We start from the raw sequence: 53,974 nt of genomic DNA on the forward strand, positions 1-53,974 counted from the left end.
TACGACGGCCGCCCATTCTGGACCGGCGACTTCACCGGCGGCGGAACCACCGACATCCTCTTCTACTACCCCGGCGACGACAACTGGTGGCTCGGAACAGTCACCAACGGCCAACTCGTGTGGACACTCGTCGGAAACACCGCCGGATTCGGTCACGCAATCAACGACGGCCGCCCATTCTGGACCGGCGACTTCACCGGCGGCGGAACCACCGACATCCTCTTCTACTACCCCGGCGACGACAACTGGTGGCTCGGATCGATCCAGAACGTCCAGCCTGAGCCGACGGATTGCGCGCAGCTCCGCGACTCCGTGCGAGCGCATCAGCAGAGCATCCGGGATCTCAACGCCGAGAAGGCCGGGCTGGACCCGCGGAATCCCGTTGAGCTGGCAGAAATCCGGCAGATCAACAGGCAGATCACCGCGCATCGGCAAGCGATCACGGCAGCGCAGTCGACGATGGCGCAACTCGGCTGTGGATCCACACCGAACCCTGGCGGCCGGCAGTTGGTGTGGTCACTGGCGGGGAACACGATCGGATTCGGTCATGGCATCAACGACGGACGACCGTTCTGGACGGGCGACTTCACCGGAGACGGGCGGACCGAGGTCGTCTTCCACTATCACGGCGATCTCAACTGGTGGCGTGGCCAACTCGCATCCGGATCGCTGGTCTGGGCCTTGGCGGGCACCTGGTGACAACCTTGGATCATGAGCGAGTCCTCGAGCGGTGAGGCCAGGCGGGTGCGGATCGTCTGTTCGCTGCTACCGCCCGCCGGCACACGACTCGAGGGCCCGGTCCACGTGAGACTGACGGTGGAGGATGTCAGCTTGCTGGACAGCGCCTCCACAACGGTGTCCGAGATCGACGTGATCGCCCGTACGCGAGACGATCTCCGAAAGCCGTTCGAGATCGTTGCCGGTCTTCGCGCCGGTCGGCGATACGCCATTCGTGGCCATGTCGACCGCTCCGGGGATGGACAAGTCGCGACTGGAGATCTGGTCACGACCGCCCAGCACGCCGTTGCGGGCGATCGTGCCGTCGCTTCCATCGAGCTCCCGATGGTCGAGGTCCGTCCCGCCGACTGAGACCGCAATGACCGACCTCGATCAAGGTCGGCCCCGGCCATGCGGATCGGCTCGAGGGCTCTACGCGGGTGGGCGGATGATGCGTTGTTCGATGGCTCGGGCTACGGCGGCGGCTCGGGTGTCTACTTCTAGTTTGGTGTAGATGTGGGAGAGGTGGGACTTGATTGTTGCCTCGCTGACGAAGAGGCGTTTGGCGAGTTCGCGGTTCGACTGGCCGGTGGCGAGGAGGCCGAGGATCTCGACCTCGCGGTCGGTGAGGAGTGGGCCGCTGCGCTTCACCAGGCGCGCGGCGACTGCCGGCGCCAGGACCACCTCACCGCGTGCGGTCCCCCGGATGGCGCGGAACAGGTCTTCGGGCGGCGCATCTTTCAGTAGATAGCCGGACGCGCCCGCGTCGATCGCACTCAGGATGTCCGCCTCGGTGTCGTACGTCGTGAGCACCAAGACCTGCGGCGGCTCCGCCAGGGCACGCAGCCGTGCGGTGACCTCAGCTCCACCTGGCCCGTGTCCGAGGTTCAGATCCATCAGTACGACGTCCGGCCGCACAGCCGCGACCAGTTGCTCAGCACTGTGCGCGTCAGACGCCTCACCGACCACAGTCAGGTCGTCCTGGCCGTCCACGAGGGCACGCATCCCGGCGCGCACCACCGGGTGGTCGTCGACCAGCGCCACCCGGATCACGACTCCTCCAGCGGTACCGAGGCTGCAAGCGCCGTACCTTCGCCAGGCTCGCTCTCCAGCACCAGCGAGCCGCCGAGCGCCTCGAGCCGGTCCCGGATGCCCGCCAGGCCACGTCCGCGGTCCGGATCAGAGCTGCCGGCGCCTAGACCGCGGCCGTCGTCTCGGACATCCAATACGACGGCATCTGGCTGGTAGGTCAGTGTGACTACGGCAGTACTCGCGGCAGCGTGTTCGAGCACGTTGGCCAGTGCACCACGCGCAGTACGCAGCAGGGCAGTCTCCACCTCCGGCCTGAGTGCTACCGGCGTACCGTGCACCTGGACCTGCACGTCGACCCCACTGTGGGCAGCCAGGCGCTCACAGGTCTGCCGGAGTACTTCTGGTAGGGAACCACTCACCAGGTCTGCGGGTGCCAGGTCGCGGACTACCCGTCGTACCTCGTCCAGGCCGTCGCGGGCGGTTGCCGCCGCCTGCGCCGCGTGCTCGCGGGCAGCAACCGGCCTGTCCTCCCACTCGCGTTCAGCCGCCTGCAACAGCAGATTGATGCTGGACAGGCCCTGAGCGACGCTGTCGTGGATCTCTCGCGACAGCCGCGCCCGCTCAGCCAGGACGCCGGCCTGATGCTGAGCGTCGGCCAGATCACCCTGTGCCGCGTGCAGGTCGTCCAGCAGCGCCTGCCGGGCCAGGGCATCCCGCTCCAAGGCTCTGTACGCACCGACCGCGAGTACTGCGACGCACACCGGCCCCAGCACGATCGTCGGGTCCAGCCGGTCAGTCATCCGGGTCCACACGACCACAGTGGTCACGACCATGCCAGCCACCACCGCACAGGCCGGCCAGAACGGCAGCACTCGCAGTGCCACAAAGGACAACGGTACGGCGCACCAACCGAACGAAGGCGCCAGCAGCACCAGCCCGAACCACACCGCCACCAGCAGAGCCAGCCACACCCGGCCGGGCAGCACCCGGTACGCCGCGTACGTCGCCAGCAGGACCGCAGCCCCGGCCAACACCCACGGCGCCCGGTCCCCGAACCCGTGACCGGACAGGTACCGCACAGCCGACGCCACCACCAGTACGACGAACGCCGCGTGCAACGCCGTCGCCAGCCCGTCCGCACGGCCAAGAACCCCGGCCGCCCAGGCTGGTGCGGTCGGGCGGGCCGTGGCCGGTGCCGTTGGGTGTGAGCGTGAAGTGGTCATGTGGAGCCGATGGTAGGCCCGAAAGACCCGCTACCGAATCATCCGTTCGGCTATCCGATCGTCGCCGATTGCCCGTCGTACCGGCGTCACCCGAGGAGCAGGCTGGACCCATCAACTACTCCTGAAGCGAGGTACTCATGTCCGTCCGCTCCTTGTCCGCGACTCTGGCGCTGTCCGCCGCCCTGCTCGGCGTCGGCGTACCCACGGCGTCCGCTCGGCCCGCCAGCTACGAGCTGCCCGGTGACACGGGCGGGTCCAAGTTCGAGGGCATCGGGTACGACGCACCCACGCAGCGCTTCTACGTGTCGGAGACGACCGGTGGCGAGATCCACCGCGGACAGCTCCGCTCCGCTGCTGCGACGGAGTGGTTGCGCGGAGACGGCACTGACGGCCGTTGGACCGCGCGCGGCGTGACTGTCGACTCGCTGGGCCGGGTGTACATCGCCGGCGGACCGAACGGCATCGACCACCCGGGCGCACCCGACCTGTGGGTGTACGACCGGTCCGGCCGGCTACTGGCCGCTCTGCGCACCGGAGTGGCCAACGCGTTCCTCAACGACGTCGTGATCGGCCCGGACGGGGCGGCGTACTTCACCAACTCGAACGCGCCACAGGTGTTCCGGGTGAGCGAGCAGCACGGTCGCTGGACCGTGCGGACCTGGGTGGACGCCACGGCGACGATCCCCACCCAGACCGGGTTCAACCTCGGCGGCATCGTGCTGTCGCCGGACCGGCGTGCACTGGTCGTGGCCCAGGGCAACGTCGGCAAGCTGTGGCGGTTCGACCTGCGGACCGGCACGGTGTCGCCGGTCGACACGGGTACGGCGGACCTGGTCAACGCTGATGGGCTGGTGCGGGACGGCAACCAGCTGTGGGTGGTGCGGAACTTCTCCAGGGTGCTCAGCACGCTGCGGCTCTCGCAGGACGGTCGTACCGCGTCGCTGGTCTCCTCTGTTGCCACCGACCCGACTCGGGTGTTCACTACCGCGAAGCTCGCGCAGGGCAGGCTGCTACTCGTCGACAGCAAGTTCGACGAGCAGGTCGCCGTACCGCCGTACGAGGTCGTCGCTCTGACCCCGCCACGCGGATGAAGCGACTGACTGCCCTGGCTGCCGCCATCCTGGTGGCGGCAGCCTGCTCCCCCGCAGCCACCACACCACCGCCGACCCCGAGGACCTCCGTCGTGCAGCACACCGACCAGCAGCTGATCGCCGCCGCCTGGAAGAACGACGTACCCACGGCCCGTCGGCTGATCGAAGCAGGCGCTGACGTCAACGCGGTCGACGACACCGTGCAGAGCGCCTTCCTGATCGCCGCGAGCGAGGGCTACCTCGACCTGCTCGAGCTGACCCTGCAGCACGGTGCAGACGTCCGCAGCCTCGACAGCTACCGCGGTACGGCGCTCATCCGGGCAGCCGAGCGCGGCCACGCCGCAGTGGTCGGCCGACTGCTCCGCGCCGGGATCACTGTCGACCACGTCAACCGCCTCGGCTGGACGGCCCTGCACGAGGCAGTCCTCCTCGGCGACGGCAGCCCTCGGTACGTCGACACAGTCCGCCTGCTCATCGCCGCCGGCGCCGACCGCGACCTACCAGCCGAGCGCGACGGAACGACGCCCGCACAGGCCGCCCGCGGTCAGGTAGCCGCAGTGCTGAGCGTCAAGCCGCCAACTCGCGGCCAGGCCGCCGTGGCCTTACTCGCAGCAGCCGAAGCGGGTGACGCCAACCGTGTCGCCGCTGCACTCGCGGCTGACGCACCACTCGAGTCGCGTGATGAGCACCGCCGTACCGCACTCCTGCTCGCATCCCTGAACGATCACGTCGACGTGGCCCGACTCCTAATCGCGCTCGGCGCCGACCCCGACGCCCAGGACGACCGCCAGGACTCCGCCTGGCTGGTCACCGGTGTCACCGGCAGCGTCGCCATGCTGGAAACGCTGCTACCGGCCGACCCCGACCTCAACCTGCGCAACCGCTTCGGCGGCATCTCCGTCATCCCCGCCAGCGAACGCGGCCACGTCGACTACGTCCGCCGAGTCGTCCAAACCCCCATCAACGTCAACCACGTCAACAACCTGGGCTGGACCGCCCTTCTCGAAGCCATCATCCTCGGCAAGGGCACCGCCTCCTGGCAGCAAATCGTCGCCATCCTGCTCACCGCCGGCGCGAACCCGTCCCTCGCCGACGCCGACGGCGTCACACCCCTCCAGCACGCCGAGAACCGCGGGTACGACGAGATCGCCAACCTCCTGCGCAACGTCGGCGCGCGCTAGGCCCAGATGGCGGCCGGCCACCCGTCACCGAACACTTCCGGCGGCTCGGGGTAGGCGATCGCACGGCCCTCCGCATAACGCCCGGCCGTCCAGGCCGCCGCAGCCGCGTCGAGCACATCGTCCACGCCCGCGAACTCCCCCGCACGACCGATATCCGCGGGCACCTGCATGCCAACGCTCGCTAGGAGCTGTCGGCGCTCCTCCCCGCCGGCCCAGGTCGACTTCGGATGCACCAACGGCCGCCCCGCCATCGTCGCGAAGCAGACTTCCGGATGCACCTCGATCACCGCACACCCGGCCGTCGGCGCCCAGGCATCAACTTCCAGAATCTTCCGCGCCAACGCATACGCCTGCTGGCTGAGCCCCTTCCCGGTCGCCCGCAGATTCACCGCCGACGCCTCAGCATGCGTAGCCGCGAGGAGCGCCTCCCGCACCGGCGTCGAGAACACCGACGACGCCCGCCGCCCAACCATCCGCCGAGCCAGCACGTCCGCCTGCCGCGCCCCCGTCAACGGCAACCCAATCGGAATGTCGACACCCACCACCGCCAGAGCCCCGTCCACCTCCGCGGCCGCGACCACAGCCGCGATCGTCACCCCGAAGTACCCACGACGATCGCTGGAGATCCCCACCCACCCCTTCTTGCAGGCATCAACCCCCATCACCCGCGTCCCCACCCTCATGTGCGGTCCCAGCTCGCCATGGCTGCCAGTTTCACATGACACGATGGCGGGGTGTTGGTGTTTTCTGGTGGGGCTGGTGATGAGGCCCTGGAGCTGGCGGTTGGGCATGCGTTGGTTCGGCGAGTGTCGGACGGACAGGTGATGGAGGCGCTGCGGGTGTATCGGCCGGCGGCGCCGGTGGTGGTCTTCGGGCGGCGGGATACGCGGCTTCCAGGGTTCGCGGCGGCGGTGCGCGCTGCTCGGGCGGCTGGGTTCGAGCCGCTGGTCCGGGCAGTGGGTGGGCGACCCGTCGCGTACACGACCGAGGCTGTAGTGGTTGACCACGTCAAACATGAGCGGCTGGCACCCGAAGGGATGGAGACCCGGTTCAAGGAGTTCGGGGTGAGGTACGCCGACGTGCTGCAGACCCTCGGGATCGACGCGCGGGTTGGGGCCGTGCCAGGTGAGTACTGTCCTGGTGCGCACAGCGTCAACGCGCGCGGTGTGGTGAAACTGGTGGGGACCGGCCAGCGCGTCGTACGAAATGGGTGGCTGTTCAGCGCGCTGATCGTGGTGGGTGACGACGCGCGTCTCCGACCACTGTTGTCCGAGGTCTACGGAGAGCTGGAGCTTCCGTTCGACCCGGCGTCGGTGGGTTCGCTCGCGACTGAGGTGCCCGGGCTGACTGTCGACACCGTCGAGCGAAAAGTCCTCGATGCGTACGGCGCGACGAACCCGCAACCGCTGGACGACGCAACACTCACGCTGGCGGCAGAGCTCGTCGCCGATCACCGGGTGAGCGCATGAGCAGCCTCGCGGAGATCGCTGAGGGCGTCCGCAGCGGCCGACTGGATCCTGTCGTACTGGTCGAACAGGCGCTGCAGCGGGCCGAGGACTCCAAGCAGTTGAACGCGGTGGTGCACCTCGACGCGGACGGCGCCCGTAAGGCTGCGGCGAACCACACCCGGACAGGCGCGCTTGCCGGCGTACCCGTTCTGGTGAAGGAGATCATCGAGGTCGAGGGCCTGCCGTACCGCTGTGGATCGGCCTCGATGGACGAGATCGGCCAACGCGACGCCGAGGTGGTCGGGCGGCTCCGGGCGGCCGGTGCGATCGTCATCGGCCTCAGCCACACGCACGAGTTCGCCTACGGCTGCACAGGTACGTCGAACCGCGTCGGCCCCTGCCGCAACCCGCACGACCCGACCCGGATGACCGGCGGTTCGAGTTCCGGCGCCGGAGCAGCTGTAGCCGCAGGGATCGTCCCGCTGGCGATCGGAACCGACACCGCCGGCTCGGTCCGCATCCCGGCCGCACTCTGTGGAGTGGTCGGCTTCAAGCCGGCGTACGGCACCTTGCCCATCGACGGGGTCTTCCCGCTCGCGCTGAGCCTCGACCACGTCGGCGTACTCACGAACACCGTCGCCGACGCAGCGTACGCGATCGCAGCGCTGACCGGACGCACCCAAGTCGAGCGACCCGCACCTGAACGACTTGGCGTCGTCATCAACGAGGAGTACCTCGACTACACCCCAGAAGTCGGCGCCGCCTGGTCGACCGCGATCAGCCGATTGTCGACAATCGACGTCCGCCTTCCCGACTGGGCCGAAAGCTTCCACACCGCCGCCGACCTCCAGGGCCCAGAAGCAGTCGCGAACCACGCCGGCCGCAACACCGACCCCTACCAACCCGACGTCCAGGAACGACTCCGCGAAGCCGCAGCCGTCCCTATCACCCGGTACGACGCCGCCCGCGCCAAGGCAGCCGAGATCACCGCCGCCATGACCGACCTCCTCCACCAGGTCGACGCCGTCATCACCCCTACCGTCCTCACCACAGCCCCACCGATCGACGCCGTCGACGATCCGGCCGGCTCCCGAACCGTCCGCACCCAACTCCTCAAGAACACCCGCCTGGCCAACCTCACCAAGCACCCCGCGATCACCATCCCGCTACCGACCTCAGGCCTCCCGGTCGGCCTCCAAGTGATTGCCAAAGACAACAACCAGGCCATCGCCGCCGCCGACTTGATCTCAAGGAGACTTGAGGTCTGAGAATCCGGACCATGGAGATGACACTGCGGATCGAGGTCTTCACCCACGACCTCGACCGGGCCGGCCGGTTCTATCGGGACGTGCTCGGATTCGAGGAGCTGTCCCGGCAATCCCGCTACCTGTGGATGGGTCGCGGCACCGCGCGGATCGGCATCGGTGCCACCACGGAGCCCATCGATCCGGCGGTACGACGGGTTCCACACGGAACCGAGATCGTGCTCGAGGTGGACGATCTCGACGCGGAGTACGAGCGGGTGCGCGCGACCGGCTGGCCGGTGGAGGGCGACGTACAGCTGCAGGAATGGGGCCTGCGCGACTTCCGGCTGTTCGATGCCGACGGCTACTACCTACGGCTGACCTCCCGGCCGGTCCAGCAGGCAGCGCGACGGTAGGTCGAACCAGCGGAGGTGGTCGAAGTCCGCGTTCACGTGACCTTCGTGGTCGGGGTTCTCCTGGCAGGTGGAGAGGAGTTCGCGGGCTTCGGCCAGGTAGTCCTCGAGGGCTGACTCGGGGGCGGTGTGGTCGTGGTGTGGATAGCGCAGCGTCCCGTCGGCGTCGTACCCGACCTGGGACAGGCGCATCGGGGGCTCGACCGGACCGCGGTGGTGGCGCCACAGGCCGTTCGTGGGGTCGAAGCGGTAGTCACCGAGCAACCGCCAGCCGTCTCGGGCGAGCAACTTGACGGCCTCCACGACGTACCTGAAAACGGCCTCCGAGATGAAGTAGTTGAAGTTGACCCGCACCCAGCCGGGCTTGATCCCCTCACACCCGTGCAGGATCTCCTCGGCGAACTCGTGCGACCGCTCCAGGTCGATCCCGAGCAGCGTGTGCCCGTACGGACCCGCGCACGAGCAGCCGCCGCGCGACTGGATGCCGAACAGGTCGTTCAGCAGCGCGACGACGTAGTTGTGGTGCAGATACCGCCCGGACGGCGCCTTCACCACGAACGACACGATCGACAACCGCTCGGCGTCGAGGTTGCCGAGGATCTGGATGTTCGGCTCCTCCTGCCACGCCTCGACCGCGCGCCGCAGATACCAGTCCTCGTGCGCGCGGATCACGTCGATCCCGACCGCCTGCTTGAGCTGGAACGCCAGCCCGGCCCGGATCGACCCGATGATCGCCGGCGTACCGCCCTCCTCGCGGTGCACCGGATCCTCGAGGTAGCGGTGCTCGAGCGGGTTCACGTACGCGACCGTCCCACCGCCCGGTACGTCGGGAACCCGGTTGTGGAGCAGTTCACGACGGGCGACCAGTACGCCGGGAGTCCCCGGACCTCCGATCAGTTTGTGCGGACTCAGGAAGATCGCGTCCTTGTAGGCCAGCGGGTCCTCGGCGCGGCCGCCGTACATCTCGATCTCGACGTACGGCGCCGCGGCCGCACAGTCCCAGAACGACAGAGCGCCGTACCGGTGCAGGAGCGCCGACACGCGACGGGTGTTGCTGACGATCCCGGTGACGTTGCTGGCCGCGGAGAACGAGCCGATCTTCAGCGGACGGTCGCCGTACTCGACCAGCCGCGACTCGAGCTGGTCGATGTCGATGTGGCCGTCCTGGTCCTGGCTGATCACGATCACGTCGGCGATCGACTCGCGCCACGGCAGCTCGTTGGAGTGGTGCTCGTACGGCCCGATGAAGACGACCGGACGCTGCTCGAGCGGGATCTGGTCGGTGAAGTGGTAGGTGTCGTCGAGCTCGGCCGGGATGCGCAGGCCCATGATGCCGATCAGCTTGTCGATCGCGCCGGTCGCGCCGGATCCGCAGAAGATCACCGCGGTCTCGTCGTCGCCGCCGACGCTTTGGAGGATGATCCGGCGGGCGTCCTCACGCAGGCGGGTGGTCTGCAGACCGGTGCCGCTGGACTCGGTGTGCGTGTTCGCGTACCGCGGCAGGACCTCGTCGCGGATGAAGTCCTCGAGGAAGGTGAGAGCACGGCCGGACGCGGTGTAGTCGGCGTACGTGACCCGGCGTGGACCGTACGGCCCCGGCATGACCTGGTCGTCGCCGATCACCGAGGCCCGGATCCGGCGCAGCAAAGGGGTATCGGGCGGTATCTCGACCGTCGCGTCAGCCCGCTCCCCCTGGATGGTCATGGCGTCAGGGTAGATCCGCCGAGTGACTTTCGTCTCGTGCTGTCGTGCCACGTTGTGGATAAGGTCGTCGCAGTCGACGGTGAGGGAGTTGGGGATGACGCTTTCCAGCGAGCTGTGGGACCGCGGCGGCGCGCCCGTGTACGACAAGATCGTCCGGCACCCGTTCATCACCGGACTGACCGACGGCACGCTGGATCACGACGCGTTCCGCTACTTCATCGTTCAGGACAGTCACTATCTGCGCTCGTACTCCCGCGCGCTGACCCTGGTCGCCGGCCGCGCGGTCGACGAGGACGCGGTCAGCATGTTCGCCCTGCACGCGGCCAACGCGATCGCGGTCGAGCGCGAGTTGCACGCGTCCCTGCTCGGCTCCCTGGGCCTCACGTCGGCCGATGTCGACGCCGCGGGCTCCGGCCCGACGACTACGGCGTACATGTCCTATCTGACCGCGGTGTGCGCGACAGGCACGTACGCCGAGGCCGTGGCCGCCGTGCTGCCGTGCTACTGGATCTACCGTGACGTCGGCCGCGAACTGCTGAAGCGGTCGTCGCCGGACCCGCTCTACCGGCAGTGGATCGAGACCTACGGCTCCGATGAGTTCGATGCGGTGGTCGAATCGGTGCTGGCGGTGACCGACGGTCTGGACGTGAGCGCGTCGGAGCGGGAGCGTTGTCATCGGCACTTCAGTACGACGTGCCGCTACGAATGGATGTTCTGGGACGCCGCGTACCACAAGCTTGATTGGCCAGTCGGATGAAGGACTTCTACGACGTCGTGATCGTTGGCGGCGGGCACAACGGCCTCGTCGCCGCCTCGTACCTGGCCCAGGCCGGGCTCTCCACGCTCGTGCTCGAGCAGCAGCGTCACACGGGTGGTGCCGCGGTCAGCCAGAAGGTGTTCCCGGGTGTCGACGCGCGACTGTCGCGGTACTCGTACCTGGTCAGCCTCCTGCCCGACAAGATCGTCGCGGACCTGGGTCTGTCCTTGGAACTACGGTCGCGCGGCGTCGCGTCGTACACACCGGTACGACGCTCCGGCCGCGACCTCGGCCTGATGGTCGAGCGGCCCGAGGGCGCGGCGACGCGTGAGTCTTTTGCGGCGCTGACCGGGAGCGACGCGGACTACGACGCTTGGACTTCCTTCTACGGTGCAGTCGGCTCCCTGGCCGCCGCCCTCGCTCCCACTCTCCTCGAACCGCTGCAACCCGCCGCCACACTCCGCTCCCGTATCGACGCCGACCTCTGGGACGCAGTCATCGACCGCCCCCTCGGCGAGACCATCGAACGACGCTTCGCCGACGACACCGTCCGCGGCGTGGTCGCGACCGACTCGGTCATCGGCACCTTCGCGAGCCTGCACGACGAGTCGCTGATCCAGAATCGCTGCTTCCTCTACCACCTCATCGGCAACGGCACCGGCGAGTGGCGGGTGCCGGTCGGCGGGATGGGCGCGGTGACGGACGCCTTGGCGGATGCAGCGCGGCGGGCCGGTGCATCGCTGGTCACCAACGCGTCTGTGACCAAGGTTGAAGCTGATGGGGTCAGCGCCTCGGTCACCTGGCTCGGAGGCGACGGGGAGCGGTCTGTCGACTGTTCGTACGTGCTGGCCAACGTCGCTCCGACCACGCTGGATGCGTTGCGTGGCCGTCTGGTCGGCGACAAGCCCGAGGGGTCGCAGCTCAAGATCAACCTGCTGCTGTCCCGGCTGCCGGCGCTGAAGTCGGGCGACGACCCTACTCGTGCGTTCGCCGGGACCTTCCACATCGACGAGGACTACAGTCAACTGGAGTCGGCTTACCGGTCAGCTTCGGCCGGTGAGCTGCCTGGGGTGCCGCCGTCCGAGGTCTACTGCCATTCCCTGACCGATCCGTCGATCCTGTCCCGCGAGCTGGTTGCCTCCGGCCACCACACGCTGACCGTCTTCGGCGTCCACTTCCCGGCCCGATTGTTTGCCTCCGACAACGATGCGGCCCGGGACGAGTCGGTTAGGCGCGTGCTGGCCGGCCTGGAGTCGTACCTCGCCGAACCGCTCGAGGACTGCATCGCCCGCGACGGCGACGGCAACCTCTGCATCGAGGCCAAGACGCCGTACGACATCGAGGAATCCGTCGGTATGCCGGGCGGTCACATCTTCCACGGCGACCTGCAATGGCCCTGGGCCGCCGACGACGCCGACGTCGGCCGCTGGGGCACCGAGACCGACGTCGCCAACCTCCTCATCTGCGGTTCCGGCGCCCGCCGCGGCGGCGCCGTCTCCGGCCTCGGCGGCCACAACGCCGCCATGTCGCTGCTGTCCCAGCACCCCTGATTTAACCGATTTCGCATCTCCCTCCCACCCCTGCTACGATCCTCATCGTTCGAACGCAAGACAACACAACACAGGCGCCGCTAGCTCAATTGGCAGAGCAGCTGACTCTTAATCAGCGGGTTCGGGGTTCGAGTCCCTGGCGGCGCACAACAGCCCAGGTCACGCGAGTGTCCTGGGCTTCTTCATGCCGTCAGCGCACTCAAAACGCACTCCTTTGCCGAGCAACCACCTCGCGGCGATCCGCCATCCTCTGTCCCATCTCTTGCTAGCAGTCGACCTTCAGGTCTTGCTCCGATCGTGACTGTGTGTCACATCACATCGCTTCGCATCCTTACCAACCCTCTGGAATCTCCACCCTCTCCAGCGTTGAGCAGCCAACCACGACACAGGTTGGAGGCTTGAAATGTCGAGGCCACCACTGCCGATCGGGACCTGGGGACAAATTTCCACCTGGGTTACGAAGACCGACGACAAGGGCAAGCCGATCACCTACAAGTCGCAGGCCAAGTTCCGCGACCACGACGGCCATGTCCGCCTGGTGTCCGCCTACGGCAAGAACAAGACGACGGCCGAGCGCGCTCTCCTCAAGAAGCTCCAGGACCGCGCTAAGACCAATCAGACCGGCGAGCTGACCGCGATGCACAAGATCAGCCACCTCATTGATCTCTGGGAGAAGCGGTTCGAGGGCCTGGTCGCCGACGGCAAGCGATCACCCACCTCGCTCGACACCTATCGACGCGTTATCAAGAACTACATCCGCCCCGCCCTCGGCGAAATCCGCATCGGCGAGGCCAACACCCCACGCCTCGACACGGTCATCTCCCAGATCAAGTGCACGGCCGGCGCGCCTACAGCCAAGACATGCCGGGCCGTCATCTCCGGCGCGATGAAACTCGCGGTCCGCTACGGCGCCATCTCGGTCAACCCGGTTCGCGAGGTCGACGCCATAGAAACCCAGGCCAAGAACCCGCCGCGGTCGCTGACCGCGGAAGAAGTCATCCTCCTCCGACAGCACCTCGCCGCGGACGAGCGCGCCGTCCAGGCAGACCTCCCTGACCTGGTCACCTTCATGCTCGGCACTGGCGTCCGCATCGGCGAATCCCTCGCCGCCCTGTGGTCCGAGGTCGACCTCGATGCCGGCACAGTCGAGATCACCAGCACCATCGTCCGCGTCAAAGGCGAAGGCCTACTCCGCAAGCGCACGAAGTCCAGAGCCGGCCAGCGTCTCCTCCACCTACCTGAGTGGGCCGCCGCAGTCCTCCGCGCCAGGAACGCCGCAGGCATCCGCCTCGACGACCCAATCTTCACCGACACCATCGGCGGTTTCCGCGACCCCACCAACGTCCGCCGCTCCCTCCGCACCGCCCTGTCCCCCGTCGGCAGCACCGCCCGCCGCGACCTAGGCCTCTCCCTCCGAGCCCTCCGCCGCCAAGCCCACCTCACCCGCAAGCAAGTCGCCGAGACCCTCAACTGGCCCCAAACCAGGATCGAACTCATCGAAACCGGCCGCATCAAAGTCGACCACCAACAGATCGCCGCCCTCGTCACGACCTACAGCATCCGGCTCGAGAACCACCACCCCCTATTGGCCCAGCTCCACGACGCCACCCAGCCAGCCGACTCCGACAAACTCGCCTGGATCCGCTCCCACGCCCTCCGCAAAGCCACCGCCACCGCCCTCGACGAAGCCGGACACACGGCCCGCCAAATCGCCGACCAACTAGGCCAGGCCAAGGTCTCCATCACCCAAGACATCTACCTTGCCCGCCGAGCCGCCAACCCAGCCGCCGCCGAAGCGCTCCAAAGAGCCTTCGAAGAGCCAGACCTTCCCTGACTCGCACCGTCCACTTCTGGAGTCCCGGCGGGATCGCCCACACGTCTGTCCATTGCCAGTGCGAGCGGATCGCGGACCAGGGACGGGCGCGGGGGCGATCGTCGGGGTTGGAGGGGATCGTCGGAGGTGTCCGTCGACTCGTAGGAGAGGATTATGAACAGCACACAGCCGGCCGGGGGTCTCGCATATGAGGTGTTCGTCAGTGAGGCGCCTGCTCAGCGTGGCGAGCTTCCGAATGGGGCGCCGAGGAGGTTCTCCCCGATCGCGAGCACTCTGATCTATGGCCAGGAGAACGCCGTACTGAGCGACCCCGGCTTCAACCCTTCCACTGCGCGCGAGCTCGGTGACTGGGTCGTCGGCAAGGGGCGCAAGCTGACCGACATCTACATCACTCATGGCCACGGGGACCACTGGTTCGCGGCACAGCTCCTCGCCGACCGGTTCGGAGCGCGCATCGTCGCGTCCGCGGGCGTCATCCGGCAGATGCACGGCAACGTCGCCGCGCGGCCGTTCCTGTGGGACAAGGCGTACGACGACATCCCGCCGTCGCCGGTCACCGCGGTGACGGTGCCAGACAATCGCTTCACCCTCGAGGGCCACGAACTCCGGATCGTTGACGTAGGCCACGGCGACTCCGACGACTCCAGCGTCCTGCACGTTCCGGACCTCGGCCTGGTTGTCGCCGGGGACGTCATCTACAACGGAGCCCACCAGTACGTCGGCGACGCCCTGGGACCCGACGGTCTCACACCGTGGCGAGCCGCGATCGACAACGTCGAGGCACTCGCACCGCACACAATCGTTGCCGGACACCTCAAGAGGCTCGGCGACGACGACGCCGTCCGCCAGATCGCCGTCACCCGCCGGTACCTCGGCGACGCCGAAGCCGCCCTGAAGGCTGAGACCACCGCTCTCGACTACTTCAACCACATGATCGAGCTCTATCCCGACTACACAGGGCAGCTGATCCTCTGGGCCGGCGCCGGTGCGCAGTACGGCGTCCGCGAGCACCCGGCCGCCGACAGAGCCAAGATCGTCGCCTCCGCCTGGCTGTGACCGACGTCTGAGCGCCGCTGGCTCCGCCTGATCCGTGAAACCAGTGTTCTCCACGGACGCGACGATGTCCGCCACGAGCGACTCTCGAAGCAGGAACATCAGAGGAGTCAACCGTGGAGCAGAAACTCGAAGCCGTCGTCGTACCCGTGTCCGATGTAGACCGGAGCCGACACTTCTATCGCGCGCTGGGATTCCGGCTGGATGACGATCGGACGGACCCTGACGGCAGCCGTTTCGTCCAGCTGACCCCGCCAGGCTCGTCGTGCTCGATCATCATCGGCACCGGCCTCACCTCCGCCGAGCCCGGTGGGACGATCGGCATCCTGATCGTCACCGATCTCGAGGCAGCGCTCACAGATCTGCAAGCCCGCGGCGCAGCGCCGAGTACGGTCGCCGTATGCCCGGACGGGTCGCCGTACGTCTCCTTGCGGGACCCCGACGGGAACAGGTGGCTGCTGGCCAGTAGTTGAGATCTTCAGGCTGGTGCTGCTTACTGTGGCCAGGAGGTGGCGATGCCTGCAATCGACGCGTTCTCACACATCTCGCTGACCGTGACCGATCCTGAGCAGAGTGCCGACTTCTACAACCGGGTGCTCGGGACCGAGACCGTGTTCTCGACCGCCGGCGACAACGGCGCCCTGATCATCGTGGCGCGCGACGGGATGATGATCGCGCTGCGGGACCATCCCGGGTCGAACGACAAGAGCTTCGACCCGAGCCGGGTCGGCCTGGATCACGTCGCGTTCATGGTGCCGTCGCGGGTGGAGCTGGAGGCTTGGCACTCCAGCCTGATCGCCGCCGGAGTCGTCTGCTCGGCGATCGAAGCCAGTCCGTTCGGCCTACACCTCAACCTCAAAGATCCCGACGACATCGCCGTCGAGCTCTTCGTCTCCGAACCCGCCTGACCCGAACGCACCAGGGCGGTCGCCAGGCATCACCACGGGCGCGACGAATCCGGCGAAGGGCCACTGTCGATGGTATGAACACCACTCAGAAAAGCTTGGCGAACGCGCACCGGGTGAGGCTCGCCGACCACCCTCGACTCACAGCCATACCGTCGTCCCGGACGGAGCTCATCGATCGGCTCGCGACCGTACCGGGCCTGGTCCGTCCCGGCATCTCGCACTGGGACATGAAGACCCGCCTCCCGCTGCACCCACTCTCCGTGGAGAACGCGTACGGCGACCCGCGGCTGCTGCACGATCTCGCCGGACCCGGTGCGACCTTCGCCCGCCGCATGGGCGCCGAGGTCATCGTCGGCGCCGAGACAGGCGGCATCCCGCTCGCCACCGCATCGGCCCTGGCCGGAGACATCCCCTTCGCCTTCGTCCGCAAGCCCGGCTACGTGGGACACGAAGACCACGAACCACGGGTCCGCGGCGCAGCCGTCGCCGGCCGACGGATACTCCTCGTCGACGACGCCGTGTCATCCGGATCCGCACTCGAGGCGTTCGCCGACGAGTTGCAGGGCGAAGGCGCGATCCTCGTCGGAGCCTTCACCCTGGTCGACATGCGTGACGTCGCCACCTCGGTGACGCCGACCGCCGCAACCCTCCCGATCGAGTCCGTCGCCACCTACCTCGAGGTACTCACAGCAGCAACCGACCACGGCATCCTCGACCCCACTGTCCACCGACTCGCCGTCGACGCCCTCGTCAACCACTGGCCCGACAACGACCCCCGCTGGTCACAACTGAAAGACGCAGCCTGACCCCGTTGGCACGACGTACGCGGGTCGCTACTACGCGTGGGTTCGCAGGCGTTGTTTGGCTGCTCGTTCGACGAAGAGGGGTACGAAGTCTCGGATCGGGGCCTGTTCGAACTCGGGACGGCTCGCGCGTACGGCGACCGCAGTGCCTGTCGCAAACCTGTCGGTCAGAGTCGCGGGTGTGCGGGGGCGAAGGTGTTCGTGCCGGCTGCGTCCTCTGCGCGGATGATGTGCGTGATCGCGTTGATCATGGCCAGATGGGTGAACGCCTGCGGGAAGTTGCCAAGGTGGCGTCCGCTGAGCGGGTCGATCTCCTCGGCGTAGAGGCCCAGTGGGCTCGCGTAGGACAGAAGCTTCTCGCAGAGCGCGGTGGCCTCGTCCAGCTCGCCGATCTCGACGAGCGCCGACACCAACCAGAACGAGCAGATCGTGAACGTCCCCTCCGCACCGCGCATCCCGTCGTCGGTCTCCGACACGCGGTAGCGCAGCACCAGGCCGTCCTGCGTCAGTTCGTCGGCGATAGCTCGCACGGTGGCGCGGACCCGCGGATCGTCAGCCGGCAGGAACCGCAGCAACGGCAGGAGCAACAACGAGGCGTCGAGGGTGGTGGCGCCGTACCGCTGGACGAAAACTCCTCTGTCGTCGACACCGTTGGTGCAGATGTCCGTGCGGATCTCGTCGGCGACTGCCTGCCAATCATCAGCAAATCCTGGCTCGTCGTGCAGCCGGGCCAGCTTGGCACCACGATCCATCGCCACCCAGCACATCAGCTTGGACGAGGTGAAGTGCTGCGGCTCACCGCGTGACTCCCAGATCCCGTGGTCGGGCTCACGCCAGTGCTTCGCTGCCGCCTCTGCCTGCCGCTTGAGGAACGGCCACAAGCTCTCAGTCACTTGGTCGCGCGACCTGGCATGCAGATACACCGAGTCGAGTATGGCTCCCCACACGTCGTGCTGGCCCTGGAGATAGGCGGCATTGCCGACCCGGACCGGTCTCGCGCCTTCGTAGCCCGTCAAATGGTCGAGTGTCTGCTCGGGCAGCTCGCGTTCGCCGCCGATGCCGTACATGATCTGAATGTCCTGATCGAGGTCACACATCTCGGTGAGGAACGAGAAGAAGTCGTTCGCCTCGCGATCAAGCCCGATGGTGTAGAGCCCCCAGAGGGCGAACGTCGAGTCACGGACCCACGAGTAGCGGTAGTCCCAATTCCGCTCACCGCGAGGCGTCTCCGGCAAGGATGTCGTCGCCGCCGCGAGCAGTGCCCCGGTAGGAGCGAAGGTGAGTCCTTTCAGGGTCAGTGCGCTGCGCACCAGATAGCTGCTCCACGGGTGATCCGGAAACACACCGATATTGATCCATTGCCGCCAGTACTCGGCCGTTCGAGCCATCCTCTCGAGGGCTTCCGCCCAGGTCCGCGGCGGCGACAGAACCGACCACGAGAGCGCAACGAACGCCGTGTCACCCTGCGACATCCGAGTCCGTGCCTGCGCAGTCCGGCCCTCCAGACCGAGGCGCAGATCGGTAGTCAGCTTCAGCGTGACCTCGGGATCCAGGTCAGGGCAGCTGGCCACAGCCTCGCCATAACCGGGGCCGTCGTAACGCCAACTTGCTTCTAGGCGGCCGTATCCGAACATCGGTTCGCACACCATCGAAAGATCCACAGCACCGCTGACGCATTTGACCGTCCGTAGCAAACAGTGTTCGGCGTCGTAATCGGTCGGCGTACGGCGATGAGTCACGGACCGCTCGGAGACGTTGTGCCACGGTCCCGTGAGGAGGGCATCACGGACGATCAGCCAACCCGTCGGCGACTTCCAGGTCGTTTCGAGCATCAGGCTGCCTGGCAGATATCGACGTGCAGCCGGCACCTGTACGCCGTACGGACCGAGCCGGAAGCTCCCTGCGGCACGATCGAGAATCGCCCCGAACACACTGGGCGAGTCATGTCGTGGGAGGCACATCCACTCCACCGCACCGCTTGGCGCTATCAGGCAGTTGGACTCGCAGTCCGACAGGAAGGCGTAATCCGCGATCGGCGGATGCGCGCTGCGCCCGGGACCTTCATGCAGGTCACCGGAAGTCGCGAGGGTACGTGCCAGGGACTCAGGCAAGGCCAATCCCCCTCCTGTGCGCGGATCCCATCCGTCGCTCCAACCATCATGACCGAGAACGCTCGAACTGACGCCCGGCCCGAGAGGCACAAGTGACGCCGGGACCGAGGCCGCACCTCACGAGACCGTTCGATCTTCATCTCGACCGCTCGGCGCTGTTCAATGGCGTTGGGCCTCCGAGCCCGCTTGGTTCCCAGTGACGGGTTGGCGCTGCCCGCGCCCCGTCTCGCCCGAGTCCGCCGACGGCCGGCAGCGCGGAGACCAGGGTCTACCACGGGCGCGATGTAAGCCCCCAAGCGCAAACGTGGTCGGCGACAGGTTGGGCCTAGGAGGGAGATCTCGATGACGAGCTTCGACTACGACGTACTGATCGTCGGCTCCGGGTTCGGGGGCAGTGTTGCCGCGCTTCGTGCCGCGGAGAAGGGATACCGGGTCGGCGTCCTGGAGTCCGGCAAACGGTGGAACGACGCGGACATCCCGAAGAGCCAGTGGCATCTGCCCGGGTTCCTGTGGTTCCCCGCGGCGAACCTCTACGGGATCCAGAGGGTCGAGTACCTGGATGACGTGCTTGTCTTGTGCGGCGCAGGCGTGGGCGGCGGATCTCATGTCTACGCGAACACGCTCTACGTGCCCCCGAAACAGTTCTTCGACGCACCGGAGTGGGCGAGCATCACCGATTGGGCCGACGAGCTGGCCCCCCACTACGACCAGGCGACCCGGATGCTCGGCGCTGTTCGCTACCCGTACATGCCGACCGACGTCGACCGCGTGATGCACCACGTCGCGACCGAGATGGGAAGAGGGGAAACCTTCAACAAGGCGCCTGTGGGCGTGTACTTCGGTAGCCCAGGAGTCGAGGTCGAAGACCCGTACTTCGGTGGCGCCGGACCGCGTCGTACGGGGTGCATCTCGTGCGGGAAGTGCAACATCGGCTGCGGCCACAACGCGAAGAACAAGCTCACGACGAACTACCTGTACTTGGCCGAGAAGCTCGGCGCCCGGGTCCACGAACTCCACGAGGTCTACGACCTTCTCCCGCTCGAAGGAGGCGGATTCGAGGTGCACGCGCGGCATCCGGGGTGGGCGCAACGAGCCGCGCAGCTGCGACATCACACCTACACCGCCGAGCAGGTGATCGTCGCCGCCCATGCGTACGGCTCGGCGAAGCTCCTGCTGCACATGCAGCACGAGGGGCGGCTGAGGGACGTGTCCACCGAGCTCGGTCAGCGCGCACGGACGAACTCCGAACAGCTCCTGGCGATCACCCGTACACACGAGGAATGGAAGCGCGATCCGGACAGGATCCGCCTCACGCCAGGGTCGGTATCGATTACCTCCGGCGTGTGGCCCGACCCCGTAACGAGCATCGAGCCCGTCTACTGGGGCGTCGGGAACGACCTGTTCGCCTTCCTGGTCACCTACCACCAGCACGGCGAGCAGAAGCACCCGACCGCCGGCTGGATCAAGCAACTGATCGAACACCCGACGACCGTTCTCAGCTTCGACGACGCACGCAACTGGGCCGAGCGGACCGTCGTCATGCTCTGCTCCCAGACGACCGACACGTCGATCGAGCTCTACTGGCACGACGGTCTACTGCGGAGCCGCCACACCGGCACCCCTCCGTCGGTGCACATCCCCGTCGTCGAGCAGTTCGTCGATCGGATGGCGACCAGGATGGGCGGCCACGAAGGAGCGCTGCCGTTCGAGGTCATCAACCGCACCGCCTCGGCCCACTTCACCGGCGGTATTCCGATCGGCGACAGCAGCGAGACCGGCGCTGTCGATCCCTACCAGCGCGTGTTCGGCCAGCCGGGCCTGCACGTCATCGACGGAAGCGTGATGCCGGCGAACACCGGGGTGAACCCGTCGCTCTCGATCACCGCTCTGGCCGAACGTGCGCTGTCGCTGTGGCCGAACAAGGGAGACGACGACTCGAGGCCCCCGCTGGGGTCCGGTTACGAGCGCCTGGCCCCGGTGATGCCGCACCGTCCCGCCGTACCCGCCGGTGCTCTGGGCGAGCTACGACTCGACGCGAAGAAGTCCGACGTCATCCCTGACTATCCCTACTAGGAGCACCCGATGACCGAGCTCTCAGCGGGCACGTTCCGCACGGTCGACGCCGCGACGGCGATCGGTGACGACAACGTCGCTCCCTATTACTTGACCCTGGGCGATCGCAAGCTGCGCGTCTCCTTCGCGCGGGTGGACGGCCGCGTCTACGCGTTCGGCGACCTCTGTACCTGCGCCTCCGAGACCTGCCCGCTCTCCGGGGGACTGCGCACCGGACCGACGATCATGTGCCAGTGCCACGGCTCCCGGTTCGACATCAGGACCGGAGCCGTGGTCAACGGTCCGGCCACCGAACCGTTGACCGTCTACGCGGTACAGGAGGCCGACGGCGAGATCCAGATCCGCCTCTGACCCGTCACCGCCGCCTTCCGTGGAGAGCCCGGAAGGCGGCCGCGGTGCTCAGTCCGTAGACCAGGTGCGCGCTGAGGTCCTTCGCGAGCACACGGCGGCTGTACTTCCAGATCGGCTGGTACAGCCCAGCGGCAGGCAGCGTCACATAGCCGCTTCCCCACACGCCCGCACCGAAGGGAGCGCCATAACGGATCTTGGGCTCTGGCGCCGATCCGGCGAGGACGCCGTACACGGCACCGTTGGCGATCCCGACACCCCAATGCATGACGTTGTTGACCAGGGCGGCCCGTCGGTCGGACAACTCACGGCGGAACAGCCCTTCATAGAGCCGCTTCCCCACCTGGGCAGGGGCAGGCGCCTCGTCCCAGCTGTGGACATCGGCTGAGAACTCCCAGCGCGGAAAGTCGCTCTTGCCGGCGTCCCTGCGGTAACGGCCGTACAACAACACGTCCATTGCGAGGGTGCCGAGGGCACCGGCCACCGATCCGCGGATCACGGCTCCCAGCGGCGTGAGCGGTCGGCCTCCGCCCGACCTCAACTGCCGCATACCTCTCATCATGATTCCTCCTCCAGTTAGCTCTGACTCAGATCACCAGCGTGCTCTCGTACGGCGCCTATCGCGCCCGTACCGGACCCTGGTCACCTCGCGGGCTCCTGTCACATCGCGGGGTGTTACTCGGACGAATGAGTGAGCCAACCGGTAGGCGGCTGGCCGTCCAATCGCACGGAACAGGACAGATCGATGAGAAATCCCCTGACCAACTGGGCTCGCCGTCCCAAGAGACGCGGGCGCACCCTGGCGTTCCTGCTCGCCGCCGTGGCGCTGGGCCTAGCGAGCTTCAACCCGGTGCAGAGCGCTGCTGGAGAACAGCGTGGAGCGAAGCCGACGATCGTGCTGGTGCACGGCTCCTGGGCAGACGGTTCGAGCTGGAACCGCGTGACCGAGCGGCTGCAGGACGATGGGTACACGGTGCGCGCCATCCCCAACACGCTGCGCTCGGTAGCGGGTGACGCGGCGTCGGTGCGGGCCTTTGTGCAAACGGTGCCGGGACCGGTCGTGCTGGTCGGTCACTCGTACGGCGGTTTCGTGATCACCAACGCGGCCACCGGGCTTCCGAACGTCAAGGCTCTCGTGTACGTCAACGCCTTCGCGCCGGACCTCGGTGAGACCCCGTTCCAGCTCGTGGGGCCGGACTCGGCGCTCGCTGTCGAGCCGACGACCATCTTCGACTTCGTCCCCGCCACGTTGCCGCCCACCCCGACCACCGAGGTGTACCTCAAGCGGTCGACCGTCTTCAGCTCGTTCGCGACCGGGCTGAACTCCGACACCAAGGACCTCGTCTTCGCGACCCAGCGACCGGGCGCACTCGGCGCACTCAACGAGCCGTCCGCAGCCCCGGCCTGGAAGACGATCAAGTCCTGGAGCGCGATCGGCACCAAGGACCAGATCATCCCGGCCAGTGCACAGCGGACCATGTCCAAACGAGCCGGCGCCACCATCACCGAGTACGACGCCGGACACCTCGGCCTGATGAGCGCCCCCGGCGTCGTCACCAAGGTGATCGAGCACGCTGCGCGCAGCTAGGCAGCGCTCGCCGTACTGATCAACAACCGGGCACCGATCCCGGTGTCCTCAGCACGTCAGAAATGCATGAAAGGAAGGACAGTTTCATGACGAAGCACATTCTCGAGGAGGCGGCCCAGGGAATCGCCGACGCGACCTCAAAGCCTCCATTCCTCTATCAGTTGGGCCCGGACGGTGCCCGGAAGGTCCTGGACGACCTCCAGGCAGCTCCGATCGACAAGCCCACGGTCGACGAAAAGTGGATCACCGTACCGGCCGAGGTCGGTGACGTCCGGGTCCGGATCGTCAAGCCGGTCGGAGCCGAAGGGCTGCTGCCGACGGTCCTGTACATCCACGGCGGTGGCTGGATCCTCGGCAACGCGGGAACCCACGACCGGCTGGTCCGTGAGCTGTCCGTCGGCGCCGAGGCCGCAATCGTGTTCGTCGAGTACGACCGCTCGCCGGACGCGCAGTACCCGGTCGCGATCGAGCAGGCGTATGCCACCGCCCGCTGGATCACCGCCCATGGTCGCTACGAAGGCCTCGACCCGAGCCGGCTGGCGATCGCGGGCGACTCGGTCGGCGGCAACATGACCGCGGCGGTGACCATCCTGGCCAAGCAGCGCGGAGACGTCACCTTCGTGCACCAGTCGCTGTACTACCCGGTGACCGATGCCGCGCAGGACACCGACAGCTACCGCGAGTTCGCCGACGGACCGTTCCTGACCGCCAAGGGAATGGCCTGGTTCTGGGACGCCTACCTGCCGGACCACGCTCGGCGCGGCGAGAGCACCGTGTCGCCGCTGCGGGCGGGGCTCGACGAGCTCGCCGGTCTGCCGGAGGCGTTCGTCGTCGTCGACGAGAACGACGTACTGCGCGACGAGGGCGAGGCGTACGCCCGCAAGCTGACCGAGGCCGGTGTCCGCACCACGAGCGTCCGCTACAACGGCACGATTCACGACTTCATGATGCTGAACCCGTTGCGTGAGTCCGCGGCCGTCACCGGTGCGATGGAGCAGGCGATCCACGTGCTCCGCAAGGCACTCGGAGTCAAATAGGTCAGACCGCCACAACCGGGCTCGCGGCGTCGATCACCGTCGAGGTGAGCTGCTTGCGCGACTTGACGTCCAGCTTGGTGAACACCTTGCGGAGATGCCATTCCACGGTGTGATGACTGATGAACAGCTGGCTGCCGATCTCGTGGTTCGTGAGCCCGCCGGCAGCCAGCCGGGCGATCTGCGCTTCTTGTGCGGTGAGGATGCCGTGCGTGTCCACCTGCCGCCTCCGCGCTGTCGCTCCGGTCGCGACGAGCTCTTGGCGGGCGCGCTCGGCGAACGCTTTCGCGCCCATGCCGCCGAAGCTGTCGTAGGCGACGCGCAGGTGGAACCGGGCATCCTGGCGACGCTGCTCGCGGCGCAACCACTCGCCGTACACCAGGTGCGCACGGGCCAGGTGTACGGCGATCCGCGTACGGCCGAGCCGCTCGATCGCCTCCCGGTAAAGGGCGTCGGCGGCGGGACCCTCGGCGAGCAGCGCCCTCGACCGGGCCAGAACGCCGAGGCCCCAGTCGGTCCCGGCCGCGCCGGCGTGTTGCTCGAGCTGTTGCAGCGCCTCGGCCGCTGTCTTGTCGGCGTTGCTGCGCGCCGCCGCCTCGACGAGTTCGACCAACGACCAGCCGAAGTATCCGAGGTCCTCCTGCTCGCAGGCTCGGCGTGCTGCCTCGAGAGCGGCGTCGTACCGGGAAAGACCGTTGTAGAGCACGGCGGTCATGCACCCGGCCAACGCAACCGCCCGGCCTTCGCCGCGCTCGGTCGCGTCCTTGACGCCGGCCTCGATCGTCTTGAGGCCCACGTCCTCCTCGCCACACCAGGCGGCGAGCATCAGACGGGAGTAACGCAGTGGCGCCCTGCAGGTTGCCGCGGCGATGGCGTCGGACTCGGAGACGAGCGCAGCCGCCGCAGTGAACTCTCCGGCGTGCAGGTGGACGCCCGCCCGGTACGACAGCGCCACCGGGAGGACGCCGAGGGCTCCGAGTTCCCGGCCGGACTCGACCGCGCGGACAGCCAGGTCGTGCCAGGCCTCGTCGTCCCAGAGCTCGGGCGCGACCGGTTCGGGCGCGACCGGGCAGGCCAGCCACAGCCAGTGCTCGAGCCTGGCCGCGCCACGAGTGGCGTCTGCGCGGAGAGCGTGCAGAGCCTTCTGCAATGGCTTTACGGCGGCGGCGTACCCCTCGGTGAATCGCGCGGCGACCCCGTCCAGGAGGAGATCCATCGGCCCGGCCGGCGCAGGGGCCGGACGAGCCACGCGCGCCGCCTCGGCCGCTTTCACGACGTCGCCGAGCCGGCCGCCGAAGATGGCGGCGCTGAGCGCCTCCAGGTACGTCTCCCGCGCCAACGGGTCTCCCAGGTCTTCGAGCCGGTTGGCCGCGTCCAGGAGCAACGGTCCGGCATCGCTGCTGCGCCGGCGGGCAAAGACGATCTGGGCGCGCAGCCGCGCGAGGTGGGCGCTCTGGAGGTCGTCCAGCGGGCCGATCTCCGCAGTGGCGAGCAGGTCGTAGGCGGTGTCGGGTTCGCCGGCCCGAAACTTGGTGCCGGCGGCGGCCAGCGCTCGCCCGGCGCGCCGTACCGGATCCGGTGTGAGCTCGGCGGCTCGCTCCAGGAAGGCAGCGGCGGCGGCCAGACCACCGCGCGCCCGGGCCCGCTCGGCGGCGCTCTCCAGTTCGGCGGCCACCGCCTCGTCGAGACCTACCGCTGCGTGGGCGCGGTGCCACGCTCGTCGATCAGGATCCACCGCTGGGTCAGTGGCCTCGGCCAAGGCGCGGTGCACGCGGCGCTTGTCCGCTTGCGAGGCGTCCCGGTAGACGACCGAGCGGATCAGCGGGTGCCGGAACCGTACGCGGGTACCGATGTCGATCAGGTCGGTGGCCTCCGCCGGTGCGGCTGCGTCGGGACCGATCCCGAGTCGCTCGGCAGCCCGCCAGAGCAGAGCGGCGTCACCGATCGGCTCGGCAGAAGCGGTGAGCATGAGCAGCCGAGAGTCGAGCGGCAGCGATTGGAGACGACCCCGGAAGCCTTCCTCGATCCGGCTGGTCAGCGCCCGCGCGTCCGGTGCGTCGGGCAGTCCGAAGCCACCCGCCAGTTGGCCTGCCGACAGGGCGCGGGGCAACTCGATCAAAGCCAGCGGATTGCCTCGCGTCTCGGCCACGAACCGGTCCCTGACACGCTCGTCCACGACACCCCTGAGCTCCAGATCCAGCAGGGCACGGGCGTCACTGAAGTCCAGTCCTGTTACGACGAGCTCGGGCAGGCCGGACAGCTCATCGACGGCGCTGGGGTCACGGGCCGCGAAGACGAGCGCCACCCGCTCGGCCAGCAGCCGGCGGGCCACGAAAGCGAGAGTCTGAGTGGACACCCGATCCAGCCACTGAGCGTCGTCGATCAAGCAGATCAGTGGGTTGTCTTCGGCGGCCTCGGTCAGCAGGTTCAGCATCGAGACGCCCACCAAGAAGCGGTCGGGGGAGTCACCCTTGGTCAGACCGACCGCGGTTCTGAGGGCCTCGTACCCGGGGGCGGACAGGTTCGGCCGTAGCTGGGCGCACAGCTGGTGCAGACCGCCGTACGCCAGCTCGTGCTCGGACTCGACGCCGGCCGCTCGGATCACGCGGCTCGCGGCGGGGTGCGCCTGCACGTAGTCCAGCAGGGCGGTCTTGCCGATTCCGGCGTCACCGCGGAGTACGAGCGCAGCGCTCTGCCCGGCTCGAAGACTGACTACGAGCCGATCAAGCGTCTCGCACTCGCGCTCCCGGCCTTGCAGCTGAATCGCCATCGCCCACCGCCCAATAGCCGAGCCTAAGCCGCGGGTGGTGGGGTGGCAACGATCGTCAGGCCGCCAGATCGGCAGCCAGGACCTCCTCCAGGTCGGCGAGTTCGCCGCCCTGAGCGGCGTTGAGGAACGCGTGCAACAAGGGCTCGTGGGGGGCCGAACTCGCCACCGTACGTCCGCCGACGGCGAGATGCGCGCGGGCGCGGCTGACCAACTGCCTGGCGTTGGCCACGCCGACCTGAAGGCACTCCGAGATCTGCCGGTACGGGTAATCAAACGCCTCTCGGAGCACGTACGCAGCACGCTCACTCGGAGTCAGTCTCGCCATCATCAGTCGCATTGCCTCCTCGACGGCCTCGCGGGTTTCGGTCTGGGCCGCCGGGTCGTCACCGGCATTGCCTGACACGGGGGCCCAGCGATCGACCGGGGTCTCGTGCCGCCAGCGGGCGGACTTGCTCACGTTGATCGCGAGCCGGGTGGTCATCGTCACCAGCAGAGCCTGCGGGTTCGAGACGATCGTGTGGTCCGTCTTCTGCCAGCGCAGCCAAATTTCCTGGACGACGTCCTCGGCCTCGCTCGTGCTGCCGAGCATCCGGTACGCGATCGCCATCAGCTGCGGCCGCATCTCGACGAACATCGCCAGTGCCTCGTCGAGATCCGACAGTTCTTCCTTCACCCTTCCGGCCTTCCTGCACTCGGGAATGTCCTCCCTTCACATTCCGTCGACGGCGCCGCCGTCGCGCCCTGGCAGACCCGTAGGCGATCCCGTAGCCGGGACAGCCACGGGATGACTACGGGAGCACTGTCGAGTGCACCCGGCCCTACTGGAGGTGACGACCTGCGGGTCGCGGTGTGCACGCCCAGCGCCTGGGACGGCCTCGAGCCGACGCAGCCTGGGCGTTCGTGTCACATCTCGCCGCGCTGTCCGGACGCATAGGTGTAAGTCCGCAGATCGGATACCTCGCCGGAAAGGCCACTCCCCCATGAAGACCATCGTTCTCGTCCACGGATTCTGGGTGACCCCACGCAGCTGGGAACACTGGATCGACCGCTACGAGCGGGCTGGATACAACGTCATCGCGCCCGCCTACCCAGGTTTCGAGGTGGAGGTCGAGGCACTCAACGCCGACCCGACGCCGATCGAGAAGGTGACGGCACCGGCGATCATCTCGCACCTGGAATCCGTGGTCGGCGCCCTCGACGAGCCGCCGATCATCATCGGCCACTCCGCGGGCGGTGCGTTCACGCAGGTCCTGCTGGACCACGGATACGGCGCCGCGGGCGTGGCCATCAACTCCGCGGCGACCGAGGGCGTGCTCGTCCTCCCGCTGTCCCAGATCAAGGCGTCGCTCCCGGTGCTGAAGAACCCGGCGAACCACCACAAGGCCGTCGGCCTCACGTCCGAGCAGTGGAAGTACACGTTCGCCAACACCTTCACCGAGGAAGAATCCCTCAAGCTCTACCAGCGGTACCACGTCCCGGCTTCCGGGCGGATCTTCTGGAACAGCGTGCTGGCGAACTTCCAGCCCGGCCCGCAGGACGTCCACGTCGACTACCACAACGACGACCGGGCACCGCTGCTGTTCGTATCCGGCAGCGAGGACCACCTCATGCCGCCGAGCGTGCAGCGATCCAACCTCAAGCACTACAAGTCCTCGAAGACCATCACCGAGATCAAGGAATACGAAGGCATGCCGCACCTGCTGCCCGCGCAGAAGGGGTGGGAGGAGGTCGCCGACGACGTCCTGGCCTGGGCCGTGAACCAAGCCGGCTGGCCGGCCCCAACCGGCGCCTGAAGGACGTCACGGATCGGCGAGACCAGTGGGTCGGTCCCGTGGCTGTCACTGGTGTGACCGGAGGTCTGAGGCGGGACGGTGGAAGCCGGACAACACGTAGGCACCGTCTTGGAGGCATCTCATGAAGCTGTTCCGCGGGTGGCAAGGGGCGAACGACATGCCCCAGCCGGTCGCCGACCCGACCTCGACGCCGGCCGGCCCGGACAACGGACCGGTCATCGTGCTCGTCGACGGCGGCGCACCTGACCTCGAGTCTCTCGAATGGGCCGCGGCCGAGGCCGCAGCCCGGGGATCCGAGCTGCGGATCGTGCACGCGTTTCGCTGGCCGCGCACCATCGACCCGTTCGGCAACAGCACGGTGGACCTAGGGGCCAGCGAAGCCACCGAGGCAGCACTCACGGCGGCCGTCCGCCGTGCCCGCCGGATCGCACCGTCGCTGCGGATCAGGACACGCGCCTTCCCTGGCCGACAGATCACGGCGCTGGTGGCAGAGACCCGCAACACTGACCGGGCACTCGTGGTGATCGGCCATGATCGCCGGTCGGGGCGGCTCGAACGGTCGCTGATCCGGCGGTTGGCACGCCGTACGACGGCCTCGGTCGCAGCGATCGGGCTGTCGAAGAAGGACGCGATCGGACCCTCGGCATCCAGAGTGGTTGTCGAGGTAGACCTCAACGGCGGGCCCCCGGCAACGCTGGGATTCGCGTTCCGCGCCGCTCGGCGTCGTGGAACCGGGCTGACAATCGTCCACACCTCGACGTCAGCCGACGCCGAAGACGCAGTGCAGCTCTGGCAGATGGCCTATCCGGAGGTTGACGTCCGCTGGAGGTTCGCGCACGGGCTGGTCGACAGTGCAGTCCTGGCCGAGTCGGCCGCGGCCGCGCTGACAGTGATCGGGCCGGACCACGGACTGGTGCGCGGCTCAACGTCGTACAACATCCTGCGACTCGCCCGCGGCCCGGTCGTCATGGTCGGAACCGGGTCCAACTGAACGCGGATCAGCTGACGACTGCCATTCGGCGACGGGCTGCGGTCAGACTCTCGGCTGCGCATTGCAAGTGCTCGAAGGCGGCACTCACGTCCACGTCAGCTGCCTCGACGAACTGCCGCGGCGTGAGGTTGTCCGGATTGTCCGGCTCACCGTCCGGGCCCCACTTCGCCAGCTCGCCGTACCGGGCGAGGTCGAACGACCGCATCAGTTGACCCGCAGCCGACATGATCGTCCGCAGCTCGTGCAAATCCGAGACCACCGCAACGGCGTCGATGGCGTCGTCAGGACGCCGTCTCTCCAGTTCGACGGCTCGCAGCAGTCCGGCGTACGCACCTTGCAGCGCGGCCGTGACCTCGTTGCCTCCGGCTTCCATCGGCTACTCCCTTCCTGGTGCAGCTTGACTACAGCAGCACCAGAGCTCCGAGCAAGCATTAACTGGTTGAAAGTAGTACTTCGTTACCAAGCCCGAGCTGTGAGGTAGCCATCGGCAACTTGATCCGCGAATCTGGGGTCGTGACCCAGGTGGAGCCTGGAAGTCGGCGGCAATGGGGCTACGGCGGGATGGCGGTCGTAGGTTCGATCTGGGCGGCGTTCCTACTTCCGCCGCAACTCGTCGCCTGGGACGGCGCTAGCGCGCCGGAATGGGCGCGGCGGCTCGATGGCAGCGTCCCTTACGACTGGGTCCGCGACGTCGCGGCCGGCCTACAGATCAGCGACGACTACGCGCTCTTCGGCGCACTACTGGCTCCTTCGTTCTTGCTCATCGGGACTGCCCTGGTGCCGGCGGCGCGGGTGGCGGGTCGGTGGACTGGCGCGGTGGCGCTGCTGACAGTGCTCGGTGCGCCGATCACGGTCATCAGCTACGTCGGCCACGACCTCGGCCCGCCCTGGGATTCCCTCTGGGGCGCCGAGATTCCGCTGCTACTCGCGATCTGTATCTGTGCGGCAGTCGCGGGCGTGGTCAGCTACCGTCGGCACCACATCCGTGGTTGGTGGGCAGGTTTGCTCGGGTCGACCACAGTGGTTCTTGTCGCGAGTACCGCGCTCTTCGACTACTTCCCGCATGGCAGCCTCGTCGGCTACGGCGTGGAGGTCGCCGTTCTCGCGATCGGGCTCGGACATGGGACGCGGCAAAGGCGGCGCGAGTGAGGCTACGGCCGTTGTGGGCAGGGCTTCCTTGAGGGCGTTCTGCGAGCTTGGCGATGATCGCGTCCTAGTGGTGTGACTGGGGGCCACCACGGGGGCGATGTGTCGCTGCCCGGGCGATAGTCGAGTTGTCAATTACATCGCGATGGGAATGCATCCCGTCCGAGAGGAAGGACAACCGACATGACGGCACGCATCGAGAAGGTCGCGGTGCTCGGGACCGGCGTACTTGGATCGCAGATCGCGTACCAGGCCGCGTACTCCGGCTTCGAGGTCACTGCTTACGACATCAGCGACGAGATCCTCGAGAAGGCCAAGGACGGGTTCGAAGGCCTCGCGGCCCGATACGTGCAGGAGGTCGCGGGTGCCTCGGACAGCTCCGTCCAAGCAGCCCTGACGAGGATCAGGTATTCGTCGCAGCTGGAAGACGCGGTCCGCGGCGCGGACCTGGTCGTCGAATCCGCGCCTGAGCGCCTCGACATCAAGCGTGGGCTCTACGCGAAGCTAGGGCCGCTCGCACCGAAGAAGGCCATCTTCGTCACCAACAGCTCCACGCTGATGCCCAGCGACCTGGCGGACGCGACGGGCCGGCCTGAACGGTTCCTGGCGCTGCACTTCGCCAACCAGATCTGGGTCCACAACACCGCTGAGATCATGGGCCACGCCGACACGGACCCAGACGTCTACAAGGCCGTCGTCGACTTCGCACGCCGGATCGGGATGGTGCCCATCGAACTCCGCAAGGAGCAGCCCGGCTATGTCGTGAACTCGCTCCAAGTCCCGTTCCTCCAGGCCGCCCAGGCTCTCGTCGTCAAGGGCGTGGCTGACCCAGAGACAGTGGACAAGGCCTGGCGTACGGCGACCGGAGCACCGCACGGCCCGTTCCAGGCCCTCGACGTCATCGGGCTGACCACTGTCTACAACATCGACGTAGCCGGGGACGAGGAATCCCTGGCGAACGCCCGCTACCTCAAGGAGCACTACATCGACCAGGGAAAGCTTGGCCGAGCCAGTGGAGAAGGCTTCTACAAGTACGGCGACGAGGCCGCGTGAACGCGAGGCAGAACCGACCGCAACGCTGTGCCGAGCTCGAGGAGTGAAGCTGAATGCCTGTCGAGACTGACTTTCCGTCCTACGAGACGCTCGCCGTACAGAAGGAAGGGGCCGTCCTGTTCCTAGGAGTCAGGAACCCGCCCATGAATCTTCTGGGTCCCGAATTGGTCCGTGACCTGGTCTCGTTGATTCAGCGAGCCGAGGCCGACGAGTCCATCCAGGTGCTCGTATTCAAGAGCGAAGACCCCGACTACTTCATCCCTCACGTCGATCTCACCCAGGTCGAGGAGTATCGGGCAGAGGCGGCGCGGCTGGTCGGCGAGCCCTCCATCGCACTCCTGTTCCATCACCTGAGTTCGAGCCGCCTGGTCACCATCGCCCAGATCGAGGGACGAGTACGCGGTGCAGGTAGCGAGTTCGTGCTGGCCTGTGACATGCGGTTCGCCGCACGTGAATCGGCGATCTTCAGTCAGTTCGAGCCTGCGTTCGGACTCCTCCCCGGCGGAGGTGCCACCCAGCACCTCGTTCGCCTCATGGGCCGCGCCCGAGCCCTTGAGGTCATGTTGAGCGCCAGTGACTACGACGCGGAGTTCGCCGAACGATACGGCTGGATCAACCGAGCCCTGCCGGCCGACGAGATCGACGCCTTCGTCGGCGCGCTCGCGCACCGGATCGCCCGCTTTCCAGGCTCGGGCCAGGCCGCGGTCAAGGACCGCGTCAACGCGATCGCCCTCGCACCCGCCGAGGACTTCCGCCGCGATTCGGACATCTTCGGAGCCGGCGTCCACGACGCCGAGACACAATGGCTCATCCGAACCGCATTCGAACGTGGTCTCCAGACCCGGGACAGCGAAATGGACCTCGCCCAGATGATCGGCACCTTGCCCGGCAACTGACGGGGCAGTCAGGAGTCAGATGAGTTGCTGGCCGCCGTCGATGTCGATCGTTGCGCCGGTGAAGGCTGTGTTGGTCATCAGGTGGAGTGCCAGTAACGCGATGTCGTCGGGTCCGACCACGCGTCTGATCGGTAGCGTCGCACGGAGTTCTTCGCGGCGTGCCTCCAGCTGGTCGCCGAGCAGGGTGGCCGACAGCGGCGTGTCAACGAATCCGGCCGCGATCAGGTTCACCCGTATCGGCGCGAGCTCGATTGCAAGGTTCCGAGTCATGGCCGGCATCGCGGCCGTCAGCGCACCGATGAGTACAAGGCCAGACGCCGTACGGCGTCCGCCGGTGCCACCCATGAAGGTCAGCGATCCGCCGGGGCGGACCTTGCCGATCGCGAATCGGGCAATCTGCAACGGCAACAACAGATGCGACTCGATGTCGCGGCGTGCCTCGTCGAAGTCGAACGCCTCCAGCGGCGCGTAGTACGGCCCTGGTCCAGTGACCAGGACATGATCGATCGGCGTGGGGAGCGCGTCGAAGAACATCCGGAGGAGTTCGAAGTCGGTCGCGTCGAAGGCGGCTGTGTCAGCGCGGAGCTCCTTGCCGACCTGCTGCAGGCGTTCCTCGTTGCGTGCCGTGATGATCACGGACGCACCCTCCGCTCGGGCGCGACGGGCCGTTGCAAGTCCGATCCCCTGACTCCCACCGATGACTACGACCGTCTGCCCTGCCAGCGCGGGTCCGTCCGGCGTCGATGTCGTCATACCGCGATGATGCACGCCACCTGAGCCGTCGAGAAGGGCCGCGCTGATCGAGGTGGGACCGGCACCGTTGCGCTGGGTCGGTTGTGGGTGCAAACCTGACTTCGTTGCGGCGCGCGCCTATCGAGTCGGGCGCCCTGGTGACGGCGGGGTGGGCATGGCAGATCGCGAACTGCGCGGCCGGCGGCAGGAGACCGCCGTACTGGACGCGATGCTCGACGCCGCACGGACCGGCCACAGCGACGCTCTGGTGCTCTGTGGCGAGCCCGGAGTCGGCAAGTCCGCGTTGCTGGAGGATTTGGTGACGCGGGCCCAGTCCTGCCAGGTCACCAAGGCCGTCGGAGTCGAGTCCGAGATGGAGCTGGCCTTCGCCGGGCTCCAGGAGCTGTGTCAGCCGTTCCGCGACCGCATCGCCCGCCTGCCGCGTCCACAGCAAGACGCGCTCGGTACGGCGTTCGGCCTCCAGTCCGGTCCGATTCCGGACCGATTCCTGGTCGGACTGGCCGTCCTGAACCTGCTGTCCGAGGCGGCCGGGCAGCAGCCGGTCCTATGCATCGTCGACGACGCCCAGTGGTTCGACAGGGTGTCTGCTCAGGTGCTGGCGTTCGTTGCCCGGCGCCTGGCGGCCGAGTCGGTGGTCATGATCTTCGCCGTACGCCATGGTGAGGACCACGAGTTCGCGGCCCTGCCGGAGCTCGAGATCCGCGGCCTGGGCGACGCGGACGCCCGAGCGCTGCTGGACTCGGTTCTCCCAGGTCCGGTCGACCCCCGTGTCCGGGACCGCATCGTGGCCGAGACGCGTGGCAACCCACTGGCCTTGCTCGAGTTGCCGCGGGCGTGGAGCGTGACGGAACTCGCGGACAGCGACCCCGCGGGCACCTTGTCCAGCCGGATCGAAGAGGGCTTCATACGGCGTCTCGAAGCACTTCCACCCGATACCCGTTTGCTTCTCCTGACAGCCGCGGCCGAGCCGCTCGGCGACGCCACCTTGCTCTGGCGAGCTGCCGAGCGGCTTGGACTGGGCGCGGACCCGGCAGCGAGTGCGATCGAGTCGGGCCTGATCACCTTTGGGCAGAACATCCGGTTCCGGCATCCGTTGGTGCGGTCGGCGTCGTACCGGATGGCCTCGCCCAAGGAGCGGTACTCCGTACACCGGGCGCTGGCAGACGTCACCGATCCAGACACCTCCCCGGACCGGCGCGCATGGCACCGCGCTCAGGCGACGCCCCTGCCGGACGAGGAGGTCGCTGCAGAGCTCGAGCGGTCGGCCCGGAGGGCTCAGGGCTGCGGTGGCCTGAACGCTGCGTCCGACTTCCTGGTCCGTTCTGCGGAGCTGACCCCGGAGCCGGACCGCCGGGCGGAACGGACGCTGGCCGCAGCGGCCGCCAAGCGCAGCGCCGGTGCTCTCGACTCAGCCCTGAGTCTGCTGAGCGGAGTGGCTGCCGGTCCACCGGACGCACTCCGAGCTGCCGAGGTCGAGCGGCTGCGTGGGGAGATCGCCTTCGACCAAGGCCACGCCCGGGACGCCGCTCGCCAGCTGCTCAGTGCGGCTCGGCAACTGGACTCGTACGACCCGGCTCGGGCAAGGGTGACCTATCTGGAGGCGATGGCGGCGGCGATGTGGGCAAGCGGGCCTGAGGCCCCCGGCGTCCTTGCCTACGCGTCGGCGGCAGCCCCTCCCCCAGTCGAATCCGACCCACCGGCCGACCTCCTGCTCCAAGCACTCGCCCTGCGCTTCACCCGCGGCTACACGACTGCCGCGCCGCATTTGACCAAGGCTCTCGCACAGGCTCGCGAGGCGGACATCGGAGCCGACGACGTCGGCAGTTGGTTGTGGCTTGCCGGGAACCGGGCGAGCGGCAGCATCGCCATCGAGGTCTGGGACTACGAGACCGCTCTCGAGCTTGCCGTCCGGCAGGACCGGATGGCTCGCGAGACCGGCGCGCTTCTGCAACTTCAGTTCGCCCTCAACTTCCGCGCCAACGTCCAGTTCCTGACCGGCGATCTGTCCGCGATCGCCTCCTACGTCGAGGAGGAGCGCCAGATCGCCGCAGCAACCGGCAATCCCAGGATCAGGTACGGCGAAATGCTGCTCGCGTCACTCCGCGGCGACGAGACGACAGCGATCGGGCTGATCGACGCGACGATCAGGGAGGCGACCGAACACAACCAGGGCCGGATGGCGGCCTTCGCGACGTACACGAAAGCCATCCTGCACAACGGTCTCGGCCGGTACGAGGTGGCCCGCGACGCCGCCCAGCTGGTGTTCGAGCAGGACATCGTCGGGTACGGCGTGCTGGTGATCGGTGAACTGGCCGAGGCGGCATCCCGAACCGGCGACACGAAGCTGGTCGAGAGCACACTCAGCTGGCTGACCGAGCGCACCACGGCCACTCCGACCGAGTGGGGACTCGGCATGGAGGCACGCGTCCAGGCATTGCTCAACTCGGACGAGGACGCCTACCGCCGATCCGTCGAGCACCTGAGCAGGACCAGCCTCCGCGTCGAGCAAGCCCGTTCCCAGCTCTTGTACGGCGAATGGCTGCGGCGCGAGGGACGTCGTACGGATGCCCGCGACCAACTGCGAACAGCCCATCAGAACCTGGACGAGATGGGGCTCGGGGCGTTCGCCGAGCGGGCCCGCCACGAACTACTCGCGACCGGCGAAACGGTCCGCAAGCGTCGGCCGGACACGCTCAACGACCTCACCGCTCAGGAGGCGCAGATCGCCGGGCTGGCCCGCGACGGTCTGATGAACACCGAGATCGCGGCTCAGCTCTACATCAGTCCACGCACCGTCGAGTGGCACCTGCGCAAGACGTTCTCCAAGCTCGGCATCACCTCGCGCCGGCAGTTGCGCACGGCGCTGGCCGGACCCGCCTGACGCACACCACAAGAGCCGGCCGGAGCGTCATGCTCCGGCCGGCTCTTCTCAGGATGGATGATCAACGGGCGGCTCGCTCGATCACCTGGGTCACTGCAGAGGGCTGGGACACTGCGACCAGGTGGGACGCGCCCGGGATCTCGACCTTCGTCGCACCCGCCCGGGTCGCCATGAACCGCTCCGCCGCCGGCGCGATGGCCTTGTCACCGGTCGGGATCACCGCGTACTTCGGCAGGGCCGCCGGGGCGGTCTCCTGGACCGGCTCGGAGAAGGCTGCCGCCGCGACGGGCCGCTGCGCGGCGAGGAAGACAGCTCCCTGCCGGGCCGGGATGTCAGCAGCGAGCACCGGACCAGCCGTCTCCGGCTTCAGCGCGAGGTCGACGCCGCCCGGGTAGCTGATCACGGTAGTCGTGTCCGGACCGAGCTCGCTGCCCGGGAATTGCGAGTTCAGCGCACCCAACGTCTCGCCGGCCTCGGGAATGAACGCCGCCACGTAAACCAGCGACTTCACACCTGGCGTGTCGGCCAGTTCGCTGACCAGGGCACCGCCGTACGAGTGACCGACCAGCACCTTCGGCCCGGAGACGGTCGCGAGTACGCCGCTCAGGTACGACGTGTCGGACGCGATCCCCCGCAGCGGTACGGCGGGCGCAACGACCTTGTAGCCGTCGCGCTGGAGCCGGCTGGTCACCTCGGACCAGCTGGAGCCATCGGCGTACGCCCCGTGTAACAGCACGATCGTCGGCTTTTCCGTTACCTGCAGGCTTTCTGCCGCCTGTGCGGTCGTCGCACCCGCCAGCAGGAGGCCGGCACCGGTCAGGGCGACCAGGATGTTCCTTGCCTTGAGCATCAGCTTTGTCATGGTTGTCAGATCTCCGTCCGGATTGTGGTGTTTGCTGAGAGGGTGCGGGCCTCGATGGCCCGGACCGTGTCGTCGAAGGCCTTGCCCAGAACGCGCTTGCCGAACAGCGCCAGCACGCAGCCGAGCAGACGACCCTTGAGGTTCTTGCCGTCGCGCACGATGACGACGTCGATCTCGGTCGCACCGTCCGCCCGGCGCTTGAAGGTGTAGGTGTGACCCGAGTCGCCGCCCCAGAGGTTCGAGTCGGTGGTGGTGAGGACGACGCGGTTCGGGTCGGACCAGTCGTAGTTCAGGCGCTCCCAGGCGCTCGGCGAACCTTCGGTCACGTCGGCCGTGGTCGGTCCCTGACTGTGTACTTTCAGATAGTCGTCTTGGCTGTTGGCGAAGAGCTTCGAGCGGCCGGGCCCGAAGTCCGTGAGCCCGGCAACGAACTGCTCGGGCGTCGAGGTGGTCACCTCGGTGAAGTGGATCGTGGTCATGCGTCTTCCATTCCTCGAAGGGGTACCGATAGCGCCACTGTGCGCCGGAAGTTGACGCGTCACCCCAGTAGCGGACACTGGTGCACCACTGGACCGGCCGGCCGATCACTGGCCTGTCGCAGCACACCAGTGATCACCACTGATGCGACGAGGCCGGGAGCCCTCCATAGTCGGAGGTGAACCACCCACCACAGGAGGAAAAGTGAGCACCGACTACAAGTTCGAAGCAGTCGTCATTCCCGTCACCGAGGTCGACAAGGCGAAGGCGTTCTACCAGCAGCTCGAGTGGCGGCTGGACGCGGACTTCGCCTTCGACAACGGCTTCCGGGTCGTCCAGTTCACCCCACCGGGCTCGCCGGCGTCGGTCCAGTTCGGCTCGAACATCACCACAGCCGAACCAGGCTCGGCGCAGGGCCTGTATCTGATCGTCTCCGACATCGAAGCCGCACGCGCCGAACTCGCCGCCCGCGGTGTCGAGGTGAGCGAGGCCTTCCACCCGGCGACGCCGGGCGCGCAGTTCCAGCCCGTTGACGCAAGCGATCGGGTCGCTGGACCCGCCGACGAACGCGCCAGCTACGGCTCGTTCGCGACGTTCAACGACCCCGACGGCAACACCTGGCTGCTGCAGGAGGTCACCAAGCGCCTACCCGGCCGCGTCGACCCCGCTGAGACGACGTACACCTCGGTGGATGACCTGCAGCAGGCGTTGATTCGTGCCGCGACAGCGCATGGCGAACACGAGAAGCGCAACGGCGGCAAGTTCGACGAGCAGTGGCCAGAGTGGTACGCGACGTACATGGTCGCCGAGCGCACCGGCAAGGAACTTCCGCAATGAGCGACTACGACGTCATCGTGATCGGCGGCGGCTCCCCCGGTGAGCACGCCGCCGGGGCCCTCGCCGACGGCGGCCTCCGAGTCGCCGTGGTCGAGCGTGAACTCGTCGGAGGCGAGTGCTCGTACTGGGCCTGCATCCCATCCAAATCCCTGCTGCGCCCCGGCGAGGCGGCACAGGCTGCGAATGAGGCCGCCGCTCCCGCGACGGTCGACGTCGAGGCGGCGCTAGCCTGGCGCGACTACATGGTGTCGGACTACTCCGACGCCGGCCAGGAGAAGTGGCTCGCCGACAACAAGATCGACCTGATCCGCGGCAGCGGCCGTTTGGCCGGCACCGGCGTCGTCGAGGTCGACGGCCGCCAGTACACCGCGGATCACGTCGTACTCGCGAACGGCTCCGACCCCGTCGTCCCGCCCGTCCCGGGCCTCCGTGAGCTCGAAGGTATCTGGACGAGCCGCGAGGCGACGAGCATGAAGGCGATCCCGCGACGCCTGGTGGTACTCGGCGGCGGACCTGTCGGCGTGGAACTGGCGCAGGCGGTACGACGACTCGGCGGCGACGTCGTCATCGTCGAGTCCGCCGGCCAACTCCTGCCGCGCGAGGCCGCGCCACTCGGCGAGGCACTCGGCGACGTACTGCGTCGCGACGAGATCGAACTGATCCTCGGGTCGCGTGCGACCGCTGCCCGCCGCGCCGGCGACGACTACGTCCTCGACCTGGACGACGGTCGTGAGATTCGCGGAGACCGGCTGCTGGTCGCCACCGGCCGCCGGCCCCGGGTCGACGACATCGGCCTGGAGACGATCGGAGTCACGGCCGACGCCCGAGGGGTGCCTGTCGACGCTCACCTGCAGGTCGCCGAGCGGACATGGGCAGTCGGCGACGTCACAGGGATCTGGCTACTCACCCACGTCGGCAAGTATCAGGCCCGGATCGTTGCCGCCAACATCCTCGGCCAACCACGCGAGGCGAACTACGACGCCGTACCCAGGACCGCGTTCACCGACCCAGCGGCCGCATCGGTTGGCGCCACCGACGCCCCCTACAGCGCGACGATCGCGCTGCGCGACGTGGCGAAGACCGCGACCTACACCCACAAGTACGCCGAAAGCAACGGATTCCTGACCCTGCTCAGCGACGGCGAACGCCTCACCGGCGCCTACGCCTTCGGCCCCGAGGCCGGCGAATGGCTGCAACAGGCCACACTCGCGATCCGCGCCCGCGTCCCACTCGACATCCTCCGCGACACCATCCAACCGTTCCCCACCTTCTCCGAAATCTACGTCGCCGCGCTCAAGTCGTTGACCGCGAACTCGAAGAACTCATAAGCAAGACCCCTCACCACCGCCAGCGAGCCGGTCAGGTTCGCTGGCAGGGGTGGGTCTTGGGTTAGTGGTCGGGTTTGTTCAGGTGGTTGGCGAGCTCTGTTCTGGAGCGGACCGAGAGTTTGCGGTAGATCCGGGTGAGATTGGCTTCGACGGTTTTGACGGACATGAAGAGTTCGGCGGCGGCCTCCTGGTTCGAGCGGCCCGCGGCAACGAGCTCGGCCACTCGGCGTTCCGTTGCCGTGAGCGTCGAGGTGGTGGGGTGCAGCCCTACCCGGCCGGCCTCGTCCCTGGCCAGCTCGGCCCAGCGCGGGATACGCGCCTGCGAAGCCGGCCGCGACGCGACCACCAACCGACCCGACGAAGACCACCCTGGATCCCTCGGAACGCCGCAGCATCGGCAGGAACTGCTGGGTGACGGCAACCTGACCGATCACGTTGACCTCGAGCTGGTCCCGCAGACTCTCGATGGGCAAGATCTCCAACGGACCGAAGAATCCCTTGCCCGCGTTGTCGACCAGCGCATGCAATCCGTCGCCGCCGAGCGCCAGGTCGACCTCCCCGGCAAACGCCTTGATCTGGTCCGGACTGGTCACGTCGAGCTGGTGAACCGTCACATGGTCCGACGTCTGCCGGTCGAGCACATCTCCGTCTTCCCGGGAATGGACGCCCGCGAACACGCGCCAGCCACTGCGATCCAGCGCAATCGTCGACGCCGCTCCGATCCCGCTCCCAGCACCGGTGATCACCACGCTGCGCATCGCATCCCCTTCCATCGCCCGACGCACGCCCTGTGCCCGATGGACCCGCATCAAGTCGGAACGAGAGCACCCATTGGAACCGCTCAACGAATGCGGGTTTGGCGCATTCGTTTCGCGGCGGGAGCAACCCGCATGACTTCCCAACGGTCTGGCGCCTCCGCGCCACGCGGCCGGTTCGCAGGCACCAACGGAATCACTCCGGATTCGTTGCGACGTATCAGGGTTGAGAGATGTCCTCCACGACATCACCTGTGTCGGACTTGCCTAAACTGCGTGCGACGTCGGCCATGGCCAACATGCCGACAAGGTCATGGCCGTCGATCACCGGCAAGCGCCGTACCTGGTGCTCGCTCATCGTCTTCAGCGCCTCTTCGGCACTGTCATCGGCACCGATCGTGACCGGCTTGCCCTGCCCGAACTGCCCCGCGGTCGCCGCCGCCGGATCGCCGCCATCGGCGAGACACTTCACCACAATGTCACGGTCGGTCAGCACTCCCTTGAGCCGGTTGTCCTCGCCGCAGATCGGCAACGCCCCGACGTTCAGATCGCGCATCTTCCGGGCCGCTTCGATCAGTGTCTCGTTCTCGCCGACACACTCGGCGCCGGCCGTCATCAGGTCACGTGCGGTCGTCATGTCGAACACCTCAATCTTCAGAGACCTTGTACTCCGACGCTCAGGACAGTGCCCCAGCGCACACCGCACATTCCTGCCGGCTGCAAATACCCTTCCGAGCGGGTGGAAACTGCTGCCCACCCAGCTCGCGGGTGGCCCGGCGTGACGCCTTCGGTGTCCAGCGACGTACATCTGCGCTGAGGGCTGGCTAGCGAGGGTCGCAGACGTTTTCCGGTCCAGGCTCCAGCGCGGCCACGAGTACGTCGCTGCCGGACGCATAGTGTGGTCCGAAGGGGCAGTCATCGGTCCTCGTCAAAAAACCTACTACTCGTGAATCGCACCCCATCGGAGTGTCGGTCGCGAGGATTCAGTCGATCCGGTGGTCATCGAGCCGCTCGCCGTTGCTCAGATAGCGGAACTCGCTCAACTGGGCGAAGAAGTGATCGATGTCGTGTCCGCTCATGACCGCTCCAGTCCAGGCCGTCGAGGCACAGTCCGGCTTTCCTGGTACGGCGTCCCATCAGACGAGATCAAACGGCATCAGGTCGCCGCGGCCAGCATCTCGTCCCGCGCAGCCTTCAGCGCGGACTGTCCGGGAGGGTGACCTCTTCGTTCTCGGCGGGCAACTTGTCCGGATCCGTGACAGCGGCCCGGATGCCACCGATGAGCCTGACGAGCTTGCTGCTCGGACCCGACCAGTACTCAGCGCCGTCGGCGTGGACCTTGATCAGAATCAACTCCGGCGTCTCCAGGCCATCGGGAAACCACGCCTTGAGTGTGGGCGACCACAGCTGTTCTGCCTTACCGTGGTCGTCGACCACCTCGGCCGCCCCCGCGATCGATGTCCACTCGCTGTGCTTGTTGTTGGAGAAACTCACGTTCACCTGAGGGTTCGACCGAACCTGATCGACCTTGGCGGAGTCCGAAGCGGCGAAGAACCAGAGGTCACCGTCGAACTCCACCTCCTGCAGCGCCATCGGCCGTGACATGTGCCGGCCGTCGGCGGTCATCGTGGTCAGCATGCAGATGGTCGCCCTCTCCACCAGCTCCAGGGCATCCTGTTACTCGGCGCGAAGCACATCATTTTCGGCGTCGATGCCGAGGACATGGAACGACTTGAGGCCAAGGTCGACAAGATCTCCCGCCAACTCGACGAGCGGTACGGCACTCCCACATCCACGACCTCCAAATGAGAGCCGCCGGCCAGAGCCAGGCGGCTAGCTGCCGCACCGGTGCGCTCAACGCACTGTGGCGCTGAACTTCGCGCTCGTCGTCCTCAGCAACTGATTGCGGCTGGGTACCGGGGCGCCAGCAACCAACTGAAAGGAGAGTCCAGATGCCCGCGGACGTTGTCGATCTGATCATGCAGGACCACCGTGAGGTCGAACGACTGTTCGACGAGCTCAAGGACAGTCCTGAGAAGCGCCCCGGACTTCTTCCGGTACTGACCACTCTCCTCACCGCTCACAGCCGCGCTGAGGAAGCGGAGGTGTACCCGGTCGCCGCCAGTGAGGCCGGTGAGAAAGAGGAGATCCAGCACAGCCAGCAAGAACACATCGAGGCCGACCAACTGCTGGCCAAACTCGCGAAGACCGATCCGACGTCGCTCGAGTTCGACACTGTGCTGCAGAATCTGATCGACGCCGTGTCGCACCATGTCGAGGAAGAAGAGACGAAGGTTCTGCCGGGGATGCGCTCAAACCTCACCGATGAGCGACGCGCCGACCTCGGTGAGGCGTTCCTTGCCAGCCGGCAGCAACACCTGGGCGAACAGCCCGGTGACATGACGCGAGAGCAGCTGAGCCAGCAGGCGAGCAACGCCGACATCTCCGGCACATCGGGACTCGGCAAAGATGCGCTGAAGAAGAAGGTCGAGAAGGAAGCCGAGAGCTGACCGACCGCGCGCTCGGCAACAACCGCGCCCCGAAACCTTCGAGCACGATTCCGGTGCCGCGCCCGGCGACGCGGCACCGAAGGTGCCTGCTCTCGCCCGTGCCCGGCTCCAGTCGCTGTCCCTCACCTCAGTGGAACCGCAATCTGGCCGGATCGGCTGGGGTCGTCTCTCGCCAACAGGGATCGGTTAGGAGGTCAGACCGAACCCTGGCCCACATCGAAGCGTTGGCGGTAAAGCGCCTTGGCCTGGGCCAGGGCTTTGGGAGTGATGCGCGCCAGCGGCCGGACCTGGATCACCAGCGGCTCGTGGTCCGGACCATGGCCGTTCACCTCCCCGGTGAGGAGCCACGGATAGCGGTCTTCCTTCTCGCCGAGCTCGGCGTACTTGCAGACTCGCCTGGCGATCCAGTCGTCGGCCGGGCGCGGCCACCACGGCTCGGGCTCGACGGTGGTCACGGACAGCCCCGGAAGATCGACTCCGGCCTCGTAATCCCGGCTCGGGCCACGCTCGGCGTCCCTCCGCGGCCCCTGGGAGTACCGCAACAGAACACCGGCATGGCTCTGCACGAAGCTGACCAGCTCGTCCAAGTCCTCCAGGGGCGGCGGCTCAGCAACGTCGACGTCAGCGGCGAACAGCTCCGGCCACTCACCGTCACTCCTGTGGTTCATGCGCAACAAGTACCCCGGTCCACCTATTTGTTCACAAGGCATCGTCATCGCCCAACAAGCATGGACGAGTCGTAGCGGATATGCGGTTGCCGGAAGCGGCCCAGCGGTGGTGATGCCGAAGAAGGACCGCGGCAAGCCGTCCCACTCCAGCTCATATCTCGAGCCGCCCGGCATGCCGTGTTCCCCGGGCAACTGCTCCACCGCCCGGCAAGCTCCAAACTGAATCGGCCCGGTGAGCTCCGGCGGCAAGTTGCCCATGACCACAGTTTCGGCCCATGGCCGGCCCAGGTCGCGCGTGGGCGTGTGGCAGTCCTGCACCAGGAACCAGCGGACCCTGCACTCCTGTGTCAAGCTGCCGTGACATCAATGGCTAGGCGGGATTCCGTTCAGATGATGAGTGTCGGGGCTTTGCCGCTCGGACCTGGCGGCGTTGGGCGGCTGGTCGATGACTCTTGGCGACGTTGCCGCAGTAACGCATCTGGCACCACCGTCGCGACGCGTTCTTGCCGGTATCAACGAACAGCACCCAGCAACGTTCACCGTCGCATTGCTTGACCCGTGTGAGCCAGGCGCTGGTGGCGAGTTCTGCAGCAGAGGCGGCGGCCGCGAAGGGTTTGGTGCTGTTGCACCAGCGGGTCTTCCAGGTGCCGTTCTTGCAGTAGGTTTCGATGTCGTCAATGGCCATGGCGGTCGCCTCCCGGGTGGCGACGGCTAACATCGCCCGCCACCTCGGTGCTGGATTGGCGTGATGGCTCCCAGTGCACGGGCCCGATCCGGATCGCCGGTTCGGCCCGGACGGGTGCAGAGGTCCGAGGCTCGGCTGTGCGGGTCCGCGCTGTGGCGCGCCGTTCGTGGGTGCCGGTCCTGTCCGGGCGCGGTCGTAGGCGGCGCGCCGGATCGGGTCGCGCAGAGTGGCATAGGCAGTGAGGAGTTCCTGCAGGTGCTGGTCGGCGTCAGCGTCCAGCCCCGATGACGTCCGGGTGTCAGGGTGCAGTTGGCGGACGAGGCAGCGGAAGGCGTGGTCGAGGTCGTCGTCGGTGGCTTCGGCTGTCACACCGAGCAGCGCGTACGGATCGGGGCCTGGCACGTTCATGGCTGCACTCCATCTGTGGCACCCGGGCCGTCGATGTGGATCGTGGTCTGAACCTCGGCGGCGTACGGCGGTGTCGGCAGGTGCCATGTGGCTGCCGGTTGCCGGGTGATTCGGTCGGTCATGGCACTCACCGCCTCCGCGGCTGGAGCTTGGGTCACGAGGGTCGGGTCCCGGGTCGGGATGGACCGGAGTGATGCGGCGGCCCGCGCCGAGCATCGTCCTAGGAAGGACAGGCGGCAGAAATGGGTGTTGCCGCTGGGTCGAGGGTGTGACTGGCGGGCGGCCGCATCACCGGGTCAGTGATTCCGTCGACTGTCGGGTTGTGCTCACCTCCCTTCCCGGGCACGCCGGAGTCAGGTCAGGTGCGTCAGTCGCTCCGGTGCCGCGGAGGGCCTCGCTCACGGCTGCGAGGCTGTCGCCGCGGCACCGGACCGAGCTGGATGCCGGGCCGGCGCGGCCACCTCGAGGGTGGCCGCGCGGCCCACCCGCCGTCAGAAGGGCCGAGTTCGTCGGAGGATGGCTCGCAGGGTGATTCCCAGCAGGCGGCGATCAGGGCGTCGAACTCGGCCCGCACCAGCTCGTCGTCGCCGAGCACGAGGTCCACGAAGACCTCAGTCTCGTCGGCTGTCCGCTGTCGGGTCGCAGTCATCGATCTCACCCCTTCGACAACTATCTCGTCGTGCCTCGTCGTTCCTCAACCGGGGCGGGGTTTCCATGGTCGGCGTGGTTGGTTGCTGGCTTAGGCGTCGATCTGCTTGCGGTCGCCGCCGATGTTAGCGATCTCGATCTTGCGCGGCTTGGCCTGCTCGGCGATCGGGATCTTCAGCGTCAGGACGCCGGCCTCGTAGCTGGCCTCGATCATGTCGGCGTCCAGGGTGTCGCCGAGGAACAGCTGCCGGGAGAACACCCCGAGCGGCCGTTCGGAGACCTGCAGGTCCACGCCCTCACCGGTCTCGAGCGGCCTGCGTTCAGCCTTCACCGTGAGCACGTTGCGTTCGACGTCCAGATCGATCGCGTCGGGCGAGACGCCGGGCAGGTCGAACGCCACCACATACTGGTCACCTTGCCGGTAGGCGTCCATCGGCATCGGAGTCGGCCGCGACCACGTGCCCGGTGTTTGGCTGCTGAAGAACTGCTGCGCGAACCGGTCCAGCTCGCGGAACGGGTCAGTGCGCATCAACATCGTCCCTGCACCTCCTCGTTGTCGATTCATGAGTGGTGTCAACACGCACTTCCGATATACCATGTCATCAAAACGATGACAAGTTTACGACGTCATCTAATCGTTGACGCGCTCGAAGATGAGAGAGGTGACGCATGGCAGCCGATGACACGACAGACGGCGCGCAATCTGTCGCCTCGACCGCGTTCGCGGCCGTGGAGAACACCGTCCGGCGGCTCGCGCCACCAGTCGGCGATCGCGGGCGCGCGCGACCGGGAACCCTCAGCCCAATGGATGTTCTCGCTGCGCTGGCCGAGCTGCGGGTCGTGCAGGATCAGCTCGCGGCCTGGGAGCCGCTGCTCATCGGCGCGGCCCGTGACCGCGGGGCGAGCTGGGCCGCGATCGCGCCCGCGCTTGGGGTGGCCAGTCGGCAGGCCGCCGAACGCCGCTACCTGCGGCTCAACCCGCACGCCACAGACCCCGAAGGAATGACCGGCGAGCAACGAGTCCAGGCAGCCCGCGACCGGCGGGCCGGTGAGCGCGCGGTCACCCAGTGGGCGCGGGACAACGCGGCCAGGCTGCGCCGGCTGGCGGCGCAGATCACCGCTCTGGACGGCCTCGACCCCGCCAGCCAGGAGAGCGTCGACCGCGTCTTGCACGCACTCGGCGACAAAGACACCGCAACGCTGCTGGCGCCACTGGCCGAGGCCGGGGCGCAACTCGAGGACACGCATCCGAAACTGGCCGGACAGGTCGCCGACATCAACGTGACCACCGACCAGCTCCGAACCGAAAACACGGCCGGAATGCTATGACCAGCGCGGCCCGCTCATTCGTCATCAAGGCCGCCTGGCCTACCCCGGCTGCACCAGGGTCGCACGGCGGTGGTGATGGTGGGGTGGCTCGCGGCTGCGGCGGGGAAGGGGACGACAGTGGCAGGCGACCGCCGGCGTCCGGAGCCGGTTCATGTGTTGATCGGTGGCCGATGGCTGACCGCCCGGGCGCACGCGGTCCGCGAAAGCCGCCGCGGCCGACAAATACTGATCGACTGCTATGGGCGGCTGGTCTGGGTCAGCGCGTCTCGGATTCGTAGCTTCGGAGATCCAAGCGATGTCGTGACGAGAGGTGAGGAGGATGGCAGTTCCTGTTCGTCGACGCTGCAGGCGTCAGGTCAGTGAGCCGGTGCGGTGACTGCCGAGCGATCCATTCGCGAGCCTCGAGGAGATCTGGCGGCGGATGGACCAGATGATGCGAGCATCCCTCCGACGTTCGACCGAACGGGATCGCCGCCATTTCTGGTCGAAGTCGAAGAGACGATGACGCCTCCATCGTCGTGGTCGACCTGCCCGGCGCGACCCGCGACGCCCTCGCGCTGGAGTGGAGAGACCGCGAGCTGACCGTGCACGGCGAGGTGAAGCACGGTCGAGGCGAAGGGTCTCGCTGATTTAGGCGTCGAAGTTCAGCAGAGGTACGTAGCACAGGGCGGGATTGGGGGGTCGAGTCCACGTTGGATCGGCGACCTCGACGACGTACATCTCCGTGAGGAATTGCACCGTACTCCGAGCAGGTGGCTGGTGTAGCCGGAGGCTGAGTGGGTCTTGAGGCCGACCGAGACGTGGCATGGGGTCGGATCTCTGCAGCCGAACTTGTCGTACGCCAGGGTGCCGCCGCCTAGGGCCTCGACGTACTCGAGGTCGACCGAGCTCAGACCGGAGCCTCGGGGTCTTCGATGCGTTCGCAGCTGCCGACCAGTTCGACGTTGCGCAGGTCGGCGATGAACGGTCGAGCGACAGAGGCTTGCGCAGCGAACTCTCCGCAGATGGTGGTTGTGTGGAGGTCAGACATGGTTGCGGGCGGCGGCGACGCCGGGTGCGATGGCGTCGGCCGCACACTCAGGGCTGTCGAAGATGCGAGGAGGTCGAGATGACTGCGATCATCGAGACCGAGAGAATCCGGCAGATTCGCCTCGGAGTGATCCGCGTGCCCCGCATCCCCGCGGCTCAGCGCTCGCAGACTCCTACCCGTCCCCAGGTCGACGGCGACAATCCGAAGTACGGTGTAACACGGCAGCTGACGGGGCCGGGGCCATCAGGGCATGCATCTGGTCGACTTCGTGATTGCGCTGGTCCAGCCAATGACCAGTGCGCCGAAGTGATTGCTATCGGCATCCGGTCATGCACCCGGCCGAGGGGGTCGGTCGCGGTGATGGTGACGATCATGTATGTCGGGACCGTCTTGTTCGGGTCGTCATCGGGCCGCGACTTGTCCCGCCACACCTCGAACAGCCGCCCAGGCGAGCGTAGACTCGCCGCTCGGACGCGTTCACCGCACTGGTCAAGGGGCGACTGTGCCCAGCTTGTGGAGCCGACGGCCGAGTCGCGGGTGGCTGGAGCTCATCAGGTCAATCGGCGGCCGCGCGCTTCTTCTCGAGGCGTTCCCGGATCGGCCATTTGACGTCGTACGCCCAGCGGAACTGCTCGAAGCGCCTGATGAGCCAGGCGTTGATGTCGACCTGTCCCTTGAGTACGCCGTGGCGTGCGCAGGTGGGGTCGGCGTGGTGGAGGTTGTGCCATGACTCGCCCTGACTCAGGATCGCAAGCCACCACACATTCCCCGACCGGTCACGAGCCTCGAAGGGTTTCTCGCCGGTGACATGACAGATCGAGTTGATCGAGAACGTGACATGGTGCATCAGGGCGATACGGACCAGAGAGCCCCAGAAGAACCCGGTAGCGGCACCGTGCCACGATCGGTCCCACAGTCCACCGATGAGCGCGGGAGCTAGCAGAGAGACCACCGCCAGCCCTCGGAAATGGCGTGAAATCGACGCCATGTCGCGGTCCTTCAGGAGATCTGGGGCATAGTGCTTCGGGTCAGCGCGATCCTCGCCCCACAGCACCCACCCGACATGGGCGAAGACGAACCCCTTGGTCACCGCCCACGCGGTGGTGCCGTAGCGCCAGGGCGAGTGTGGATCGCCGTCTCGATCGGAGAACTTGTGGTGCTTGCGGTGGTCGGCCACCCAGCGGATGACGGGTCCTTCGAGAGCCATGCTGCCGGCGACAGCGAGTGCGATCTTGAGGCCACGCTTGCTCTTGAAGGATCCGTGGGTGAAGCCTCGGTGATAGCCGGCGCCGATGCCGGTGGTGGTGATCACGTAGAACACGACCAGCAGGACGATGTCGTGCCAGCCGATCCAGCCGCCCCAGGCGAAGAAGATCCCTGGCGGGAGCGCGAGGGTAGGCGCGACGATGAACACCCAGATGAGCCCGCGCTCGAGTTTGCCACCGACGGGCTGGAATTCGGCCGGAGGCGAATCATCGGAACCTGCTGCTGAAGTCACTGTTCACTCCTAGATGCTGGTCTCCTTGGACCGCCACCCGAGCACGGCCGGGGCTTGGTGAGCCGCGTCTTGAGCGCGCTCCGGCGTGTCGCTTCCGAACGCCGAAGCCCCGACGTCTCCATCGGCCCCCGGCGGACCGAGGCCGTATCCACAGGTGCCCCGAAGCACGATCATTTACTCGCGGCTGCGTCCGGCGAAGTGGTCGACCGATTTCGAGTTGCGTGAGGCGCGGCCTCATTGCTTGCCGCTCCCGGCCGCGGCGAATCCTGTGTCGCCGTCGCGGGTTCGGTGCCTCGCGCAACCACTTCTCGACTCGCGCACATCCAGCGCTCCGCTCGCACTGCGTCAGCCGTAGGGCAGGAACTGGAACCAGCGCACAACAGTCGAACGCAGAGCTGGGCGACCCTCCCGTACGCGGTTCGACTCGGAGATCGACGGCCAGACTCGCCAACCAGGTCGGATCTGGGAGCGTGCGCGTGTCGATGAGGTGCTGAGCGACATCATGCAGCCTGGTGTTGGTGTCTTGGGAGTAGCGCCTCAAGATCGCGAACGCGCGATCTTGGTCGATGTCGAAGCGTTCCATGAGGATCCCCACAGCCTGTCCGACGAGTCTGCGGGCGTCGACTGCCTGGGCCATCGTCTCGTCCTGCCGGGCGCTCGCGACGGCGACGGCGGCATGCTGGGCCAGGAGAAGGGCGATGGCCTCGTCGTCGTCGCCGAAGGCGTGTGGCTTGTCGTGGTAGAGCGACAAGACGCCGATCGTTCGATCGTGGGTCATCATCGGGATGTGAAGCACGCTGCCGACGCCGAGGCCGGGCCACTTGGACTTGCCAGCCAGGCCAGCGTGTGTCGGTGGTCACATCGGGGATGGAGACGGCAATCCCGGCGGCGATGGCAGTCAGCATCGGCCCTTCGCCGGTGTCGGCTTGGACATGGTAGAGCGCTTCCACGCCTGGGTCGGTGACTGTACCGATCTCCGCGTGGCCGCCGCTGACGGCCAACGCGATGCCGGCATATCGGCAGCCCACAGCCTGCAGGACGAACTGGAGGACCGCATCCTCGGTGTCGGCCAGGCCAGGCTGGTGGTGCAATTCAAGGGCGAGCTGCGCGAACCGCTCGGCCACGTGCGGATCGTTCGGGTCGAGCCGGCCGACACAAGGTTCCAGGGCCTCCCTCCTCGCTGGTGCCACCGCGTTCTGAGCGCTCCATGGAGGCAATCATGCCTGTCGTGGCCATCATGCGCATGGAGACGTAGGCAGCCGTCAGCGGCCAGGATCGGCGCGCAGATGGGAATGAATCCTCGGGTGCGCAGGTTGTCACGGATAGGTCGAAGTTCTGTGTACGTGGTTTACCTCTCACGCTCGCGGATGTTCTGCGGGCGTGTTGCTGTTTCTTGCCAGAGATGGTGGGGCCGCCGCCGCTGCGACAACCGGCCGGGTGCTCGGCGATCGCGGAGCACCTCCATCTCTCACGAGGAGCAACAACATGGCACAGGGAACTGTGAAGTGGTTCAACGCCGACAAGGGTTTCGGCTTCATCTCCATCGACGGCGGCGGCGAGGATGTCTTCGTGCACTTCTCCGCGATCCAGTCCGACGGCTTCCGCAGCCTGGAAGAGGATCAGCGTGTCGAGTTCGACGTCGCCCAAGGCCCCAAAGGGCAGCAGGCGGAGTACGTGAAGGCACTCTGAGCCTCTGACAATCGGCAGACGTCTTGGCTGCGGCCCTCCACCAGTTTCATGGTGGAGGGCCGCAGCCGTTGTCGCTGTGCACACTGGATAGGTACCTGGCTCGGTGGCCGACGCGGCAGGTCTTGTCGTAGTCGGCCTGCACGGGGATCGTCATGGTCGTGCGGCGACCGTTCTCTTTGTCGCGGAATGGGTATCGGCGAAAGAGAAACGGCTAGGCCGGAAAGGAGAAGCCCGCCCATGCCCGGCAACCAGGATCGTGACCTCACTGACGCGACGCTGTCAGCGATGCCGTCGCGCCACTGAAACGTTCGCGGCGCGGCCGGCTGCACGCGGGGCACCTTCCCCCTGGCGGCCGCGGCCGGGGTGGTGCTGATCGTGGCCGCACCGTCCGCTACCCCACGGATCGCGGCAGTGGTTTCACGATCGCGTCGTCGCTGCGGTTCGGTGTGTCCACGCTGTACCACCGTGGCCACTGGAGTCCGCCCGCCACGGCGCTGCTGCGGTGTCGGGACCACTCGAACATCTTCCTGATGATCGCCGGCACCTACACCGTTCGGTGTCTTGGTGCTCACCGGAGCCGACCGCGTGGCCCTGCTCACCGCGGCCTGTGACCGGTGCCTGTTTGCCTGGGTCTTCCTAGACCTTTGTCACCGGTGGCGGTGTCCAGGTGCCGTCGAGCACCTCGGGTTTCGGATAGTAGAGGCGGGCACATAGGTTGAACCCACCCTCGGGGGCTGGGAGCCAGTTCGAGGTGCCGCTGTCGGGCCTGTTGTGCTGGATGTGGATGTCCAGAGAGCCGTCGTCGTTGAACAGCAGGTCGTCGCGGTCGCCGATCGCGAACCTGTTGAGGTCGTTGGCGACCTGAAAGCCTTCCGCGTCATAGAGCGTGAGCGACCAGAAGGCGTTCACCGGAGGCAGTTCCTGCTTGGCCAGGTGCCAGGCATAGCGTTGCTCTCCCGTGAACGGCTGGCCTTCGACGTCGACGTAGGCAAGCGGATAGATCGCGTCGTCGGGCAGGTTCGCGCCAAGGCCGATCAGCTCGACGCAGGCCCGCTGGAGGTAGTCGGTGCCGTAGTTGCCGACGTTCTCGGTCGTCATCTCCCAGCCGTTGACGGTCCGGCCGAGTCGCTTCTGGCGGTCGGTGATCTTCTGCTGGGCGGCGGGGACGGCCTTCGCCAGAGCGCCTTGCACGACTGGATCGGCCTGGTTGAGATCGAAGGTGTCTCCGACGTTGAATCCGATCCGGGCCAGCCGGTCCAGCACCGGGTAGTCCTGGATGTGCGGCGCGTGCTGTTGCAGCAGCTCCGATGCGTACCGGAAGAACGTCGTAGCGTCCATGGCGAACACCTGGCGGAGAGGTTCCGTCGTGTTGTCCACCGACGGGTCGACCGTGCCGACGACCTCCAGAGGTTCGCTTCCCCAGGCGGACAGGGGAGTAATTTTCAGCTGGGACTGGAACGCGTGCACCTTGTCATAGGTGGCGACGCTGGCCTCGGTCCGGCCGATGATCCAGACCCAGCTCGTCGGCGCGTCGTATCGACGGACGCCGGCGGGGAGATCGCCGGACCAGCCAGGGCCGACGATGGCGAAGTTGCCGGCTTCGTCGCCCGTGGTGCGGGTCCCGGGGCACGCGAACACCTCTCCGAACATGTCGTAGAACGGCAGCAGGTAGTAGTTGCCTTCCGCGGGCGGCACCGAGACGATTCGCGGCTCCTCTCGGAGATCAAGGAACGCAGTCGAGTAGAGCGTGTCGAAGTTCGGCCGAACGACCACGCGGAAGTCCGCCGGCGGGAACGCCGGGACGTTGAGGAACGTGTCAGGCGGGACTCGTAGCGGCGCGTAGCTCACCTTCTCGGTGTTGGTGACCTGCAGCCGTGTCAAATCCATGAGGACGAGCGGGTACAAGTATGTGTAGCCCTCGATACCGATGATCTCCGCGAGTTCCCCGTCCACAATCCGCTTCCCTTCTCCTCGCCGACTGCCCGATCCATCCAGCCTTCAGCAGTCCAGCCGGATCAGGCATCCCCCCATGCGGATGAACTCCGAGGCGCGCAGGACGAGCGCTCATCGGCAGGTCCGGTAGCTGGAGCGACGTGCGTCAGCACACCCACGACGCGGTCTGTCGGGGCGATCCAACCGACACTTCCGTCACGACGATCGTTCCAGGCGAGATGCGTAGCGATTGACAGGTGCAGCGCTGTGGATCCCGGCAGCGCCTGCCGCGCGCCCCGACACACCCGTACTCGCCCCATCGCAACGACCCACAGACCGAGCCCCGCCACGTCACAGCAAACTGTCGTCCGCAGCGTGTCCGACAGGTGTCGCTCACAGTCAAGCTCCATGCGAACCACTGCAGACCTGGCCGACACCCTCACCTGGCCCCAAACCAGGATCGAGCTGATCGAAACCGGTCGCGTCAAAGTCGACCACCAGCAGATCACCGCCCTCGTCGCCACCTACGGCATCCGCCTCGAAACCACCACCCCCTACTCGCCCAACTCCACGACGCCACCCAGCCGGTCGAGCCCGACAAACTCGCCTGGATCCGCTCCCACGCCCTCCGCAAACCACCGCCACCGCCCTCGACAAACAAGGCCAAACAGCCCGCCAGATCGCCGACCAACTAGGCCAAGCCAAAGTCGCCATCACCCAAGACGTCTACCTAGCCGCCGAGCCGCAAACCCAGCCGCAGCCGAAGCACTGGAGCGCGCCTTCGAAGATCCTGGCCGCCCATGAAGGCCACCGCGGCTGTCACCGCGGCTGTCATGTCGCAGGACATCGGTGACGGTTCTGCATCAGGACATCGGTGACATTCTGAGGGTTCTTGGTGGTGACACTTCCGCACTGAGGCTCGG

The 53,974-nt window shown here is 67.2% G+C and carries 53 protein-coding genes, 1 tRNA gene and 1 pseudogene; 31 read left to right on the plus strand and 24 right to left on the minus strand.

The annotated features are described in order from the left end of the window. On the plus strand, positions 1–699 hold a 699-nt coding region (locus tag ACGFIF_RS43210), incomplete at its 5' end, for a hypothetical protein (protein WP_393163552.1). A gap of 12 nt (positions 700–711) precedes the next feature. Further along, on the plus strand, positions 712–1,089 hold the full coding sequence (locus ACGFIF_RS43215) for a hypothetical protein (RefSeq protein WP_393163554.1): 378 nt from the start codon (positions 712–714) through the stop codon (positions 1,087–1,089). A 60-nt stretch (positions 1,090–1,149) separates the two neighbouring features. On the opposite strand, the gene ACGFIF_RS43220 is transcribed toward ACGFIF_RS43215, so the two are convergent. Continuing rightward, positions 1,150–1,770: a response regulator gene (locus ACGFIF_RS43220; protein WP_393163556.1), complete on the minus strand. Its 621-nt coding sequence runs from the start codon at positions 1,768–1,770 to the stop codon at positions 1,150–1,152. Further along, positions 1,767–2,972, minus strand: a complete 1,206-nt coding sequence (locus ACGFIF_RS43225; protein ID WP_393163558.1) for a sensor histidine kinase — start codon at positions 2,970–2,972, stop codon at positions 1,767–1,769. Before ACGFIF_RS43225 ends, ACGFIF_RS43220 begins: the two co-directional genes overlap by 4 nt. Positions 2,973–3,109: 137 nt before the next feature. Between ACGFIF_RS43225 and ACGFIF_RS43230 the strand changes: the two genes are divergently transcribed. Beyond that, positions 3,110–4,063, plus strand: coding sequence for an SMP-30/gluconolactonase/LRE family protein (locus ACGFIF_RS43230; RefSeq protein WP_393163560.1), 954 nt, complete (start codon positions 3,110–3,112; stop codon positions 4,061–4,063). Then, positions 4,060–5,244 carry an ankyrin repeat domain-containing protein gene (locus ACGFIF_RS43235; protein ID WP_393163562.1) on the plus strand — a complete coding sequence of 395 codons (1,185 nt, stop codon included), beginning with the start codon at positions 4,060–4,062 and terminating at the stop codon, positions 5,242–5,244. Before ACGFIF_RS43230 ends, ACGFIF_RS43235 begins: the two co-directional genes overlap by 4 nt. Here ACGFIF_RS43235 and ACGFIF_RS43240 read toward each other — a convergent pair. Continuing rightward, positions 5,241–6,035 (minus strand): DUF429 domain-containing protein, encoded by a 795-nt coding sequence (locus ACGFIF_RS43240; protein WP_393163564.1) that lies wholly within the window; start codon positions 6,033–6,035, stop codon positions 5,241–5,243. The two genes, ACGFIF_RS43235 and ACGFIF_RS43240, sit on opposite strands and share 4 nt — an antisense overlap. On the opposite strand from ACGFIF_RS43240, the gene ACGFIF_RS43245 reads away from it, so the two are divergent. From ACGFIF_RS43245 to ACGFIF_RS43255, 3 genes are read left to right on the plus strand one after another with little or no spacing between them, the layout of a single operon-like run. Further along, positions 5,979–6,713, plus strand: coding sequence for a biotin/lipoate A/B protein ligase family protein (locus tag ACGFIF_RS43245; RefSeq protein WP_393163566.1), 735 nt, complete (start codon positions 5,979–5,981; stop codon positions 6,711–6,713). The genes ACGFIF_RS43240 and ACGFIF_RS43245 overlap by 57 nt on opposite strands. Then, complete coding sequence (locus ACGFIF_RS43250) at positions 6,710–7,960, plus strand: amidase (RefSeq protein ID WP_393163568.1); 1,251 nt, start codon at positions 6,710–6,712, stop codon at positions 7,958–7,960. Before ACGFIF_RS43245 ends, ACGFIF_RS43250 begins: the two co-directional genes overlap by 4 nt. Positions 7,961–7,971: 11 nt before the next feature. Beyond that, a complete protein-coding gene (locus ACGFIF_RS43255; RefSeq protein ID WP_393163570.1) occupies positions 7,972–8,352 on the plus strand; it encodes a VOC family protein in 381 nt (126 codons plus the stop codon). On the opposite strand, the gene ACGFIF_RS43260 is transcribed toward ACGFIF_RS43255, so the two are convergent. Continuing rightward, on the minus strand, positions 8,308–10,053 hold the full coding sequence (locus ACGFIF_RS43260) for an aminotransferase class V-fold PLP-dependent enzyme (protein WP_393163572.1): 1,746 nt from the start codon (positions 10,051–10,053) through the stop codon (positions 8,308–8,310). The genes ACGFIF_RS43255 and ACGFIF_RS43260 overlap by 45 nt on opposite strands. A 94-nt stretch (positions 10,054–10,147) precedes the next feature. On the opposite strand from ACGFIF_RS43260, the gene tenA reads away from it, so the two are divergent. From tenA to ACGFIF_RS43300, 8 genes are all read left to right on the plus strand, one after another. Next, complete coding sequence (gene tenA, locus ACGFIF_RS43265) at positions 10,148–10,810, plus strand: thiaminase II (RefSeq protein ID WP_393163574.1); 663 nt, start codon at positions 10,148–10,150, stop codon at positions 10,808–10,810. Then, complete coding sequence (locus tag ACGFIF_RS43270; RefSeq protein ID WP_393163576.1) at positions 10,807–12,360, plus strand: phytoene desaturase family protein; 1,554 nt, start codon at positions 10,807–10,809, stop codon at positions 12,358–12,360. Before tenA ends, ACGFIF_RS43270 begins: the two co-directional genes overlap by 4 nt. A gap of 74 nt (positions 12,361–12,434) precedes the next feature. Next, positions 12,435–12,507: transfer RNA gene (locus ACGFIF_RS43275), tRNA-Lys, on the plus strand. 256 nt (positions 12,508–12,763) lie between these two features. Beyond that, on the plus strand, positions 12,764–14,194 hold the full coding sequence (locus tag ACGFIF_RS43280) for a helix-turn-helix domain-containing protein (protein ID WP_393163578.1): 1,431 nt from the start codon (positions 12,764–12,766) through the stop codon (positions 14,192–14,194). Between the two features lie 153 nt (positions 14,195–14,347). Beyond that, positions 14,348–15,250 (plus strand): MBL fold metallo-hydrolase, encoded by a 903-nt coding sequence (locus ACGFIF_RS43285; RefSeq protein ID WP_393163580.1) that lies wholly within the window; start codon positions 14,348–14,350, stop codon positions 15,248–15,250. Positions 15,251–15,363: 113 nt separating this feature from the next. Then, on the plus strand, positions 15,364–15,720 hold the full coding sequence (locus ACGFIF_RS43290) for a VOC family protein (protein WP_393163582.1): 357 nt from the start codon (positions 15,364–15,366) through the stop codon (positions 15,718–15,720). 42 nt (positions 15,721–15,762) lie between these two features. Then, positions 15,763–16,155 (plus strand): VOC family protein, encoded by a 393-nt coding sequence (locus ACGFIF_RS43295; RefSeq protein WP_393163584.1) that lies wholly within the window; start codon positions 15,763–15,765, stop codon positions 16,153–16,155. 74 nt (positions 16,156–16,229) lie between these two features. Continuing rightward, positions 16,230–16,961: an orotate phosphoribosyltransferase gene (locus ACGFIF_RS43300; RefSeq protein ID WP_393163586.1), complete on the plus strand. Its 732-nt coding sequence runs from the start codon at positions 16,230–16,232 to the stop codon at positions 16,959–16,961. Positions 16,962–16,991: 30 nt separating this feature from the next. Here the strand turns inward: ACGFIF_RS43300 and ACGFIF_RS43305 are convergent, their stop codons facing one another. Both ACGFIF_RS43305 and ACGFIF_RS43310 read right to left on the minus strand, forming a co-directional pair. Then, a complete protein-coding gene (locus ACGFIF_RS43305; RefSeq protein WP_393163652.1) occupies positions 16,992–17,129 on the minus strand; it encodes a three-helix bundle dimerization domain-containing protein in 138 nt (45 codons plus the stop codon). Beyond that, positions 17,126–19,057: a glycoside hydrolase family 15 protein gene (locus ACGFIF_RS43310; RefSeq protein ID WP_393163654.1), complete on the minus strand. Its 1,932-nt coding sequence runs from the start codon at positions 19,055–19,057 to the stop codon at positions 17,126–17,128. Before ACGFIF_RS43310 ends, ACGFIF_RS43305 begins: the two co-directional genes overlap by 4 nt. A 354-nt stretch (positions 19,058–19,411) precedes the next feature. Here ACGFIF_RS43310 and ACGFIF_RS43315 point away from each other — a divergent pair, with 354 nt between their 5' ends. Together ACGFIF_RS43315 and ACGFIF_RS43320 are read left to right on the plus strand one after the other, a co-directional pair. Next, positions 19,412–21,142: a GMC oxidoreductase gene (locus ACGFIF_RS43315; protein WP_393163588.1), complete on the plus strand. Its 1,731-nt coding sequence runs from the start codon at positions 19,412–19,414 to the stop codon at positions 21,140–21,142. A gap of 9 nt (positions 21,143–21,151) precedes the next feature. After that, positions 21,152–21,493 (plus strand): Rieske (2Fe-2S) protein, encoded by a 342-nt coding sequence (locus ACGFIF_RS43320; RefSeq protein ID WP_393163590.1) that lies wholly within the window; start codon positions 21,152–21,154, stop codon positions 21,491–21,493. A 4-nt stretch (positions 21,494–21,497) separates the two neighbouring features. Here the strand turns inward: ACGFIF_RS43320 and ACGFIF_RS43325 are convergent, their stop codons facing one another. Continuing rightward, a complete protein-coding gene (locus ACGFIF_RS43325) occupies positions 21,498–22,052 on the minus strand; it encodes a hypothetical protein (protein ID WP_393163592.1) in 555 nt (184 codons plus the stop codon). A 183-nt stretch (positions 22,053–22,235) separates the two neighbouring features. Between ACGFIF_RS43325 and ACGFIF_RS43330 the strand changes: the two genes are divergently transcribed. Together ACGFIF_RS43330 and ACGFIF_RS43335 are read left to right on the plus strand one after the other, a co-directional pair. Further along, positions 22,236–23,078, plus strand: a complete 843-nt coding sequence (locus ACGFIF_RS43330) for an alpha/beta fold hydrolase (RefSeq protein WP_393163594.1) — start codon at positions 22,236–22,238, stop codon at positions 23,076–23,078. Between the two features lie 86 nt (positions 23,079–23,164). Continuing rightward, on the plus strand, positions 23,165–24,115 hold the full coding sequence (locus ACGFIF_RS43335; RefSeq protein ID WP_393163596.1) for an alpha/beta hydrolase: 951 nt from the start codon (positions 23,165–23,167) through the stop codon (positions 24,113–24,115). Between the two features lies 1 nt (position 24,116). Here ACGFIF_RS43335 and ACGFIF_RS43340 read toward each other — a convergent pair whose 3' ends face one another. Both ACGFIF_RS43340 and ACGFIF_RS43345 read right to left on the minus strand, forming a co-directional pair. Further along, on the minus strand, positions 24,117–26,882 hold the full coding sequence (locus tag ACGFIF_RS43340) for an AAA family ATPase (protein WP_393163598.1): 2,766 nt from the start codon (positions 26,880–26,882) through the stop codon (positions 24,117–24,119). A gap of 55 nt (positions 26,883–26,937) precedes the next feature. Further along, on the minus strand, positions 26,938–27,555 hold the full coding sequence (locus ACGFIF_RS43345) for a sigma-70 family RNA polymerase sigma factor (RefSeq protein ID WP_393163600.1): 618 nt from the start codon (positions 27,553–27,555) through the stop codon (positions 26,938–26,940). 307 nt (positions 27,556–27,862) lie between these two features. On the opposite strand from ACGFIF_RS43345, the gene ACGFIF_RS43350 reads away from it, so the two are divergent. After that, positions 27,863–28,675 (plus strand): alpha/beta hydrolase, encoded by an 813-nt coding sequence (locus ACGFIF_RS43350; protein WP_393163602.1) that lies wholly within the window; start codon positions 27,863–27,865, stop codon positions 28,673–28,675. A gap of 121 nt (positions 28,676–28,796) precedes the next feature. Then, positions 28,797–29,666 (plus strand): universal stress protein, encoded by an 870-nt coding sequence (locus ACGFIF_RS43355; RefSeq protein WP_393163604.1) that lies wholly within the window; start codon positions 28,797–28,799, stop codon positions 29,664–29,666. A 7-nt stretch (positions 29,667–29,673) separates the two neighbouring features. Here ACGFIF_RS43355 and ACGFIF_RS43360 read toward each other — a convergent pair whose 3' ends face one another. Further along, complete coding sequence (locus ACGFIF_RS43360) at positions 29,674–30,039, minus strand: hypothetical protein (RefSeq protein WP_393163606.1); 366 nt, start codon at positions 30,037–30,039, stop codon at positions 29,674–29,676. A 140-nt stretch (positions 30,040–30,179) separates the two neighbouring features. Between ACGFIF_RS43360 and ACGFIF_RS43365 the strand changes: the two genes are divergently transcribed. The 3 genes from ACGFIF_RS43365 (at position 30,180) to ACGFIF_RS43375 (ending at position 32,761) form a co-directional block, all read left to right on the plus strand. Beyond that, a complete protein-coding gene (locus ACGFIF_RS43365) occupies positions 30,180–30,815 on the plus strand; it encodes a hypothetical protein (protein WP_393163608.1) in 636 nt (211 codons plus the stop codon). A gap of 180 nt (positions 30,816–30,995) precedes the next feature. Then, positions 30,996–31,865: a 3-hydroxyacyl-CoA dehydrogenase gene (locus ACGFIF_RS43370; protein WP_393163610.1), complete on the plus strand. Its 870-nt coding sequence runs from the start codon at positions 30,996–30,998 to the stop codon at positions 31,863–31,865. A gap of 53 nt (positions 31,866–31,918) precedes the next feature. Then, positions 31,919–32,761 (plus strand): enoyl-CoA hydratase/isomerase family protein, encoded by an 843-nt coding sequence (locus ACGFIF_RS43375; RefSeq protein WP_393163612.1) that lies wholly within the window; start codon positions 31,919–31,921, stop codon positions 32,759–32,761. Positions 32,762–32,776: 15 nt separating this feature from the next. On the opposite strand, the gene ACGFIF_RS43380 is transcribed toward ACGFIF_RS43375, so the two are convergent. After that, the gene (locus ACGFIF_RS43380; RefSeq protein WP_393163615.1) at positions 32,777–33,514 is read right to left on the minus strand and encodes an SDR family oxidoreductase; all 738 of its coding nucleotides are present in this window, start codon (positions 33,512–33,514) and stop codon (positions 32,777–32,779) included. A gap of 154 nt (positions 33,515–33,668) precedes the next feature. Between ACGFIF_RS43380 and ACGFIF_RS43385 the strand changes: the two genes are divergently transcribed. Next, positions 33,669–36,395: an AAA family ATPase gene (locus tag ACGFIF_RS43385; protein WP_393163617.1), complete on the plus strand. Its 2,727-nt coding sequence runs from the start codon at positions 33,669–33,671 to the stop codon at positions 36,393–36,395. A 61-nt stretch (positions 36,396–36,456) separates the two neighbouring features. Here ACGFIF_RS43385 and ACGFIF_RS43390 read toward each other — a convergent pair whose 3' ends face one another. Beyond that, positions 36,457–37,257: an alpha/beta fold hydrolase gene (locus tag ACGFIF_RS43390; protein WP_393163620.1), complete on the minus strand. Its 801-nt coding sequence runs from the start codon at positions 37,255–37,257 to the stop codon at positions 36,457–36,459. Positions 37,258–37,262: 5 nt separating this feature from the next. After that, positions 37,263–37,736, minus strand: coding sequence for a hypothetical protein (locus ACGFIF_RS43395; protein WP_393163622.1), 474 nt, complete (start codon positions 37,734–37,736; stop codon positions 37,263–37,265). A 202-nt stretch (positions 37,737–37,938) separates the two neighbouring features. On the opposite strand from ACGFIF_RS43395, the gene ACGFIF_RS43400 reads away from it, so the two are divergent. Both ACGFIF_RS43400 and ACGFIF_RS43405 read left to right on the plus strand, forming a co-directional pair. After that, a complete protein-coding gene (locus ACGFIF_RS43400; protein ID WP_393163624.1) occupies positions 37,939–38,571 on the plus strand; it encodes a VOC family protein in 633 nt (210 codons plus the stop codon). Then, positions 38,568–39,899 carry a dihydrolipoyl dehydrogenase family protein gene (locus tag ACGFIF_RS43405; RefSeq protein ID WP_393163626.1) on the plus strand — a complete coding sequence of 444 codons (1,332 nt, stop codon included), beginning with the start codon at positions 38,568–38,570 and terminating at the stop codon, positions 39,897–39,899. The genes ACGFIF_RS43400 and ACGFIF_RS43405 overlap by 4 nt, the downstream gene beginning before the upstream one ends. Before the next feature lie 61 nt (positions 39,900–39,960). Here ACGFIF_RS43405 and ACGFIF_RS43410 read toward each other — a convergent pair whose 3' ends face one another. The 4 genes and pseudogenes from ACGFIF_RS43410 to ACGFIF_RS43425 form a co-directional block, all read right to left on the minus strand. Then, positions 39,961–40,245 (minus strand): response regulator transcription factor, encoded by a 285-nt coding sequence (locus ACGFIF_RS43410; protein WP_393163628.1) that lies wholly within the window; start codon positions 40,243–40,245, stop codon positions 39,961–39,963. Next, a pseudogene (locus tag ACGFIF_RS43415) lies at positions 40,217–40,903 on the minus strand (SDR family NAD(P)-dependent oxidoreductase); the annotation flags it as partial. The pseudogene ACGFIF_RS43415 and the gene ACGFIF_RS43410, both read right to left, overlap by 29 nt. Next, positions 40,875–41,291 (minus strand): CBS domain-containing protein, encoded by a 417-nt coding sequence (locus ACGFIF_RS43420; protein WP_393163656.1) that lies wholly within the window; start codon positions 41,289–41,291, stop codon positions 40,875–40,877. The gene ACGFIF_RS43420 and the pseudogene ACGFIF_RS43415, both read right to left, overlap by 29 nt. A gap of 557 nt (positions 41,292–41,848) precedes the next feature. Then, complete coding sequence (locus tag ACGFIF_RS43425) at positions 41,849–42,313, minus strand: pyridoxamine 5'-phosphate oxidase family protein (RefSeq protein ID WP_393163630.1); 465 nt, start codon at positions 42,311–42,313, stop codon at positions 41,849–41,851. A gap of 293 nt (positions 42,314–42,606) precedes the next feature. Here ACGFIF_RS43425 and ACGFIF_RS43430 point away from each other — a divergent pair, with 293 nt between their 5' ends. After that, positions 42,607–43,164 (plus strand): hemerythrin domain-containing protein, encoded by a 558-nt coding sequence (locus ACGFIF_RS43430; protein WP_393163632.1) that lies wholly within the window; start codon positions 42,607–42,609, stop codon positions 43,162–43,164. A 194-nt stretch (positions 43,165–43,358) separates the two neighbouring features. On the opposite strand, the gene ACGFIF_RS43435 is transcribed toward ACGFIF_RS43430, so the two are convergent. The 4 genes from ACGFIF_RS43435 to ACGFIF_RS43450 all read right to left on the minus strand — a co-directional run bounded on the left by ACGFIF_RS43435 (position 43,359) and on the right by ACGFIF_RS43450 (position 46,108). Beyond that, complete coding sequence (locus ACGFIF_RS43435) at positions 43,359–43,832, minus strand: DUF6098 family protein (protein ID WP_393163634.1); 474 nt, start codon at positions 43,830–43,832, stop codon at positions 43,359–43,361. 370 nt (positions 43,833–44,202) lie between these two features. After that, positions 44,203–44,925 (minus strand): DnaJ domain-containing protein, encoded by a 723-nt coding sequence (locus ACGFIF_RS43440; RefSeq protein WP_393163636.1) that lies wholly within the window; start codon positions 44,923–44,925, stop codon positions 44,203–44,205. A gap of 367 nt (positions 44,926–45,292) precedes the next feature. Continuing rightward, a complete protein-coding gene (locus ACGFIF_RS43445; RefSeq protein ID WP_393163638.1) occupies positions 45,293–45,574 on the minus strand; it encodes a hypothetical protein in 282 nt (93 codons plus the stop codon). Between the two features lie 90 nt (positions 45,575–45,664). Continuing rightward, positions 45,665–46,108, minus strand: a complete 444-nt coding sequence (locus ACGFIF_RS43450; RefSeq protein ID WP_393163640.1) for an Hsp20/alpha crystallin family protein — start codon at positions 46,106–46,108, stop codon at positions 45,665–45,667. Positions 46,109–46,377: 269 nt separating this feature from the next. On the opposite strand from ACGFIF_RS43450, the gene ACGFIF_RS43455 reads away from it, so the two are divergent. Further along, complete coding sequence (locus ACGFIF_RS43455; protein WP_393163642.1) at positions 46,378–46,902, plus strand: hypothetical protein; 525 nt, start codon at positions 46,378–46,380, stop codon at positions 46,900–46,902. A gap of 1,586 nt (positions 46,903–48,488) precedes the next feature. On the opposite strand, the gene ACGFIF_RS43460 is transcribed toward ACGFIF_RS43455, so the two are convergent. Then, complete coding sequence (locus tag ACGFIF_RS43460) at positions 48,489–49,430, minus strand: acyl-CoA desaturase (protein WP_393163644.1); 942 nt, start codon at positions 49,428–49,430, stop codon at positions 48,489–48,491. After that, on the minus strand, positions 49,405–50,211 hold the full coding sequence (locus ACGFIF_RS43465; RefSeq protein ID WP_393163658.1) for an ANTAR domain-containing protein: 807 nt from the start codon (positions 50,209–50,211) through the stop codon (positions 49,405–49,407). The genes ACGFIF_RS43460 and ACGFIF_RS43465 overlap by 26 nt, the downstream gene beginning before the upstream one ends. Positions 50,212–50,915: 704 nt before the next feature. Between ACGFIF_RS43465 and ACGFIF_RS43470 the strand changes: the two genes are divergently transcribed. Together ACGFIF_RS43470 and ACGFIF_RS43475 are read left to right on the plus strand one after the other, a co-directional pair. Next, a complete protein-coding gene (locus ACGFIF_RS43470; protein WP_393163646.1) occupies positions 50,916–51,119 on the plus strand; it encodes a cold-shock protein in 204 nt (67 codons plus the stop codon). 422 nt (positions 51,120–51,541) lie between these two features. Next, positions 51,542–51,730 carry a hemolysin III family protein gene (locus tag ACGFIF_RS43475; RefSeq protein WP_393163660.1) on the plus strand — a complete coding sequence of 63 codons (189 nt, stop codon included), beginning with the start codon at positions 51,542–51,544 and terminating at the stop codon, positions 51,728–51,730. Between the two features lie 25 nt (positions 51,731–51,755). On the opposite strand, the gene ACGFIF_RS43480 is transcribed toward ACGFIF_RS43475, so the two are convergent. Further along, positions 51,756–53,072, minus strand: a complete 1,317-nt coding sequence (locus ACGFIF_RS43480; RefSeq protein WP_393163648.1) for a DUF1254 domain-containing protein — start codon at positions 53,070–53,072, stop codon at positions 51,756–51,758. Positions 53,073–53,974 lie beyond the last annotated feature (902 nt).

It is taken from the genome of Kribbella sp. NPDC049174 (assembly GCF_043197365.1).
In the GTDB taxonomy this organism is placed as follows: domain Bacteria; phylum Actinomycetota; class Actinomycetes; order Propionibacteriales; family Kribbellaceae; genus Kribbella.

Excerpts from the sequence above, each read along its gene's own strand:
- ACGFIF_RS43215 (WP_393163554.1), top strand. The coding sequence starts at position 712 with ATGAGCGAGTCCTCGAGCGGTGAGGCCAGGCGGGTGCGGATCGTCTGT.
- ACGFIF_RS43225 (WP_393163558.1), bottom strand. The coding sequence starts at position 2,972 with ATGACCACTTCACGCTCACACCCAACGGCACCGGCCACGGCCCGCCCG.
- ACGFIF_RS43230 (WP_393163560.1), top strand. The coding sequence starts at position 3,110 with ATGTCCGTCCGCTCCTTGTCCGCGACTCTGGCGCTGTCCGCCGCCCTG.
- ACGFIF_RS43235 (WP_393163562.1), top strand. The coding sequence starts at position 4,060 with ATGAAGCGACTGACTGCCCTGGCTGCCGCCATCCTGGTGGCGGCAGCC.
- ACGFIF_RS43240 (WP_393163564.1), bottom strand. The coding sequence starts at position 6,035 with ATGCCCAACCGCCAGCTCCAGGGCCTCATCACCAGCCCCACCAGAAAA.
- ACGFIF_RS43250 (WP_393163568.1), top strand. The coding sequence starts at position 6,710 with ATGAGCAGCCTCGCGGAGATCGCTGAGGGCGTCCGCAGCGGCCGACTG.
- ACGFIF_RS43255 (WP_393163570.1), top strand. The coding sequence starts at position 7,972 with ATGGAGATGACACTGCGGATCGAGGTCTTCACCCACGACCTCGACCGG.
- ACGFIF_RS43260 (WP_393163572.1), bottom strand. The coding sequence starts at position 10,053 with ATGACCATCCAGGGGGAGCGGGCTGACGCGACGGTCGAGATACCGCCC.
- tenA (WP_393163574.1), top strand. The coding sequence starts at position 10,148 with ATGACGCTTTCCAGCGAGCTGTGGGACCGCGGCGGCGCGCCCGTGTAC.
- ACGFIF_RS43270 (WP_393163576.1), top strand. The coding sequence starts at position 10,807 with ATGAAGGACTTCTACGACGTCGTGATCGTTGGCGGCGGGCACAACGGC.
- ACGFIF_RS43280 (WP_393163578.1), top strand. The coding sequence starts at position 12,764 with ATGTCGAGGCCACCACTGCCGATCGGGACCTGGGGACAAATTTCCACC.
- ACGFIF_RS43285 (WP_393163580.1), top strand. The coding sequence starts at position 14,348 with ATGAACAGCACACAGCCGGCCGGGGGTCTCGCATATGAGGTGTTCGTC.
- ACGFIF_RS43295 (WP_393163584.1), top strand. The coding sequence starts at position 15,763 with ATGCCTGCAATCGACGCGTTCTCACACATCTCGCTGACCGTGACCGAT.
- ACGFIF_RS43300 (WP_393163586.1), top strand. The coding sequence starts at position 16,230 with ATGAACACCACTCAGAAAAGCTTGGCGAACGCGCACCGGGTGAGGCTC.
- ACGFIF_RS43315 (WP_393163588.1), top strand. The coding sequence starts at position 19,412 with ATGACGAGCTTCGACTACGACGTACTGATCGTCGGCTCCGGGTTCGGG.
- ACGFIF_RS43320 (WP_393163590.1), top strand. The coding sequence starts at position 21,152 with ATGACCGAGCTCTCAGCGGGCACGTTCCGCACGGTCGACGCCGCGACG.
- ACGFIF_RS43325 (WP_393163592.1), bottom strand. The coding sequence starts at position 22,052 with ATGATGAGAGGTATGCGGCAGTTGAGGTCGGGCGGAGGCCGACCGCTC.
- ACGFIF_RS43330 (WP_393163594.1), top strand. The coding sequence starts at position 22,236 with ATGAGAAATCCCCTGACCAACTGGGCTCGCCGTCCCAAGAGACGCGGG.
- ACGFIF_RS43335 (WP_393163596.1), top strand. The coding sequence starts at position 23,165 with ATGACGAAGCACATTCTCGAGGAGGCGGCCCAGGGAATCGCCGACGCG.
- ACGFIF_RS43340 (WP_393163598.1), bottom strand. The coding sequence starts at position 26,882 with ATGGCGATTCAGCTGCAAGGCCGGGAGCGCGAGTGCGAGACGCTTGAT.
- ACGFIF_RS43350 (WP_393163602.1), top strand. The coding sequence starts at position 27,863 with ATGAAGACCATCGTTCTCGTCCACGGATTCTGGGTGACCCCACGCAGC.
- ACGFIF_RS43355 (WP_393163604.1), top strand. The coding sequence starts at position 28,797 with ATGAAGCTGTTCCGCGGGTGGCAAGGGGCGAACGACATGCCCCAGCCG.
- ACGFIF_RS43360 (WP_393163606.1), bottom strand. The coding sequence starts at position 30,039 with ATGGAAGCCGGAGGCAACGAGGTCACGGCCGCGCTGCAAGGTGCGTAC.
- ACGFIF_RS43370 (WP_393163610.1), top strand. The coding sequence starts at position 30,996 with ATGACGGCACGCATCGAGAAGGTCGCGGTGCTCGGGACCGGCGTACTT.
- ACGFIF_RS43375 (WP_393163612.1), top strand. The coding sequence starts at position 31,919 with ATGCCTGTCGAGACTGACTTTCCGTCCTACGAGACGCTCGCCGTACAG.
- ACGFIF_RS43380 (WP_393163615.1), bottom strand. The coding sequence starts at position 33,514 with ATGACGACATCGACGCCGGACGGACCCGCGCTGGCAGGGCAGACGGTC.
- ACGFIF_RS43385 (WP_393163617.1), top strand. The coding sequence starts at position 33,669 with ATGGCAGATCGCGAACTGCGCGGCCGGCGGCAGGAGACCGCCGTACTG.
- ACGFIF_RS43390 (WP_393163620.1), bottom strand. The coding sequence starts at position 37,257 with ATGACAAAGCTGATGCTCAAGGCAAGGAACATCCTGGTCGCCCTGACC.
- ACGFIF_RS43395 (WP_393163622.1), bottom strand. The coding sequence starts at position 37,736 with ATGACCACGATCCACTTCACCGAGGTGACCACCTCGACGCCCGAGCAG.
- ACGFIF_RS43405 (WP_393163626.1), top strand. The coding sequence starts at position 38,568 with ATGAGCGACTACGACGTCATCGTGATCGGCGGCGGCTCCCCCGGTGAG.
- ACGFIF_RS43420 (WP_393163656.1), bottom strand. The coding sequence starts at position 41,291 with ATGACGACCGCACGTGACCTGATGACGGCCGGCGCCGAGTGTGTCGGC.
- ACGFIF_RS43430 (WP_393163632.1), top strand. The coding sequence starts at position 42,607 with ATGCCCGCGGACGTTGTCGATCTGATCATGCAGGACCACCGTGAGGTC.
- ACGFIF_RS43435 (WP_393163634.1), bottom strand. The coding sequence starts at position 43,832 with ATGAACCACAGGAGTGACGGTGAGTGGCCGGAGCTGTTCGCCGCTGAC.
- ACGFIF_RS43440 (WP_393163636.1), bottom strand. The coding sequence starts at position 44,925 with ATGAACGTGCCAGGCCCCGATCCGTACGCGCTGCTCGGTGTGACAGCC.
- ACGFIF_RS43445 (WP_393163638.1), bottom strand. The coding sequence starts at position 45,574 with ATGACTGCGACCCGACAGCGGACAGCCGACGAGACTGAGGTCTTCGTG.
- ACGFIF_RS43450 (WP_393163640.1), bottom strand. The coding sequence starts at position 46,108 with ATGTTGATGCGCACTGACCCGTTCCGCGAGCTGGACCGGTTCGCGCAG.
- ACGFIF_RS43455 (WP_393163642.1), top strand. The coding sequence starts at position 46,378 with ATGGATGTTCTCGCTGCGCTGGCCGAGCTGCGGGTCGTGCAGGATCAG.
- ACGFIF_RS43465 (WP_393163658.1), bottom strand. The coding sequence starts at position 50,211 with ATGATGACCCACGATCGAACGATCGGCGTCTTGTCGCTCTACCACGAC.
- ACGFIF_RS43470 (WP_393163646.1), top strand. The coding sequence starts at position 50,916 with ATGGCACAGGGAACTGTGAAGTGGTTCAACGCCGACAAGGGTTTCGGC.